Source organism: Plantactinospora soyae, from assembly GCF_014874095.1.
Lineage (GTDB): Bacteria > Actinomycetota > Actinomycetes > Mycobacteriales > Micromonosporaceae > Plantactinospora > Plantactinospora soyae.
On the sequence record NZ_JADBEB010000001.1, the window covers coordinates 1,781,352 to 1,839,022 of the forward strand.

A 57,671-nucleotide genomic window follows, 5' to 3' on the forward strand; every position below is an offset into this window, starting at 1 on the left:
GTTGATGTTGAGGAAGCGCATCTCGCCGCAGGGCGCGTAGCTCACCGAGGTCAACTCGGAGGTGTCCGTCGTCTGCCAACTGTCGTCCAGTGGGCCGCTGAACGAGTGGTTCTTGTACGTCGTCGGCGAGGAACCCTGGAAGTAGTAGTTTGCCCGCGAAACGGCGGTCGCACCGGACGCCAGGTAGCCGTAGCCCCGGTAGTCGGCCTGGAGAATCGCGTAGGTGAAGCCCTCCGGAACATGTACCTGCAGAGCCAGCTGGCAGTTCTTCCGGGCGTCGATCGGCCGCGCCCCCACGCCGACCTGGGCAAGATATTCGCTGTAGGTCACCGTGAAGGCGGTGTTGTCGGGGGCGACCGCGACAGCCGCAGTCCCGGCCGGGCAACCCGAACCATTGATGGTAATGACATCAATGACAATCTGCGCATCCGGGGGCTCCACCGGGGGATCCGTCGGGATGACTATCGGGCCACCGAGCATCGAGGCAACGAGACTGCCAAGGGCCAGCACACTGATCATGGGTTCCCTCCCGATCGTGGCGATAATGTAGCGCGCGCATGTTCACTTTAGCTCTGTAAATTGATGTTCGTCAATGTCCGAAAATTGGATGCAACTAGCGCCGATTAGTGGTACGACCTGCTGCGACAAAAGCGAGGGCCCCCGGCCGATTAGATGGACAATAACCATTCCATCAAATCGGCCGGGGGCCCTATTTCGCGCTAGCCCCACAAACCGCCGTCAGAAGACGCGTGGCGGCGCTGTGATCAGCACTCTTTCCAACTGAGGTGGTACACGCTGCGCACACTGCCCCGCGTCGTGTCCATCGCCATGAAGCTGGTGCCGTTGCCGGCACCGCCGCCATCCACCCGCAGTTCGGTGTTGACGTTGAGATTCCGCTCCTCGCCACAGGGCGCGTAGACCAGGCCCGCGGCACGATCGGACGTACGCCAGTGGTCGCTGTACGGGCCCTTGAACTCGTGGCTCGTCTGCGCCGTCGGCGAGGTCCCCATGAAGTAGTAGTGCGAGTGCTGCGAGCCGCTGGCTCCCGACTGTAGGTGCGCGAAGCCCTGCAGATCCACCTGGGCCACCGCGAAGGTTAGCCCCTGGGGAATCTGCACCCGCAGGCTGAGCTGGCAGTTCTTTCGGGATTCGGTCGGCCTCGCGCCGTCGCCCGCCAGGACGTAATAGTCACTGTAGGTGACCGTGAAGGACGTATCGTCTGCTGCGGTGCTCACCCTGGCAGTCCCCGCCGAGCAGCCCGAGCCGTTGACGGTCTCCACACTGATGGTGATCCGCTCAGCGGGAGCCACCAAGGGCTCGGTAGCTACCGTCGAGGCAAACAGTGCCGCCGCGAGTACGCCGCCGACAGCCATCACGTTGGACATACTAGTTCCTTCCGGTCGTCGCGATGCGGTCGCGCCCGCCGCTCACCATAGTCACAACATTGATTGGCGTCAATTAATTAATCTTCAGGAAATCTTCCCTCGGCCACCGGGCAGTCGATTCTTGATTTGATCAATCAACCGCCATCCGGGCGGGTACGGAGCCACACCGGATCGGGCATCATGATTCAGAAGGCTCGCCGGCCAGCATGGTCGCACCGGTCGGGGGTCGGACCGGATCGACGGTGCGTCTTCTGAACGCGTCGGCATGCGGTGGAACCCGGTGGCAACGGATCAAGGGTTTGACGTCGCCATTAAGTACGATCGGCCCTCGCGGCGATTGCCGGGGTAATGAATCCTGCGCGTTCGAGGTAATCATTTCCGAGCGCTACCGGATGATGATTACCAGATAGCCGGAGGTGCCGCTTTCGAAAGGTTTCGGGTAATCGCGCCCGAATGGCTCGGTCAGGCCGAGGGGTCGGACCGGCGCGGGCGCCAGACCACCAGCGCGGTCGAGGCCCGGGTGGTGGGCACCAGGTCCCGACGGGGCAGGCCGCCGAGGGCCTCCAACTCCGCCACCCGCCGGTACGCCGCGTCCAGCTCCGCCTGCAGGTGCGCCACCCGCTCCTGGAGTTCGTCAACGAGCTGCTCCAGGACGATGATCCGCTTGATTCCGGCCAGGTTGACCCCGTCGTCCTGGCTGAGACGCTGCACCTCGCGCAGCAACGCGACGTCGCGGACGCTGTACCGGCGGCCACCCCCGGGCGCGCGGCCGGGCTGGACCAGGCCCATCCGGTCGTACTGCCGAAGGGTCTGCGGATGCATCCCGGCCATCCGGGCCGCCACCGAGATCATCAAGACCTTGGCGTCGGACGCCTGCTCGATCGAGACGACGACGTAATTCTCAGCCACCTTGATCACCTCCGCGTTGACCGGTCAGTTGAAACGACGCACCCGGGCGTCCAGATGTTCCCGTCCCGCCGGGGGCGTCTGCGCGGCGAACGCCTCCAGCGCCTCGCGGGCCTCGGCGGAAAGCTGCTCCGGCACCACGATCTCCACGGTCACCAGCAGGTCACCGGCCTGCCCGTCGCGCCGGGCCACGCCCCGCCCCCGGGCCCGCAGGGTACGACCACTCGGCGTACCGGGCGGCACCCGCAGGGTCACCGGAGCGTCCAGGGTGGGCACCCGCAGATCGGTGCCGAGCACCGCCTCGGCGATGGTGATCGGCACGGTCAGCGTCAGGTCGTCGCCACTGCGCCCGAACAGCTCGTCGTTGCGCACCTTCACCAGCACGAACAGGTCGCCGGCCGGACCGCCCCGGTCACCCGGTTCCCCGCGCCCGGCGAGCCGGATCCGCTGGCCGTCGGCGACCCCGGCCGGGAACCGCACGTTGAGGGTGCGCGACTTGGTCACCCCGCCGGTGCCCCGGCACTCCGGGCACTTCTCGTCCACGATCGTGCCGACGCCCTGGCACTCCCGGCACGGCTCGGAGAAACTGAACGACCCCTGGTTCCGGGTCACCACACCGGCCCCGTGACACTGCGGGCAGGTCCGGGGCAACGTACCCGGCTTGGCCCCGTCGCCGTGGCAGGTGTCGCAGACGCCGGGGGCCCGCAGCGTCAACGGCACCGTCACGCCGCGTACCGCGTCGTCGAAGTCCAGCACCACCTCGGCCTCGACGTCCCGCCCCCGGGCCGGACCACGGCCCCGGGCCGGACCACCACCGGAGAAGATCGAGCTGAACAGGTCGGAGAAGCCGGCACCGCCGAACCGGCGGTCACCAGCGGCGCCGCCCGGCTGACCGGCCCCGCCGAACAGGTCGGAGACGTCGAACGGGTACCCGCCGGGCTGCCCACCGGCCCTGGCGTTCCGCCGGAACGCGCCCGAGCCGAAGAGCGAGCGCATCTCGTCGTACTCCTTGCGCTTGCGCGCGTCGGCGAGTACGTCGTACGCCTCCGAGGCGGTCTTGAACCGCTCCTCGGCCTGCGCGTCACCCGGGTTGTGGTCGGGGTGCGACTCTCTGGCCAGCTTGCGGTATGCCTTCTTGATTTCGTCTGCGGAGGCGGACTTGTCCACCCCCAGTACGGCGTAGAAGTCCTTCTCCAGCCAGTCTTTGGAACTCATCGATCGTCCACCCCCTTCCCCTGTGACGTGATCGAGGCCCCGTCCGTACCCGGTCCGACGGACCCGACACGGACGGCACCTCGACCACGCACCACCGGATCACCCTCGCTCGCGGCCATTCACTCCGACTCTGGATCGGCCACCGCGACCAGCGCGGCCCGCAACACCCGGTCGCCGAGTTGGTAGCCCCGGCGCATCACCTCGACGCAGGTCGACTCGGTGACCTCGGCCGAGGTCCGGTGCGCGACCGCCTCGTGCCGGTTCGGGTCGAAGGGGTCGCCCTTCTCGCCGAACGGGGTCAGCCCGAACTTGCCCAGCGTGGCGTTCAACTGCTCGGCCACCGTGCCGAACGGCCCGACCAGGTCGCCGTGTTCCCGGGCCCGGTCAAGGTCGTCGAGTACGGGCAGCAGGGCGACGAGTACCGCCCCGGTGGCCTGCTCCGCGACGAGACCCCGGTCCCGGTCCACCCGCTTGCGGTAGTTGGAGTACTCCGCCGTCACCCGCTGGAGGTCCCTGGTCCGCTCGTCCAGTTCGGCGCGCAGGACCGCCAACTCGGCACCGAGCGGGCCAGGGCCGTCGACCTCCGGGGTACCGCCGCCGACCGGGGTGGCCGGCGCGTCCACCACCGGACCGTCGGCGCCGGACGGCTTCTCCGCCTCCAGCACCTCGGCGAGTTCGGCGTCGTCCACCACCGGGGTGGCCGGGGCCGACTCGTCCGTCGCGGCATCGGGTACGGCCGTCGTGTCACCCGGGTCGCTCGGCGCCGCCGAGTCCGGTACGTCCGGCGTACCGTCGGTCGACTTCGCGTCGTCGACCGTGCCGGCGGCGCCGCTCGACTCGGTGTCGTCGACCTCGCCGGCCGCTACGGTCGGCGCGTCGGCGCCCGCCGGCGGCTCGGGATCCGGGTTCGGATCCTTCACCGCCGTCGGGGCGGCGTCGACCGCGTCCGCGTCGTCAGCGCCGTCGGGCTGGGCGTGCCGGCCCGGGTTGACCTTGTCCCCGGTCATATTGATCTTCCGTTTGTCCCGGATGACGATGCCCTCGGCGGCCGCGCCCTCGGCCCGGCCGGGTGCGGAGCCACCCGGCGCCGATCCGGCGGTGTCCGGATCGGCGGCTCGTGGCTTGTCCGTCATGCGACTACCTCGATCCGTCTTGCTCAGGGCCAACGTGACTGCGGAGGTGACGGGTCACTTCTTGTCGTCCTCGTCGACGATCTCCGCATCCACCACGTCGTCGTCGCCACCGGCCTTGGCACCGGTCGGCCCGCCGTCCGTGGCGCCGGTGCCGGCTCCGGCACCCGGCTGAGCCTGCTCGCCCTGGGCCGCGTAGAGCAGCGTGCCGGCCTCCTGGGAGACCTTGGCCAGCTGCTCGTGCGCCGACTTGACGTTCTCCAGGTCGGTCCCGCCGAGCGCCGAACGCAGGTCGCCCAGCGCCTCGTTGATCTTGTCCCGGGACTCGGCCGGCAGCTTGTCGCCGCTCTCGGCCAGGAACTTCTCGGTCTGCCACTGGAGCTGCTCGGCCTGGTTGCGGGTCTCGGCCTCGTCGCGCCGCCGCTTGTCCTCGTCGGCGTGGTCCTGGGCGTCCCGCATCATCCGCTCGATGTCGTCCTTGGGCAGCGCCGAGCCGCCGGTGATCGTCATCGACTGCTCCTTGCCGGTGCCCAGGTCCTTCGCCCCGACGTGCACGATGCCGTTGGCGTCGATGTCGAAGGTGACCTCGATCTGCGGTACGCCGCGCGGGGCCGGCGCGATGCCGGTCAGCTCGAACGTGCCGAGCTTCTTGTTGTACGCGGCCATGTCGCGCTCGCCCTGGAAGACCTGGATCAGCACCGACGGCTGGTTGTCGTCGGCGGTCGTGTAGACCTCGGACCGCTTGGTCGGGATGGTGGTGTTCCGCTCGACCAGCTTGTGGAAGATGCCGCCCTTGGTCTCGATGCCCAGGCTGAGCGGCGTCACGTCGAGCAGCAGGACGTCCTTGACCTCGCCCTTGAGCACACCGGCCTGCAACGCGGCGCCGACCGCGACGACCTCGTCGGGGTTCACGCCCTTGTTCGGCTCCCGGCCGGTGAGCTGCTTGACCAGTTCGGAGACGGCCGGCATCCGGGTCGAGCCGCCGACCAGGATCACGTGGTCGACTTCGCTGATCTTGATGTTGGCGTCCTTGATTGCCTGCTCGAACGGGCCCTTGCAGCGGTCCAGGAGATCCTGCGTCATCCGCTGGAACTCGGCCCGGCTGAGCGTCACGTCGAGGTGCAGCGGAGCCGAGGGAGCGCCGTCGGAACCGCTCGGACCGGCGGTGATGTACGGCAGGTTGATGCTGGTGGTGGTGGCGGCGGAGAGCTCGATCTTGGCCTTCTCGGCCGCCTCGCGGAGCCGCTGCATCGCCATCTTGTCCTGGGACAGGTCGACACCGTGCTGGCCACGGAAGGTCTTCACCAGGTGCTCGATGACCCGCTCGTCCCAGTCGTCGCCGCCCAGGTGGTTGTCACCGCTGGTCGACTTGACCTCGATGACGCCCTCGGCCAGCTCCAGCAGCGACACGTCGAAGGTGCCGCCACCGAGGTCGAAGACCAGGACGGTCTGCTCCTTGGAGCCCTTGTCCAGGCCGTAGGCGAGCGCCGCCCCGGTCGGCTCGTTCACGATCCGCAGCACGTTGAAGCCGGCGATCTCCCCGGCCTCCTTGGTGGCGGTCCGCTGGGCGTCGCTGAAGTACGCGGGCACCGTGATCACCGCGTCGGTGATCCGCTCGCCCAGGTACGCCTCGGCGTCCCGCTTGAGCTTCATCAGCGTCCGCGCGGAGATCTCCTGCGAGGTGTACTTCTTTCCGTCGATGTCAACGGACCAGTTGGTGCCCATTTCCCGCTTGACCGACCGGATGGTCCGGTCCGGGTTGGTCACCGCCTGACGCTTGGCGACCTCGCCGACGAGCACCTCGCCGTTACGGGCGAACGCGACGATCGAAGGAGTCGTCCGCGAGCCCTCGGCGTTCGCGATGACGGTGGGCTCACCGCCTTCGAGAACGCTCACGCAGGAGTTCGTCGTGCCGAGGTCGATCCCGACCGCACGTGCCATCTTCGCTTCCTCGCTTCGTTACAAGGCAGGTGACGGGCGCCGCCCGCTGCGCACCCACCGCAAGTTGAGTGGACCGGGCTCAATAGTGCCACGATCTCCGGCAACGTCAAAGTCGGACTTGAGTCACTTGGACGCAACCCCCCGATCCGCCGCCTCACCGCCCCCGGCCAGCCAGCGGAGCGGCATCGAAGAAGGTCACAGCGGTACGGATCGCCCGTTCTCCGCTCCGCGGCCGGCAACGCGCTGATCCGTAAGCAACCGTGCCTGTTGTCTGTGTTGCAGGGATCGGGCAGTCTTTACCCGTGACGACCCACGGCGATCCGGCCACCGGCCTCGGCACGCCCATGGTCGGCCCGAAAACCCCCATCACCGACATTCGTTTCGACACGGTCGATTCTCACCCACCGCCGAGGACCGGCGCTCCCGACACCGGGCGGCGCGTAGAACCGGACCTGCGTACGGCGCTGGGCGAGTTGCGTACCGTGATCGACGGCACGGCGTACCCGCTGACGCTGCCCGGGGCGGACGAGGCCCGACAGGGCGGCGCCGCGCTGGTCGCACAGCTCGACGACTACCTGCTGCCGCGCCTGTCCCGGCTCGACGCACCGCTGCTGGTGGTGGTCGGCGGATCGACCGGTGCCGGCAAGTCGACCCTGGTCAACAGCCTGGTCCAGGCCCGGGTCAGTGCGGTCGGCGTGCTCCGGCCGACGACCCGCTCGCCGGTGCTGGTCTGCGGTCCGGCGGATTCGGCCTGGTTCCGGCAGGGTGACCTGCTGCCCGGCCTGACCCGGACCACCCAGCCCGGCGACCGCCCGGACACGCTGCAACTGGTCGCCGCGCCGGCCCTGCCCGCCGGGCTGGCCTTCCTGGACGCGCCCGACATCGACTCGGTGGTCGACGCCAACCGGGCGCTCGCCACGCAGCTGCTCGCCGCCGCCGACCTCTGGCTCTTCGTCACGACGGCGGCCCGGTACGCCGACGCGGTGCCCTGGGAACTGCTCCGCACCGCGAAACTGCGCGGCACGGTGGTGGCGTTGGTCCTCGACCGGGTGCCACCGGCGGCGACCGACGAGGTGACCGCCCACCTCTCGGAGATGCTGACCGCGTACGGGCTGGCCGCCGCGCCGCTGTTCGTGCTCCCCGAAACGGTGGTCGACGGGCAGGGACTGCTGCCGGGCCGGCTCACCGAACCGCTGCGGACCTGGTTCGCCCGGCTCGCCGCCGACTCGGACGCCCGCGCGGCCGTGATCCGGCAGACCCTGGACGGTGCCGTCAGCGCGCTCGTGCCGACGGTCGAGAGCCTGGCCAAAGCCGCCGACCAGCAGGCCGCGGCCGCGCAGGCCCTGGACCTCCGGGTCCACGCCGCCTACCGGGCCGCCCGACACTCGGTGGAGCAGAGCCTGCGGGACGGCCGGCTGCTCCGGGGCGAGGTACTGGCACGCTGGCAGGAATTCGTCGGCACCGGAGAGCTGTTCCGGACCCTCGAGGCCCGGGTCGGCCGGCTCCGCGACCGGCTCGTCGCGGCGATGACCGGTCGCCCCGCCCCGAACGCCCAGCTCCGGACCGCGATCGAGTCCCAACTGGTCACCCTGCTGCGGGAGACCTCCGCGGTCGCCGCCGAGCAGAGTTACGCCGCCTGGCAGGCGCATCCGGCCGGAGCCGCACTGCTCACCCCCGAACTGGCCCGACCCGACGACGACCTGCCGGAACGCGCCGAGCGACTGGTCCGCGACTGGCAGCGTGGCGTCCTGGAACTGGTCCGCAACCAGGGCGGCGACAAGCGCTTCGTGGCACGCAGCGCGGCGTACGCGGTCAACGCCACCGGCCTGGCCGTCATGATCGCGGTCTTCGCCTCGACCGCCTTCATCCCCACCGGCCTGGAGGTCGCGGCGGCCGGCGGCACCACCGTGGCCGCGCAGAAGGTCCTCGAAGCGATCTTCGGTGACCAGGCGATCCGCACCCTGGCCGGCCGGGCCAGGTCCGAACTGCTGCTCCTGGTCGACCAGTTGCTCGACCAGGAGGCCGCGCGCTACCTCAGCCGGACCGCCGCGGCCGGAGTCGACGCCGGGCCCGGCGACCGGCTGCGCGAGGCGGGCCGAACCCTCGACGCCGCCCGGAGCCGTACCGCGTCCGTCGAAGATCCCGGAGCCGCCGGAGCAACCGGACCGGAGGCGACCCGATGACCGACATCCTGGGCCGGGTACGGAACGCGGTCCGCGGCGACCAGCGGATCGACCCCGACCGGCTGGTCGAACGGCTGACCGCGATCGACCGGTTCATCACCGTCGTCGACGGCCAACTCCCCGACGAACGGCTGGTGCCCGCACACACGCTGGTCGAACGCGCCGGCACCCGACTCTCGCTCTCCGGGGCCCACACCGTGGTGGCGCTGGCCGGCGCCACCGGCAGCGGAAAGTCCAGCCTGTTCAACTCGCTGGCCCGGTTCGAGATGTCCCCGGTCGGCGTGCGGCGGCCCACGACCGGAGTCACCCATGCCTGCGTGTGGGGGCCGCTGGACGGCGCGACCAGGCTGCTCGACTGGGTCGGGGTGCTACCCCGGCACCGGTTCGTCCGGGAGAGCGCCCTGGACGGAACGGACGAGGCGGCCCTGCACGGCCTGGTCCTGCTCGACCTGCCCGACTTCGACTCGGTGGAACGGTCGCACCGCTCCGAGGTCGACCGGCTGCTCGGCCTGGTCGACCTGGTGGTCTGGGTCGTCGACCCGCAGAAGTACGCCGACCGGGTGCTGCACCGCAGCTACCTGCGCGAGTTCCGCCGGCACCAGGACGTCACCGTCGTGGTGCTCAACCAGGCGGACCGGCTGCCGGGCGCCGAACTGCCCCGGGTACTGGCCGACCTGCGCCGGCTGCTCGACGCCGACCAGCTCAGCAAGATCCCGGTGCTCGCCACCTCGGCCCTGCGCGACGCCGGAACGGCCCCGCTGCGGTCGGCCCTGGAACAGACCGTCGCCGAGCGGCAGGCGGCGCTGCGCCGGCTCTCCGCGGACGTGGACGAGGTGGTCGACGGGCTTTCGGACCTGATCGGATCCGCTCGGGCCGACGTCGACGTCGACCGGCCGACGATGCGCCGGCTCATCGACGCGCTCGCCGGCGCTGCCGGCGTACCGGCGGTGGCCGAGGCGACCGAACACGCCTACCGGCACCGGGCGGTCGCGGCCACCGGTTGGCCGCTGGCCCGGGGCTGGCGGCGGTTGCGCCCCGACCCGTTGCGCCGGCTGCACCTGGCCGGCGCGACCGGACACGGCCCGGCCGGCACCCCCGCTCTGGAGGACGGCCTCGGCGGCGACCGGCCGGCGCCGGCGGCGACCTCGGTGCCCGAGCCGACCGCGGCGCAGCTCGCCGCCGTCGGGCTGGCGGTACGCGCGGTCGCCGACCGGGCCGGTACGGGCCTGCCGGCCGCCTGGTCGACGGCGGTGACCGCGGCCGCCCGGTCCCGGATGACCGACCTCCCCGACGCGCTGGACCGGGCCGTGGCCACCACCGACCTCGGAGTGGACCGCCGGCCGGTCTGGTGGCGGTTCGTCAACGCGGTGCAGTGGTTGGTGACCGTCGCCGCCGGGTTCGGGCTGGCCTGGCTGCTCCTCGGGTACGCGGTCCGGGCGCTCGGTCTTCCCCGGCTGGAGTACCCGATGGTCGGGCTGACCCCGCTGCCCACGGTGCTGCTGCTCGGCGGCCTGCTGCTCGGGGTGCTGATGGCGGTGCTGGTCCGGCCGGTCATCCGGTGGGCGGCCCGACGGGCCCGGTGGCGGGCCGAGGGCCGGATGCACGACGCGGTGGCCGAGGCCGCCCAGGGGTACGTCATCGTGCCGGTCCGCGAGGTGCTGCGGTCGTACGCCGACGCACGATCCGCACTGGCCGCTGCCGACTCCCCACACTGAGTCGCGGCGAACTGCGGTGAAGGCGGGCACGGGACGCGCTCGGCACCGGTCGGTCCTGATCCGGGCCGGGCTGATCCTGCTCGGCCTCCTGCACGTCTCGTGGGGCGTACCCGCCGTGCTGGTACCCCGGTGGTTCTTCGACAACTTCCCCGGCTTCGGGCTCGGCTGGACGGCCGGCTATCCGCCGTACAATTCGCACCTGATGACCGATGTCGGGGCGGCGTTCCTCACCCTGGGCGCCATGCTGCTGGCCGCCGCCTGGCTCGATGATCGACGGGTGACCGCCGTCGTACTGAGCGGTCTGCTGCTCTTCTCGGCCGTACACCTCGGCTTCCACCTGACGCACGGCGGCACTCTGACCAGTGCCGATCTGCTTGCCAGCCGTACCGCCCTGCTGTCCGGGGTGATCGGTCCCGGCGCGCTGCTGGTACTCGACCACCGCTGGCGGGCGTAGTGTCGAGCCATGGCCTCGCCTCGGACCCCCTTTGAAGCCGTGCTGCACGCCGCTCGCGACGTGACCAAGCTCGACTGCGCGCTCGACGCCGAGATGCTCGGAACGGCACTTCTGGGCAGTGTCTATGCCATCGCGGAGGAAGACCGCAGCAGCGCCGTCCGGGAATTCGTCAGCGACTTTCTCTCCGCGACGGCGCGCCGCCGGACCGCCGCCGCGACCACCATCCGGACCGTCTTCGCCGCGCTGGTGCCGGACGCCGTCGGCGCCGCCTCGGTCAAGCCCGGCACCCAGGCGCCGTCGTGGTCCGGCCAACTCGGCAAGGTACGCCTGACCGGCAGCTACGCCTACGGCGACGTGTACGGCGACCAGACCTCGTACCTCGCCACCTTCGCGTACGACGACAGTGAGGCGGGCGGCCCCGAGCACGCCGTGGTGGCCCTCGTCGACCACAACATCGGGATCACGAAGGATGTCTTCGTCGGCGGCCCCGCCGAGCGGATCCTCGGACAGGTCCGGGAGATGTGCGCCGACGACGAGTTGACCTGGTTCCGGGAGGAGGATCCGGCGCGGCTGCGCGGCGAGGTCGCCCGGCACCTGGACATCACCGACGAGTTGGGGGACCTGCCCGACGAGGGTTCGCTGGCCACCGACCGCGCCCTGGTGGGCCACCGGCTGGCGCTGCTGCCGGCACCGGCGCCCCCGGTGCTCGGTGACGACGTCGAGCCACTCTCCACGGCCGAGCGCGACCGGCTGGTACGCGCCTTCCTGGCCTCGCCCGAGGCCGCCCGGTTCGGGTTGCACCAGGTGGCCGAGGCGGATCTCGCCTCCCTGCACTTCTGTCTGAGCCTGGTGCTGGACCATTCGGCGTCGTTCCCGGACGCGGACCCGATGCGCTGGAGTCCGGCGGTCGCCGGGCTCTTCCTCCTCGACTGGGTGCACCGGCGGGCGGTGCTGGACATGGACGACGCGGCGATGCTGCCCCGGGTGGTCCGGAGCTGGGCCGCGTACGCCGCCCGGCAGCGGGCCCTGCCGGGTGAGGCGGCCTCTCAGACCGACACTTCGGTCGAGGAGATGGTGCCGGAGTTCGTCCGGCTCTACACCACCGGCGAGCGGCGCAGTCCGGCCACGGCGGCGGTGGCACAGCTGATGGCCGAGGGTGTCGACCCGAACGATCCGGAGGCGCTGGACGCCTGGATCGAGGCGAACCGGCAACGGCTGGGCGACGACCCGGTGCAGTGATGCGGGGCGGGGCGCCCCGACCCGGGAACTCCGACTACTGACGCTCGTCGGCGGTCCGGCTCAGCAGCCGGCCCCGGCGGGCGGTCAGGCCGGGCAGGTCGACCCGGACCGGCCACGGCTGGTCGGTCGCGAACGGCTCGGTGGTGTAGTGGGTGACGTACCGGTACTGCCGGGCGCCCGGGTCGAGCACCAGCTCGGCGAGGGCGATGGTCGGCTTCTCCTCCTCCGGCACGACGATCCAGTACGCCGGTACGCCCGCCCGGGCGTACAGCGCCCGCTTGGTCTCGGTGTCCCGGAGCGCGGAGGTCGGTGACACGACCTCGACGACCAGCAGCGCGTCGGTGATCGGGAACGGGGTACGCCGCAGGTGCTGCGCCCGGGTCACCACCCCGTCCGGCCGGGGCTCGTTGTGGTCGTCGACCGTGGTCGACTGGTCGGTACCGACCGCGTACTCGTCAGAAGGGCTGGAGTCTTCCAGCAGGTTGGCGATCCAGCGGGCGATGGTGTTGTGGTCGATCGTGGCCGAGGGGGACACGATGATGCTCCCGTCAATCAGCTCGTAGCGCCGGCCGTCATCGGGCAGGGCGTGCAGGTCTGCCGTGCTGTAGCCGTGCGGGCCGGGCCGGTCGAGGGCGATCGGGACGGCGGTCATCGGAGGACCTCCGGGATCGGTCGGGGGCGCCACGAGGTCAAGGCTACGGGTGGGACGTTCACGGGCGCCACGATAACGGTGAGCACCGACAGGTTCACGCAAACGGCGGCGGGGCGGCGCTTTCGCACCGCCCCGCCGTACCCGGGAACTTCTCAGATCGCGACCTCGTGGTCGTCGTGCAGTCCGCCGCCGCCCCCGGCCGGCGCGGTGGTACCACTCGCCGGGCCGCTGGTCGGCGCGGTCAGGCTGCGGGTGTCGTAGGCGTAGGTGATGACCGCGTGCGCGACGGCGTCGGACATCTCGTCGATGGCCTTCAGGCTGATGTTGTCGATGTCGTCGCAGGCCTGGTGGTAGCAGGGGTCGTAGGCGACACCGGCGGTGCCTCCGTAGACCCTGGCCTCCTCGGCCGTCTTGACCAGCTCGGCTCCGGTGAACAGGCCACCGGACGGAATGTCCACACCGGCCGCGATGAACGGGCCGTAGTCACTGCGTCCGGAGAACGGCGTCTCCGCCGAGGCCAGCCGCTGGGACCGGAAGTAGTCGTGGAACAGCTTCTCGATCGCACCCGAGCCGGGCGGGCCGACCGCCGATCCGGTGCCGGGCGGGAACGCCGAGTTGTCGCCGTCGTAGACGAACCGGACGTAGTTCGGCGAGCCGACCATGTCGAAGTTGAGGTACAGGGCGATCCTGTCCCGCTCGGCCGCCGGCAGGTTCGCCACGTAGTGCGTCGAGCCGACCAGGTTGGCCTCCTCGGCGCCCCAGAGCGCGAACCTGACCTTGTTCCGGGTCGGGAAGATGCTCATCTTCTCGGCGATCTCCAACAGGGCGGCGCTGCCGCTGCCGTTGTCGTTGATCCCCGGGCCCTCCGGTACGGAGTCGAGGTGCGCTCCGGCCATCACCACGTTGCCGGGGTTGCCCCAGCGCGACTCGGCGAGGAGGTTCTCGGTGCTGGCCATGCCCCGGAAGGTGTCGGTGAAGACCCGCAGGGTGAGGCCACCGGCGACCTGGCCGACCAGTTCCTGGCCGAGTGCCTGGGAGACGCCGAGCGCGGCGAAGTCCAGGGTGTACGTGTTGCCCAGGGTTCCGGAGAGGTCGCCGCTGATGTTGTTGTAGATGACGGTGGCCGCCGCACCGGCCGCCGCCGCGTTGCTGGCCTTCTGCCCGAACGGGCAGGTACCCCGGCTGATCAGGACAATGGTGCCGACGTTCGCCGGGCCGAAGTCGCTGGCCGCGCAGCCCTGGGAGTCGCCGGTCGGCACGCTGGCCGGCGCGGTGACGTCGGCGCTGCCGGAGTAGCTCATGATCCGATGTGGCAGGTCGCCGGCCGGCGCCGAGGTCCGCTGCAGTTCGGACGGAGTGTTGATCAGGAACGTCTGGAAGTCGAACTGCTGCCGCGTCACCCGGTATCCGGCACGCCGGAGCACCTTCTCGGCGTAGTCGACCGACCTGTCGTAGCCGGACGCGCCCGAGGCCCGGTTGCCTCCGTTGCGGTCCGCGATCTTCTGTAGCTCCTTGAGATGCTTCTGCACCCCCTTGGCGGTCACCGCCTTACGCAACGCCCAGGAGCCGAGGCTTCCCAGGTCTGCCTGGGCGGGCGCCGGTGCGGCCACCACCGCGAGCGCTGTCACGAGCGTGGTGGCCAGCAGGCCACGGCTCCACCTACTGCTGGTGCGACCCACGCTGCCTCCTGTCACAGGTCACCGGGGTGTTCCGGTGTTATCGAGAGACGTCAGCATAGCCAGGGGTGGATGGCCGGTGAATAGTCCACACGAGTGTGCTTACTGGCCGGTAGGAGGTGGACGGTGACGACGCGGATGGGGCCGGCGAGCCTCGACGCGGGAGAGCACGTCGGGCCCGCCGGCCCCATCCGAAGACCGGTCCGCCCCCCGCCGGCCGGTCAGCACGGCGGCGCTGACCGTGGCCAGCGCCGCCCAAGGCCACCGTTGCCGGGCGGCGACCTCGTCTGAGGGATTGTGCTGCACCGGTACCTCGCGGACCGGGCTTTTTCGTCTTCCTGACGATAACGCCTGTGATAGCTTCTCGTCAAGGTGGTGATAATTCAGTGGCCGAGTACCCGCCGTTCGCCGTGACCGTCGATCTGGTGGTCCTCACCGTTCGCCAGGACGCGCTCTGCATCCTGCTCATCCGCCGGGGCATACCGCCGTACCACGGTCGCTGGGCGCTGCCCGGTGGATTCGTCGGGTTCGACGAGGACCTGGCGGACGCCGCCGCTCGGGAGCTCACCGAGGAGACCGGGGTACCCGAGGCAGTGGGCCACCTGGAGCAGTTGGGCACGTACGGCACGCCGGGGCGCGACCCGCGCGGTCGGGTGGTGACGGTGGCGTACCTGGCGCTGCTTCCGGACCTACCGCCGCCGGTGGCCGGTACCGACGCGGCCGCGGCCGACTGGCTGCCGGTATCCCGGATCGCCGAGGCCCAGCTCGCCTTCGATCATGACGTCATCCTGGCCGCCGGGCTGGAGCGGGCCCGGGCCAAGCTCGAGTACACCCCGCTGGCCACCGCCTTCTGCCCACCGGAGTTCACCATCGCCCGGCTGCGGACGGTCTACGAGACCGTCTGGAGCAGCCAACTTGACCCGCGCAACTTCCACCGGAAGGTGACCGGCACCCCCGGCTTCGTGGAGCCCGCCGGACGGGTCACCGAGGGGGATCGAGGGCGACCGGCGCAGCTCTACCGACGCGGGTCGGCCGATCTGCTGCATCCGCCGATGCTCCGCCCGTCCCTCACCCGGAGCTGACCCGACGCCCCTCGGCCGGTGCCGGGACGGGACTCGGCGCGGGCACGATTCCCGGGCCGGGGGAAGGGTCTGCCCCCGGGGTGGCACTGGGTGCCGGAACAGGGCTCGGCGCCGGGGTCGGCGCGGGAGCGGTGGGCTCGGGGACGGCGGTCGGCCCCGTGGACGGGGTCGACTCCGCCGAGGGAGTGGTCTCCGGCGAACCCGACGCACCGGTCGGTGCCGGAGATGGTCCCGGCGGCGTCGGCGACGGTCGGGCGGTACCGGTCGGCCCGGCCGACGGGGACGGCTCCGGGGACGGCGGGGACGGGGATGGCGACGGCTCCGGGGACGGCGACGGAGCGGGCGACGGCGGCAGGGTCTGCCCCGGCGTCGGCGCCGGTCCCGGAGGCGTCGGTACGGTGCCCGACTCGTTCGGGCCCGGTCCGACGTCCGGCGGCCCGCCGGGCTCCGGGCCCGACGTTCCGGCGCCGTCGGTCCAGCCGCCGGAGAAGGCGGGGAGCGGCGGCGATCCGATCCGCAGGGACCGGTCGCCCGTACCGGCCGGGCCCGGTGCCACCACCGGCGGCGTCGTCGGGAGCAGCGGTACGACCGCCAGCGGCCCGCCGGACGGCGGTGCGATGAACGGAGTGACCCCGGCCGGTGGCATCCCGTCGGCCACGGTCGCCGAACCGCTGCCGATCGCCGCCAGGATCGGCAAAGACGAGGTACCAGCCAGCAACGCGACCGTGAACAGATAGCGTCGGGTGGGTCCCGCCAGCCCTTCGGCCCGGTGGACTCCGGTCACCCGGCGGTACCCGACGTGGGCGCCGCCGGACCGCCGGTGCCGGGCCAGCAGCTTGGGAGCCGGCTCGTCGTTCCCGTGGTTGGGCACGGAAAACTCCTCGTCATCGGGCGGACAGATCGGTACCGGCGCGCCGGGTGGGGCGGCATCGGCCGAATGGGACCGGGCGGAGACTTGTCTCGACCAGGCGACATTTCCGCTACCTACAGTGATGTAGTGACGGTGAGTTTGCCAGCCTTAGACAGCGTGTCAGCGACGGAGTTTGAGATGTTCGGGTCGCCGTACCCGATCAAATCGGTTTATCTGGTGCGAACCTGGCGGCCAGCCGAATCTGGCGGAGGCCGAACTACAGGTGTGCTGAGCTGCTCTGCGAATATGGAGCCGACGGCAACGCGGCCAGACCCTTCCGCGCACCCCCCTGCGGCAGGCGGGACGCGGTGCCGGCGCTCGGTGGACCAGGATCGGCCAGAATCTGGTCCACGCCGCGTGGCTGCCCCTACCGGGGTCAGGCGCGGCAGCCACCCCCGGTCCGGCACCAGCCGGGCGGGCGCACCAGCTGCGCGGTCGGGACACCCCCGGTGCCGACGCACGAACGACAGGGAGATAGGGATGGCGAAGAGCGATCCTGCGGGTACGACCCGCGGCAGGCGGGCCGGCACCCGGTCCGCACGACCGGGCGGGAAAACCCCGGTAACCGGTGATCTCGTGCAGCTGCTCACTCCGGACGGCGACCGGATCGACCAGGTCACCTGGCACGACGGTACGGAGTACCGGGTCGACTTCACCGACGAGGAGTACCGGAGCCTCTACCGGGACCTCGTCCTGGTCCGCAAGCTGGACGCCGAGGCGACCGCGTTGCAGCGCCAGGGTGAGCTGGGCATCTGGGCCAGCCTGCTCGGCCAGGAGGCCGCCCAGGTCGGTTCGGGGCGGGCCCTGCGCACCCAGGACATGGCCTTCCCGACCTACCGGGAGCACGGCGTGCTCTACTGCCGGGGGATCGACCCGATCATGCCGCTGGGCCTGTTCCGGGGTGTCGACCTCGGTGGTTGGGACCCGAACGAGTTCAAGTTCAACATGTACACGATCGTGATCGGGGCGCAGACCCTGCACGCCACCGGCTACGCCATGGGCGTGAACATGGACGGCAAGACCGGCACCGACGACGGCGAGGCGGTGATCGCCTACTTCGGCGACGGCGCCTCCGCCCAGGGTGACGTGAACGAGGCTTTCATCTGGGCCAGCGTCTTCAACGCCCCGATGGTGTTCTTCTGCCAGAACAACCAGTACGCCATCTCCGAGCCGCTGGAGCGGCAGACCCGGATCCCGCTCTACCAGCGGGCCGCCGGCTTCGGCTTCCCCGGCGTACGGGTGGACGGCAACGACGTGCTGGCGACGTACGCGGTCACCCGGGCGGCACTGGACAACGCGCGTCACGGTCAGGGCCCCACCCTGATCGAGGCGTACACCTACCGGATGGGCGCGCACACCACCACGGACGACCCGACCCGGTACCGGATCGCCAGCGAGGTCGAGGCGTGGCAGGCCAAGGACCCGATCGCGCGGGTACGGACCTTCCTCACCAAGCAGGGCATCGCGGACGACGCGTTCCTCGCCGAGGTGGACGAGCAGGCCAAGCAGGAGGCGCTGCGACTGCGCGAACGGGTGCTGGAGATGCCCGATCCCGAGCCGTTGACGCTGTTCGACAACGTGTTCCCGAACGGCTCGCCGGAGATCGACGCGCAGCGCGAGCTGACCGCCCGGTACATGGACTCGTTCGAGGGGAGCGCGCTCTGATGGCCACCGAAACCCTCACCCTGGGCAAGGCGCTCAACCGTGGCCTCCGCCGCGCGCTGGAGCAGGACCCCAAGGTCATCATCATGGGCGAGGACGTCGGCAAGCTCGGCGGCGTCTTCCGGATCACCGACAGCCTGCAGAAGGACTTCGGCGAGAACCGGGTGATCGACACCCCGCTCGCCGAATCCGGCATCATCGGCACCGCGGTCGGCCTCTCCATCCGGGGCTACCGGCCGATCTGCGAGATCCAGTTCGACGGCTTCGTCTACCCGGCGTACGACCAGATCGTGTCGCAGGTGGCGAAGATGCACTACCGCTCGCAGGGCAAGGTCAAGGTGCCGATCGTCATCCGGATCCCGTTCGGTGGCGGCATCGGCGCGGTGGAGCACCACTCGGAGTCCCCGGAGGCGTACTTCGCGCACACCGCCGGGCTGAAGGTGGTCGCCTGCGCGACGCCGCAGGACGCGTACACGATGATCCAGCAGGCCGTCGCCTCGGACGATCCGATCGTCTTCTTCGAGCCGAAGCGGCGGTACCACGAGAAGGGTCTGGTGGACCTCGACGCGCCGCTCGACGACGCGTACCCGCTGCACGCCGCCCGGGTGGTCCGGCCCGGCCGCGACGCCACACTGCTGGCGTACGGCCCGATGGTGCGGACCGCGCTGGAGGCGGCCGCCGCGGCGGAGGAGGACGGTCGCGACCTGGAGGTCATCGACCTGCGTACCCTCTCCCCGCTCGACCTCGGCGCGGTGTACGAGTCGGTCAAGCGGACCGGCCGGTGCGTGGTGGTGCACGAGGCGCCCGGCAACCTCGGTCTCGGCTCCGAGATCGCGGCCCGGATCACCGAGGAGTGCTTCTACTCGCTGGAGGCACCGGTCCTGCGGGTCACCGGCTTCGACACGCCCTATCCGGCCGCCCGGCTGGAAGAGGACTACCTGCCCAATCTCGACCGGGTGCTCGACGGCGTCGACCGCACCTTCGGTTGGTGAGCGCGATGTCGCGAGTCAGGGAGTTTCCGCTGCCCGACCTCGGGGAGGGGCTGACCGAGGGCGAGATCCTCAAGTGGCTGGTGTCGGTCGGTGACACGGTCGAGCTGAACCAGCCGATCGTCGAGGTGGAGACCGCCAAGGCGGCGGTCGAGATCCCGTCGAAGTGGGGCGGCAAGGTCACCGCGATCTTCCACGAGGAAGGCACGGTGGTCGACGTCGGTATGCCGATCTTCGCCATCGACACCGACCCGGGCGCCGGCGACCTGCCGGTGCCGTCCGCCGCCTCGCTGGCGGCGGTCGAGGTGGCTCCGGCGGAGGGCGCCATCGAACCGGGCCTGATCGGCGGGCCCGCACCGGGCGGCCGGACGGCGGTGCTGGTCGGCTACGGCCCGAAGACCGCTGCCGCGAAGCGCCGCCCCCGCAAGGGCGCCGGGCCGAACGGCACTCCGATGCCCCGGTCCGCACCCACCTCGGTACCGGCGCCCGCGCCGGCTCCGACCCCGGTGCCGGCCGCTCCTCCGGTACCCCGTACGGCCACCGTGCCGTCTCCGGCGCCCGCCGCCGGGTCCGGTACCGGACCCGAGGCGCTGGTACTGGCGAAGCCGCCGGTACGCAAGCTCGCCAAGGATCTCGGGGTGGACCTGCGTACCCTGATCGGGTCCGGCCCGCTGGGCTCGATCACCCGGGACGACGTACACCTGGCTCTGGCCGGGGGCGGGACGGAGGCCGAACCGGCGTCCGCGACCCGGACCACGGCGGGCCCGGTCTTCGGGCCGGACCGGGAGCAGCGGATTCCGGTCAAGGGCGTCCGGAAGCTCACCGCGCAGAACATGGTCGCGTCGGCGTTCAGCGCCCCGCACGTCACCGAGTTCCTGACGGTCGACGTGACGCGGTCGATGAAGGCGCTCGACCGGCTGCGGAAGCGTCGGGAGTGGCAGGACGTCCGGGTCTCCCCGCTGCTGCTGGTCGCCAAGGCGGTGCTGCTCGCGGTCGGCCGGCATCCGATGGTCAACTCGACCTGGGCCGGCGACGAGATCGTGGTCAAGGAGTACGTCAACCTCGGCATCGCGGCGGCGACCGAGCGCGGTCTGATCGTGCCGAACATCAAGGACGCCGGGCGGCTGTCGCTGCGGGAGCTGGCCGACGCGATGACGGCGCTGGTGCAGACCGCGAAGACCGGCCGGACGGCGCCGGCGGACATGTCCGGTGGCACCCTGACCATCACCAACGTCGGCGTCTTCGGCGTCGACACGGGTACCCCGATCCTGCCGCCGGGCGAGTCGGCGATCCTGGCCTTCGGGGCGATCCGGGAGATGCCCTGGGTCCACAAGGGCAAGATCAAGGTTCGTCAGGTGACCACGCTGGGGCTCTCCTTCGACCACCGGATCATCGACGGCGAGCTGGGTTCGAAGTTCCTGCGTGACGTGGGCGACTTCCTGGCCGATCCGGAGGCGGCCCTGCTCGGCTGGACCTGACGTTCGCAACGCTCCACCCGCACTGGCAAAAGGACGCGGCCGGTGTGCTCCGGGTTACTCCCGAGCACACCGGCCGTATCCATCAGGTTACGAAGAACCATCGCCCCGACGACCTCTGGACCTTTGATTCGTAGGCTGGTGTCTCAGCTCACCTAATAATCGGTGGCAGACGATGGCCCGATGCGGTTGAATGGACACATCAGACGGGAAGACAACCGAATAGCCAGGGGGCGTACACCATGAGCATGATCAACCGACTTCGCAACCGACGGGCCAGCGTTCGACGCGCGCGGGCGATCGAGCGGGCACTGCAGGCGACCAGTTCGCCGGCGGTCCGCGACGAGATCCTGATCGCCGCGCAGCGCTACTACGGCTGACCCCCAGCGGAGCCTCCTCACCTCCGCACCAGATCGACGGCCCGCCCGGTCCTCCGGGCGGGCCGTCGGCGTTTCACAGCGCAGGCCACCGGGATTCCGCCCCTGCCACGCCGCCCGGTACGGTGGGGCTCGGTCGTCGCCCGACCAACCGCCCGAGGCGTACCGAGCAGACCCCGTCAGCTCTTACGGTTCCGGACGGCGTCCCCGGCGACCGGCGCTGCCCCCGGGCGGCACCGGCCTGGACCGGTTACCGTGCGGGGAGCTTGCTGAGCCGGTTTCGCGCCGGTACCGCCGACCCTGGCCGGAGGACCGACGCGCGATCGGCGCGGCCGACATGTGATGGAGGAGGCGCGCGCATGACGTCCGAGGATCCGCAGCACCCCGGCCGGTGGCCGGACGAGGCTGCGCCGGGCGCCACAGGCCCAGCCCCGTACGGCAGTCCCACACCGCAGGGCGACGACCGGTTCCCGCCCCAGGGTGCCGGAGCGCCGCCGGCCAACTTCGGATGGGCACCGCCACCATCCGGGCCGGCGGGTGCACCCACCGGCTGGGACGAGCAGCCGGGCGGCCCGGGTGGCGGCCAGGCCGGCGCGCCCGGTTGGGACGAGTCCGGCAACGGGTCGGGCGCACCCCGCCCCCGCCCGGAGACGACGCAGTGGGGCGCACCGCCGGAGGCGCCCACCCAGACCAGGCCGACGCCCCCCGAGGGTGCCGGCTACCCGCCGGAGTGGGGCACCCCTGCGCCGCAGGGCGCCCCGGTCGGCCCTCCGCGCTGGACCGGAGCCGGCCAGTCCACGGACCCGCCCGGCAGCCCGCCCTCGTACCCGGCCCAGTCCGGCACGCCCGGCGGCCAGGAGAACTATCCCGACCAGCACGCCGGGGGTCAGCAGGGCGGCTACCCCGCCCAGCCCGTCGGCGGCCCGCAGGGCGGCTACCCGGCCCAGTCCTCCGGCGGCCCGGCGTACCCCGGTCAGTCCTCCGGCGGCCCGGCGTACCCGTCGGCGGCTCCGGACGGCTCGGCGTACCCCGACCAGGGCGGCGACAATTCCGGCTACCCCCAGGGCAACCGGGGCGGCGGCTTCGCCGACCCCGCACCATGGGGACCGGGCGAGGCGTGGGGCTCCCAGCGACCAGGTCCGGAGTCCGGCCCGCCAGCGGGCGACTATCCGCAGCGGCCGGCCGACTACCCCCCGCAGGCCGAAGCGGGACAGCCGCACGGCGGGGCGCCGCAGGCCGCAGCCTGGGCACCGCAGCCGTCGACCTGGTCCTCGGCCCCGGGATCGAACGCCAGGCCCGGCGCCTTCGAGCCGTCCCGTCCCGAGTTCGACCGGCGGGAGCCCGGCAACCCGACCGACGGTCCGGCCTACCAGCCGCGCCCGGCGCCCGGGTTCTCGCCCGAGAACGCCGTACCGCTGCCGCCGCAGGAGGCCCGGGTACCCGGCGCCAGTCTGGCCGCCGCACCGCCGGCCGACTATCCGCCGCAGTCCCCGCCCGACTACCCGCCGCAGTCCGGGCGCCCGGCACCGGCCGGTTCGCCGGCTCCGGGTGACTATCCGGCCCGGCCCGGCTTCCCGCAGCGGTCCGACTTCCCGGCCGAGGGACGGGACTACGGCTCGCCGTCGGAGGGCCGGGACTACGGCCAACCGTCGGACGGCCGGGACTACGGCTCGCCGTCGGAGGGGCGGGACTACGGCCAACCGTCGGACGGCCGGGACTACGGCTCGCCATCGGACGGCCGCGAGTACGGCCAACCGTCGGACGGGCGGGACTACGGCTCGCCGTCGGAGGGGCGGGACTACGGCCAACCGTCGGACGGCCGGGACTACGGCTCGCCATCGGACGGCCGCGAGTACGGCCAACCGTCGGACGGGCGGGACTACGGCCAACCGTCGGACTACGGCCAGTCGCCCCGGGAGGCGGACGGCTGGACGCCGGGCGGCTTCCCGTCGGGCGCACCCGAGGCGGCACCAGAGTCTCCCGCTCCCGCGCCCGGCGCCATGCCGGTCGTACCGCAGCCACGGGTGCCGACGGACTCCTCCGTGGGCGGCCGGGTGGCCGTACCCGGGGTGGGACGACCGGAGCCGGCTGCCGAGTCGGATCGACCCGTGGGCCGGGCCAGTGCCGCCGTACCGGCCGCCAGTCGGGTCCTGCCGCCGGCCGATCACGTCGGCGCGGCCCCGATTCCGGCACCGCAGCCACGGGTGTACGGCCGGGCCACCCCGGCGGACGAGCCCGAGCAGCCCCGCGCCGCCGAGCCCGGAGCCTGGGAGCCCGATCGACCCGGTGGCGAGAGCGCGCGACAGGCCGGACCGACGGTCTACGGCGCGCCGCCCGCACAGCCGGGACCGGAGAACCACGACGACCGTTTCCCGGATGATCCGCCAGCGACCCGGGTGGCCGTTCCGGGCGCCAGGACGCCCCAGGCAGACGCCCCGAACCGCCCCCAGGCTGCCGGCGGCTCACCCTTCGCCGACCTGATCGATCCCCCGGGGGCCGCACCCGGCTTCGGTCCACCCGACGCCGACCGGTTCGGCGGACCGGCCCCCGGCAACGCCGACCGGTTCGGCGGACCCGCTCCAGCCGAGACCGACCGCTTCGGCGGACCGGCTCCCGGCAACGCCGACCGCTTCGGCGGACCCGGTTCGCCGGACGGCGACCGGTTCGGCGGACCCGCTCCAGCCGACACCGACCGCTTCGGCGGACCGGCTCCCGGCAACGCCGACCGCTTCGGCGGACCCGGTTCGCCGGACGGCGACCGGTTCGGCGGACCGGGCGGGGCCGATCGCGACCGCTTCGGCGGGCCCGGTTCAGCCGACGCGGACCGGTTCGGCGGTAACGGGCCCGGTCAGCCGGACTTCGGCCCGCCGATGCCTGGAGGTGCCGGCGGACCGGGCGGCTTCGGCGCGTCCAACGCTGCGGCACCGGTACCGGCGGCGTACGGGTCGCCGGGAGCAGCTGCGACCTACGGATCGCCCGGAGCCGGCGCGACCTACGGATCGCCCCCCGGAGCGGCCCCGACGACGTTCGGCGCGCCCGGGGGTGCGCCGCCGTACGGATCGCCGTCCCCGTCGGGCCCGAACTGGGGTGGTGGACCGGACGGAGCCGATCAGGGCCGGTTCGACTCGTTCAAGCCGGAGCCGGAGCCGGAGGTCAAGCCCGAGCCCCCGACGCCGCAGGTACGCAACGGCAAGGTGCTGTTCCTGGTGCTGGTCGCCGCGGTCCTGCTGCTGGCGATCCCGCTGGGCACCCTCTGGCTGCTCGGCAAGATCGGGGAAGAGGACGCGGCTCCCCCGTTCAATCCGGCGGTGGGCGCCTGCGTCAAGGACTCCGGCGGGACTCCCGTGATCGCGGACTGCGCGGAGCAGGGCGTGTTCAAGGTGGTCTCCAAGGTGACCGACAAGGCGGAGTGCGCGCCGAACACCCCGCAGACCATCGTCATCCCGGGCCGCAAGGAAGTGCTCTGCCTGGAACCGGCGACCGCCGGTAGCTGAGTCCGGCCGATCCTCGACCAGCGCCCCGTCTCCCGTCCGGGAGGCGGGGCGCTGGTCGTCGCGCGGCGGATCAGACGAAGAGGGCGAAGTAGATCGCCACGTGATGGCAGATTGCCGCGACGAGGGTGCAGGCATGGAACAGTTCGTGGTGGCCGAACACCGTGGGCCACGGGTTGGGCCGACGTAGCGCGTAGCAGACGGCGCCGATGCTGTAGGCCGCTCCTCCGGCGACCAGCAGCGCCAGCACGGGCGCCCCGCCCCGGTCCTGGATGTCCGGCAGCACCGCGACCGCGACCCAGCCCAGCGCGAGGTAGAGGGGCGCGGAGACCCACCGGGGAGCGTGTGGCCAGACCAGCTTCAGCGCCACCCCGGCGACCGCGCCGGACCACACGATCGCCAGGAGTACGGCCGCGCTCCGCGCCGAGAGCAGCAGCAGGCAGAACGGGGTGTACGTACCGGCGATGAACACGAAGATCATCGAGTGGTCGAGCCGGCGCATGGTGCGGTAGCCGCGCTCCGACCAGACCCGGCGGTGGTAGAGGGCACTGGTGCCGAAGAGGCCGCAGACGGTGACGCTGTAGACGATGCAACTGATCAGCGGTGTCCAGCCCGGCCGGGTCGCCGCGATCGAGCAGAGTACGACGCCGGCCGCCACGGCCACGAAGAAGGCGTACGTGTGCAGCCAGCCTCGCATCCGTGGTTTGCCCAGGTCGACGGGGCGGAGCCGGATCGGCGCAGGGGTACTCACCTGGACAGGTTACGACACCGTAGGTTACTCACGGGTAGTGCACTGCGTCACGTCACACCGGTTCAGCCCTCCGCCGACAGCCCCTCGCCGCGTCGGCGCAGCATCGCCAGCCCGGGGATGCCGGCGATGGCGAGCTTCAGGTCCCGGGTCACGTTGAGCAGATCGTGGATGTCCGGCCCGACCCGGTCCAGGGTGGCCAGGATCGGCAGTACGTCCGCGGTGAGGTGCCCGGTCAGCCGGGGCAGTTCGTCGATCAGCCGGATCGCCGCGTCGACCTCCTCCGGGGTGAGCTGCTCGACGAACCGGTTCACCATCGGCGCGCCCTTGCGCAGGGTGCCGGCGTACGCGGCGAGCAGCTCGTCGACGGTGGCCATGGTCCCCTCGGCCCGGGCCATGGTGGCAGCCGCCCGGTCAGCGACCAGTTTCGCGTCGGCGACCACCAGGCCGGCCGACGCCGTGATCCGGGCCGCCTCGTCGATCGGGGCGACCGCTTGGGCGGTGACCGACCGCACCTGCTCGATCGTCTTCTCCGCCGCGTCGACGAGCTGACCGGTTCGGTCCATAGTGGACTCGACTCGTTCGAGGACCGATTCCACCCGGTCCAGCACGGCGCCGATCCGGCGTACCAACGCCTCGGTGCCGTCCAGCACCTCGAAGGCGCGGGCCGGCAGGCCGGCAAGTGTGGTCGCGGCGCCGGAGGCCTGGTCGACGGCGTTCCTGGTGAGGTGGAGCAGGGCCGAGGGGTGCGGGAGGGGGAGTGGCATGCCCGCAATTGTGCGTCGCGCGGCCCAGGACTGCCGGCGAGCCGACCTGGCGGCCCCTAGCTGTCCAGCCCCCGCAGGATGAGCGGCAGCCGATGCACCCCGTCGGACGTGATCCGTACCGGCACTCCCCAGTCCTGCCGGCTGAGGTGGCAGGCGGCGTGCTCGGCCTCGGCATCACAGGTCGCGGCCTGGGCGACCACCTGCAACACCCCGCCGGACACCTGGTCGTTGAGGACCAGGCGGCGGGACAGTTCCGTACCGACGCCGGCGCCGTCGAGCAGCAACTCGGGTGGGGACGCGGAGATCTCCAACCGGGTGGAGGGGCCGAACGACTCGTCCAACTTCTGCCCCGGCGGCGGCTCGAAGATCACGTCCAGGGTCAGCTCGCCGGCGGCGAGATCCGTCGGTGGCCGCTCCGTACGGTGCCGGGTGCCGTCGATCGTGCTGGCCCCGGCCGCCGAGAGGGCACCCGGTGCCAGCCGGGAGAGCCGGTGTGCGGCGGACTCGACCACCAGCACCTCGCCCTCGGCGGTGACCACCACGTCGCTCGGCTCGGCCAGTCCGCCGGCGACCGTCGAGACGGTCCCCGATGCCGGGTCGAACCGCCGCACCGCCCCGTTGTACGTGTCGGCGATCAGCACCGACCCGTCCGGCAGCGCGCCGACGCCCAGCGGGTGCTGCAACAGCGCCTGGTCGGCCGGGCCGTCCACGTGGCCGAAGTCGAACAGCCCCTGCCCGACGGCGGTGTGCAGCGCCCCGTCCTCGACGTACCGCAGCGCGCTGGTCTCGCTGTCGGCGACCCAGAGCCGGCGACCGTCGCCGGAGACCGAGAGCCCGGACGGCTGGGCCATCCAGACGTCCGGCAGCGGACCGTCCCGCAGCGCCTCGACGGTGGTGCCGGCGTAGATTCCGGCGGTCCGCTTGATCGGGTCGAACCACCACAACTGGTGGATCCCGGCCATCGCGATGACGATCCTGTCCTCGTACCAGGCCAGGTCCCATGGCGAGGAGAGGTCGATGGAGCGGGCGTCGTGGGCGTGGTCGTCCACCGTCGAGCGCCACTGCCGACCCGTACCCGCGACGGTGGTCACCTCACCGGTCTCCAGCCGTACGCCCCGGAGCAGGTGGTTGACGGTGTCCGCCACGACGATGTCGTACCCGGCGACCTCGGCCGCGTGCCGGGGCAGCCGGCACACGCCCTGCGGCTCGGCGAACCGGGCGCTGTCGGCGGGGCCGTCGGCCCGGCCCCGGATCCCGGCGCCGATCCGCCGCAGCACCGTCTCGCCGTCCGAGTCGAGTTCGACCAGGGAGTGTCGGGCCGAGTCCGACACCAGCAGGCGACCGTCGTCCAGCGCGATCGCCTTGCCGGGGAAGCGCAGCGGGGTCTCCGGCTCGGCCGGCGGGACGTACGGGCCGTCGCCCCGGTGCAGGGTGCCCTTGGCCTCGTGGCTGGCGATCAGCTCGTCGAGCAGCCGGGACAGCCCTTCGGCGTGCCCCTCGCCCGCCATCGACGCGACGACGTAGCCCTCCGGGTCGATCACGTTCAGCGTCGGCCACGCCTTGGCCGCGTACTGCTGCCAGGTGGCCATCTCCACGTCGTCCAGCACCGGGTGGGTGACCCCGTACCGCTCGACGGCGGCGGCGAGCGCGTCCGGGTCCCGCTCGTGCTCGAACTTCGGTGAGTGGACCCCGATCACGACCAGCGCGTCGCCGTACTTCTCCTCCAGCGGGCGCAGTTCGTCCAGCACGTGCAGGCAGTTGATACAGCAAAAAGTCCAAAAGTCCAGCAAAATGACTTTTCCGCGCAAATCAGCGAGGCTGAGGTCCCGCCCGCCGGTGTTGAGCCAGCCCCGGCCCCGGAACTCTGGTGCGCGTACCCGTGCGGTCATGGGCCCATATTGCAGGACCCGGAGGCGGTCCGCCCCGCGACCCCGGCCAGAGGTCGCCCCGGACACCCCGGCGCCGTTCCGACGCCTCGGCCTCGCCCGGGACGCTGCGGTCGACCCGGGCGGACCTGCCGCGCCGGGCCGCCTCTGGCCGGATGACTCCCGCTCAGAGCGGACGGCCGGGGCGACGTACCTCGCGGTACTCCTCGACGACCTGCTCCTCCCGACTCGGCACGACCCTCGGGTCGGCCACCGGGGTGACAACCGTACGGCGACGGCCACGCCAGAGGTAGGCGGTCATGATCAGGCCGACCACGCCGGCGAGCATCAGCACCCAGCCAACGACGCTGAGGTTGAGCCAGCCCATCTCGACGTCCACCGCGAACGCGAGGATCGCGCCCAGTGCAATGAGGAAGATGCTTCCACCGATGCCCACTTTGTCGTCCTCCTAGGCTCTCGACCCGGCTTGCGCCAGTGCCGCCCACCAGTGAGGTCGCGGCACACATCGACATACCCAGGCGTTTCAAATCCGAATCAGGCAAGCTGGTTGGCGACGTCGCGATCGGCCGGGTCCGGGGGTCGGCGGTCAGCGGCAACACCGGCGCCCAGCACGGAAGACGCCCCGAGCGACGCGGAGGAGTGGGATCGACGTGACGGATACCAGTGGGACCGGCCCGATCGGGGCCGGTGGACGGCCGATGGCACCGAGGCGGGTACTCGTGCTGCTCCGGCACGCCAAGGCCGAGCGACCGACCGGCGGACCGGACGCCGAGCGACCGTTGACCGCCCGGGGGCACGCGGACGCCGCCGCCGCCGGCGCCTGGCTGGATCACGGCGGCTACCTGCCGACCGTCGTCTTCTGCTCCCCGGCCAAACGCACCCGACAGACCTGGCACGACGCCGCCCTCGGGATGGCCGCGCCGCCGACCCGGCCGGCCCGCGCCGCCAGTCCGGCGTCGGATGGACCCACCGGCACGGTACGCAGCTCCGTGGCGACGCCGCCGGCCGCCACGGGTACCCGGGCCGGCGTACCGGCCGTCCGCTACGACCAGCGGATCTACCACGGGTACGCGACGGACCTGCTCGACCTCGTCCGCTCCACCGATCCGGACGCCACGACGCTGCTGCTGATCGGGCACAACCCGACCATCTCGGAGCTGTCCACTCTGCTCGATCCGGTGCACGCCGACCCGGACGGGCTGCGTACCAGCGGAATCGTCGTACACGGGATCGACGGCGAGTGGGCGGGCGTACGCGAGCAGGCCGGCCCGATCGTGAAGTGGCACACCGCCCGCGGCTGACCGCCCCGTCACCGCGGTCAGCCCGGCCTGATCCGGTCGGGCCGGATCAGGCCGGGAAGTCCCTGGATCAGCTCGGTGGGGCGCTCGGTGGCGGTGGATCCGGTGGCGGCGGCATCATCGCCGTCGGATGCGACAGTCGGTTCTCCTCGACGATCAGCGTCCGGGCGCGCTTCTTGCGGTCCTGCCAGTACCAGAGGGTGGTTGCCACCACTCCGAGCCCGGCCAGGATGAAGACCCAGCCGACCGCGCGCAGGTCGAGCCACCAGATGTTCGCTCTGATCGCGAACGTCAGGATGGCTCCCAACGTAATGAGGAAAATTCCCGTACCAAGGCCCATGTCCGCTGCACTCCCCCGTGCGATGGGTCGTGGGCTTTCATGACAAATCAGGTCAAACTGCTCCTAGCACCGCCTCAACAATAACGCGGCGGCCGGCGAGCAACAGCTTCGCCGGCCGCCTGTCGAGCGGGGATCGCCGCCAGTGGCGCGCGGGATCGCCGAAAGGTCAGAAGACGTCCTCGGCCAGCTCCATCAACTCGAGGTCGGCGTTCTCGACGATCCTGCGGTCGGCGCCGATCCGGGGCAGAACCTCGCGGGCGAAGAACCGGGCGGCGGCCAGTTTTCCGGTGTAGAACGCCTTGTCCGCGTCGGACACCTCGGCACTCAACGCCCGCAGCGCCACCTCGGCCTGCCGCTGCAACAGCCAGCCGACGACCAGGTCGCCGACCGCCAACAGGAAGCGGCGACTGGTCAGCCCGATCTTGTACATCACGCGCGGATCGTCACCCTGGGCCTCCATGAGCCACCCGGTCATGGTGCCGAGCATGCTCTGCACCTCGCCGAGCGCCCGGCCCAGGGCCAGCCGCTCCTCCTTGAGCTGGCCGTCGACCGGCTCGGCGGACACCGTGGGCACCGGGTGGGAACCGCCCCCGGACTCGACGAACCCCTGGATCTCGGCGGCCACGGCCATCAGGCTCGTACCCCGGTCCCGGACGATCTTCCGGAAGAACAGGTCGAGGCTCTGGATCGCCGTCGTTCCCTCGTACAGGGTGTCGATCTTCGCGTCCCGGACGTACTGCTCCAACGGGTAGTCCTGGAGGAAACCGGAGCCGCCGAACGTCTGCAACGACTCGTGCCCGAGCAGCTCGTACGCCCGCTCCGAGCCGACTCCCTTGACCAGGGGCAGCAACAGGTCGTTCACACCCTTGGCGAGCCTGACGGTCGACTCGTCACCGGCCGCCTCGGCCAGGTTGATCCGGTCCTGCCAGGTCGCGGTGTAGCAGACCAGCGCGCGCAGGCCCTCGGCGTACGCCTTCTGCAGCATCAGCGATCGGCGTACGTCCGGATGGTGGGTGATGGGCACCCGGGGGGCGTTCTTGTCGGTGGACCGGAGCAGGTCTGCACCCTGCACCCGGTTCTTCGCGTACTCCAGTGCGTTCAGGTAGCCGGTGGAGAGCGTCGCGATGGCCTTCGTGCCGACCATCATCCGGGCGTACTCGATGATCAGGAACATCTGCCGGATGCCGTCGTGTACGTCGCCCAGCAGCCAGCCCTTGGCCGGAACGCCGTGCTCGCCGAAGGTCATCTCGCAGGTGTTCGAGACCTTGAGGCCCATCTTGTGTTCGAGGTTCGTCGCGTAGGCGCCGTTGCGCTCGCCCAGCTCGCCGGTCTCGGAGTCGAAGTGGAACTTGGGGACCACGAACAGCGACAGACCCTTGGTACCCGGGCCGCCGGCACCCTCCACCCCGACCGGTCGGGCCAGGACATAGTGGATGATGTTCTCGGTCAGGTCGTGCTCACCGCTGGTGATGAACCGCTTGACGCCCTCGATGTGCCAGGAGCCGTCCGGCTGGGGAATCGCCCGGGTCCGCCCCGCGCCCACGTCCGAGCCGGCATCGGGTTCGGTGAGCACCATCGTGGAGGCCCACTGCTTCTCGACGAAGAGTTCGGCCCACTTCTTCTGCTGTTCCGTTCCCTCGCGGTAGAGGGTGTGCGCGAACGACGGGCCGCCGGCGTACATCCACAGCGGCGCGTTGGCGCCGAGGATCAGCTCGGCGGCCGACCACCACAGGGCGCGCGGGGCGAAGGTCCCGTCCAGCTCGGCCGGCAGGTCCATCCGCCAGAATTCCGAGGCCATCAGGGTCCGGTAGGACTTCTTGAACGCCTCCGGCAGCGCTGCGGTGTGGGCGGCCGGGTCGAACACCGGTGGATTGCGGTCGCTCTCGGCGTAGCTGGCCGCGAGGTCCTCGCGGGCCAGTCGGTCGACCTCGGCCAGGACGCTCCGAGCGGTGCCGGCGTCCAGTTCGGAGTACGGACCGATGCCGAACGTCTGGTCCGCGCCGAAGACCTCGAAGAGGTTGAACTCGAGGTCGCGCCGATTGCTCCTGTAGTGGGTCATTTGCCCCCCGCTCCCGAGTACAGGTTACCCAGCAGTAACACGGGCTATATTACTCGCGGGTAGTACCTCCGGAGTCGGCCGACCCGGTGACGAACGCCACAGTGCCGGGAACCCGATCCCCCGTAGCGCCCCGGTTCACCCGGTTCGCTGGCCCTCGGTGACGGCGCCCGGATCCCCCGGCCGCTGACGGGTACGGCTCAGCCGTCGGCCGCGCCGACCTCCCAGCTCGGTACGGCGGTGGTGGTTGCCGAGCGCGGTCCCGGGTACTCCATCAGCACCAGGGCGATGTCGTCGTCGAGCCGGCCCCGTACCCACTCGACCAACGCCGACTCCAGCGAAGCCAGCCCGTCGGCGACGGTGCCGTGCCCCAGCAGTCGCCAGGCCCGATCCGCGGTGGGGAAGAACTCGCCGTCCCGACGCGCCTCGCCGAGACCGTCGGTGAACAGCAGCAGCCGGTCACCGGGCTCGAGTCGCTCGACCCGGGGCCGGACCACCGGCATGAAGCCCAGCGGCGGCGCGGGGGCCGGCGGCTCCATCGGAATCACCTGCCCGCCCCGGAGCAGCAACGGCGCCGGATGACCGCAGTTCACGATCGTCAGCGTGCCGCCCCGCTCCTCGACCAGGGCCGCGGTCACGAAGTCCTCGTCGCCGACGTTGCGCGCCACCGCCCGGTCCAGATCGGCCACGATGGCCCGCAGGTCGGCCCGCTCGTAGGCGACGTGCCGGTACGAGCCGAGCACGATGCTGGCCAGCCGGACCGCGTCCAGCCCCTTGCCCCGGACGTCGCCGATGATGATCCGCACCCCGTACGGCGTGTCGATCGCCTCGTAGAGGTCGCCGCCAATGTCCGCCGCCGCAGTGGACGAAATGTAGTGGCCCGCCACCGCCAGGCTGCCGACCTGTGGACCGACCGGACGCAGTACGGCTTGTTGGGCCACTGATGCGAGTTTGGACAATTCGGCGATCCGCTCGGCCTGCCGTTGCCGGATCACCGCGAACAGCGCGGCGATCGCCGTCGCCAGAACGACGCCGACGACGTTGACCGAGGCGGCCAGCGGAACCACCTGCCCGCCCCAGGCCAGGGACACCGCCAGCACGGTGGCGATCGCCCCGACGGCGAGCACCACCCGCCAGGACGCGAACGCCGCGGCCAGGAACGGAGCCGCCGCGACCAGGCCGACATAGTTGACCTTCGAGTCGTCCGCGAACTCCACCACGGAGACGAGCGCGAGCAGCACAATGGCCGCGCCGAGACCGGCGCGGGAGCCAGGGCTCATCGGGCGATCGCCCGACGGCATCAATCGCATGGGTACGCCGAACAGCATGCCTGATCGACGAGCGCGATTGAACGAAGTTGACTCCTCGTCCGATCGGGTTCTGGCCACCTGGCGCATCCAACCGCCCCGGTTCCACCGGGGGCAATCGCCGAGTCAGCCAACCGTTGCAAGTCGAATGAACATTCCCTGATCATTTCGTCGGCCCGTCGAACACGAACCGGCGTCGCTCCGGCACGCCACAGCCGGCCCGCCCACAGCCGCTGCGGCGGGGTCGCCGCGACCGGGTCGCCACAGCCGGATCGCCACAGCCGGATCGCCCCGGCACGCCACGCGGCCCCGATCAGCCGAGGACCTCGTACCTCACGTCGAGCGCGCCCTGGTCCAACGAGGCGATCGCCTCGAACGCCCCACGGGACAGGTCGATGCAGCGGCCGTCGATGTACGGTCCCCGATCGTTGATCCGGACCACCACCGACTTCCCGTTGCCCGGGTTGGTCACCCGGACCCGGGTGTTGAAGGGCAGCGTCTTGTGCGCGGCGGTCAACCCGTCGGGATCGAACGCCTCCCCGTTCGCCGTGACCTGTCCCTGGTCGTAGTACGACGCTCCGCAGGAGCCGGTGTCGACCACCCGGACCGTCGGCGTCGTGGCCGCCCGCTTCTTCGCGGCGGGTGGCTTGCTGGTCGTGGACCGGGTCGGGCTCGGTGTCGACCGGGTACTGGACCGCGACGAGTGCTCGGCCGAACGGCTCGGATCGGGGCTGGTCGGGGCCGGGCTGACCGTGCTCGTCGGCAGCCCGCTCGGGATGCCGGGGGCGACCGGGGCGGTCACCAGCGGCGTCGACGACGAGTTGGCGGCGGGTTCGGTGCCGAGCCGTACCGCACCGGCCGCACCCGCGCCGACGAGTGCGACGGCGACCGCACCGGCGGCCACCAGGCCGGTCGGCGATCTGAAGATCCGAGCGCGGGCATGTTTCCCCACCACCGGCACGTCCTCTCGTACGACGACATAGATCGGGTCGGACCGTAACGAGACAGGTACTTCGGAAGTCAATGTGATCATGCGCTTTCGCCCGATTATGTGGCGAAACGTGTAGCCGATCATCCGATCCCGGCTGGGTCGGACGTGCCCGTACCGCGTACCGGTCCGGGCCGGTGCCGCAAGATGGTCTGCGTGCGGCGGGCCGAGCTGAGAAAACGACTGATCGACGGGTTCCGGTGGACCGACCCGGGACCGGAGAGCACCCACCTGGTCAGCGACTCGTCCGGCTGGTGGCGGGACCCGGCGATCCTCGCCGGCCTCGGTCCGGCGCTCTCCGAGCCGTTCCGGGCCGAGCGCCCCACCGTCGTGATCGCCCCGGAGGTGACCGGCCTGCTACTCGGCCCGCTCGTGGCGAACGCGCTCGGTGTCGGGTTCGTCCCGGCGTACAAGAACACCGGTGAGCGGCGGATCGCCGAGGCCACCACCTGGGCCTGGACCGAATCCGACTACCGGGGGCGGCGACTGGCCCTCGGCGTACGGGACCGGCACCTGGGGCCGGACGACCGGGTGCTGGTGGTGGACGACTGGGTGGCCAGTGGCGCCCAGATCCGGGCCCTCTACGAGCTGATCGCCACCCGGGGCGGTACGGCGCTCGGAGCCACCGCCCTGGTCGCCGAGTGTCCGCCGGAGGTGGCCCGGCAGCTCCGCCTGGACAGCGTGCTGACCACCGCCGACCTGCACGCCTGATCCGGCGGGTACGTCGCCGGGCTCCGCCGGTGCTGCTCCGCGTCCTCCCGGCCCCCGACAGTTATCCACAGGACGACGCGGTTCTCCACAGGTTGTTCACAACGTGACCCACCATCACCCACGGGCGGTCCCTACAGTCGGGGCCATGACGGAACGCCGAGTCCTGGTCGTCGAGGACGAGCACACCATCGCCGAGTCGGTCGCGGCCCGGCTGCGCGCCGAGGGCTTCCTGGTGGAGATCGCCCGGACCGGGCCGGATGCCGTCGAGGCGTTCCGAAGGGGCCGGCCGGATCTGGTCGTGCTGGACGTGATGCTGCCCGGTTTCGACGGGCTGGAGGTCTGCCGGCGGATCCAGGCCGACCGACCGGTCCCGGTGCTGATGCTGACCGCCCGGGACGACGAGACGGACCTGCTGGTCGGGCTCGCCGTCGGGGCCGACGACTACCTGACCAAACCGTTCTCGCTGCGCGAACTGGCCGCCCGGGTGCACGCCCTGTTGCGCCGGGTCGACCGGGCCAGCAGCGCGGCGCGTACCGGTGCCGAGGTCCTCCGGCTCGGCGACCTGGAGATCAACCAGGCGGAACGCCGGGTCCGGCGCCAGGGGGTCGAGGCGCATCTGACCCCGACCGAGTTCGACCTGCTGACGCACTTCGCCAACCGCCCCCGGACGGTGCTGCCCCGGGAACGGCTGCTCGCCGACGTCTGGGGCTGGATGGACGGCTCCGGCACCCGGACCGTCGACAGCCATGTCAAGGCCCTGCGCCGCAAGCTCGGCGCCGACCTGATCCGCACCGTGCACGGAGTCGGGTACGCGTTGGAGGTACGGCCGTGACCAGGTTCTGGAGCGGATTCAACTCCGCCCTCGACGCCCTGCCCCGCCCGCTCGACCCGATCTGGTCGATCAAGCTGAAGCTGGGCATCCTGATGCTCGGCTCGGGTGCGGCCGGGCTGGCCGTGTTCATCCTCGGCATCGGCTGGATCCCCTGGTGGACCTCTGGCACCGCCTGCGCGGTGGCGCTGCTGACCTCACAGTTCCTCGCCCACGGCATGACCTCGCCGCTGCGCGAGATGACGGCGGCGGCCCGGGCGATGGCCCGGGGCGACTACACCCGCCGGGTCCGGGCGACCTCCCGGGACGAGGTCGGCGAGCTCGCTGCCGCGTTCAACCAGATGGCGGGGGACCTGGCCGAGGCCGACCGGCGACGCCGGGAGCTGATCGCGAACGTCTCGCACGAACTGCGTACCCCGATCACCGCGTTGCAGGGCGTCCTGGAGAACATCGTCGACGGCGTGGCCGAACCGGACCTGCCCACCCTGCGGGTCGCGCTGACCCAGACCGAACGGCTCGGTCACCTGGTCGCCGACCTGCTCGACCTGTCCCGGCTCGACGCCGGGGTGCTGCCGCTGCGCCGGGAGAAAATCGACGTCGCGGAGTTCCTGGACGAGGTCGTCCAGCAGGCCACGGTCAACGCGGCCGGAGCCGGGCGCGACGTCCGGTTCGAGGTACGCCAGCAGCCGGCGCCGTTGCACGTCGAGGCCGACCCCCGGCGGCTGCACCAGGTCTTCGCCAACCTGCTCGACAACGCCGCCCGGCACAGCCCGGCGGGCGGCAGGGTGCTCGTCGCCGCGAAGCGGGTGGCGGACGAGCTCCGGTTCGAGGTGACCGACGAGGGTGAGGGCATCCCCGCACGACTTCGGCCGGAGGTGTTCGAACGCTTCACCCGGGGCGAGCGCACCGGCGACGGCGGCACCGGCCTGGGCCTGGCGATCGCGCACTGGGTGGTGGAGCTGCACGGCGGCACGATCGCGGTCGCCGACCCACCCCTGGCCGGGACCGAGCCGCCGGACGGAACGCGCCGATCGGTCGGCTGTCAGATCCGGGTGACCCTTCCGATCGCCGCCGCCGGTATGTCCGCCGACTCCACCATCCTGGTGGCGGCGCCCTGACCGGTCCGGCCCCGACGAAGCCGCGGCGCACCGGACGGCGATCCGGGCAGGTCCGACGACTTGACATTCGTGGCCAGGCGATGAGACTGCCGAGGTGGCCATCCCCATCGATCCGCAGCCGGACCCGGGGCCGCCGGAGACGTCCAGCCGGATCCGGGTGGTGCTGGCCGAGGTCGTCCGCAGCGGCACCCGCGCCGAACGGACCCGGGCCGAGCTGACCCAGCAGACCCAGGTCGGCGACGCCCTGGTCCGAGGGCTGGTCCGGGCCCAACTCGCGCTCGCCCTGCGGCTGTCGCTCGTGGTCGGGATCGGCCTGGGAGGCCTGCCCCTGCTGTTCGCGATCGCCCCGGAGGTCGGTACGGCGAAACTGTTCGGGGTCAACCTGCCCTGGCTGCTGCTCGGGGTCGGCGCGTTCCCGTTCCTGGTCGGCGTCGGCTGGGCGTACGTGCAACTGGCCGAACGCAACGAGCAGGACTTCACCGATGTGATCCAGCGGCCGGAGCGCTGAGTGAACAACCCGTACACCGTGCCGGCGATCATCGCGGTCACCCTGGTCACGGTCGCGATCGGCTTCTACGGATTGACCCTGGCCCGGACCACGTCGGACTTCCTGGTCGCGTCCCGGATGGTCAGCCCGACCTGGAACGCGGCGGCGATCGGCGGCGAGTACCTTTCCGCCGCGTCCTTCCTCGGCATCGCCGGACTGATCCTCAAGTACGGCGTGGACGTGCTCTGGTACCCGGTCGGGTTCGCCGCCGGCTATCTCGCCCTGCTGCTCTTCGTCGCCGCGCCGCTGCGCCGGTCGGGGGCGTTCACCCTGCCCGACTTCTGCGAGCTGCGGCTCGGCTCCCGGCGGCTGCGCAAACTCGCCACCGCCTTCGTGATCTTCATCGGCTGGCTGTACCTCGTACCGCAGTTGCAGGGGGCCGGGCTGACCCTGACCACGGTCACCGGCGCGCCGTACCAGCTCGGTGCGCTGCTGGTGGGTGCGGTGGTCACCGCGAACGTCGCGCTCGGCGGGATGCGGGCGGTCACCTTCGTGCAGGCGTTCCAGTACTGGCTGAAGCTCACCGCGCTGGCCGTACCCGCGATCTTCCTGGCCCTGCAGTGGCAGGCGGACGCCCGGCCGCCGGTGACCCCGGTCGGCGGCCCGGTCTTCTCCACCACGACCACCGTCGTGGTCGAGGAGCCGGCGACCCTCACCCTGCCGGACGGCACGTCCCGGGAGGTACGCCCCGGCGACGAGCTGTCGTTCGCGGCCGGTGAACCGGTACCGGAGATCTCCAGCGTGGCCGCCGACTACGGACCCGACTGGCTGCTGCCGAGTATGGCGGGCACTGACGACCGGGGACTCTTCGCCACCTACTCGCTGATCCTGGCGACCTTCCTCGGCACGATGGGGCTGCCGCACGTACTCGTGCGGTTCTATACGAATCCGGACGGCGCCGCCGCGCGCCGTACCACCCTGGTGGTGCTCGCCCTGGTCGGCGCCTTCTACCTGCTGCCCACCCTGTACGGGGTGCTCGGCCGGATCTACACCCCGCAACTGCTGCTGACCGGGCAGACCGACGCGGTGGTGGTACTGCTGCCCGGGGCGGCCCTGGGCAACGGCCTGACCGGGCAGCTACTGGCCGCGCTGGTCTCCGCCGGGGCGTTCGCCGCCTTCCTCTCCACCTCGTCCGGGCTGCTCACCAGCGTGGCCGGGGTGGTCTCCACCGACCTGCTGGGCCGGGGCTCGGTCCGCGACTTCCGGCTGGCCACCGTGCTCGCCGGGTTGATCCCGATGGTGCTCGCCCTCAACGTGTCCGGGCTGGACGTCTCGCAGGTCGTCGGGCTGGCCTTCGCGGTCGCCGCGTCCAGCTTCTGTCCGCTGCTGGTGCTCGGGATCTGGTGGCGCGGCCTGACCGACGCCGGAGCGGCCGCCGGGATCCTGGCCGGTGGCGGCGCCGCGGTCGGCGCCGTCCTGTTCACCGTCCTCGGGCCGGAGCTGACCGGCTGGCCGGCGGTACTGATCGCCCAGCCGGCGGCCTGGACCGTCCCACTGGCCTTCACCGTCATGGTCACCACGTCCTGGGCCACCCGGCGCCGGGCCCCGGCCGACGTCGGCGCCATCATGCTGCGCCTGCACGCCCCGGAGAGCCTCCGCCTCTGAGGTGCAAGGAAGGGCCCCTTCCTATCGTTTTCTGTAGAAGAAGGGCCCCTTCCTAACACCCCTGTCAGGTTGCGCGCAGTTCCTCCATGGTGGTGCTGTTGCGGAGGAAGAGCAGGCTGGCCAGGAGGAGGACCAGCACCGCCGCCACGGCACCGCCGGTGAATCCGACGAGGTCGGCGAGCGGCACCGGTACGGCCTGCGTGACCAGCGGCAGCGGTACGCAATCGGAGGGCGCCGGTGGACAGGTCACGACCACGCCGCTCTGCGCCTCGCCGCCGTAGATGGCGCGGTGCAGGGCGGTGCCGGTGGCGGCGGCCAGCACGATGCCGAGGATCGCCGGAGTGAGGGTCTGCCAGGCGACCGCCCGAGCCAGGGTGGACCGGGGCACCCCGGTCGCCACCAGCGCGGCCAGCGCCCGGCGTCGGCTCACGATCGACTCGGCCAGGGCGATCAGCAGACCGGCGGCGGCGATCACCAGGGCGACGGTGAGGGCGAGGTGGAGCAGGTCGTACGCCCGGAAGTAGAACCCCTGGTCAGCCGGGACGTACGGCTCGCCGGCCGCCTCGGCCATCCGCCGCGCGCTCTCTTCCCGCAGGGTGAACTCCGTGGTCTTGGCGGCCCGGATGTTGGCGGCGAAGGCCTCGTCAAGTGCGACAACCCGCCGAAACGACGCCGGGACCGGACCCCGGCAGGATCCGGTCCCAGTTGGTTCTCGCCAGGGCGGAGGAAACGTCAGCAGCGGTCCGTGCCGTTGCAGAGCCGGTCGACCGCCGCGTCGGCGAGCCGCCGCACCTCGGCGGGCTTGGACACGTCGCGGACGCCGATCTCGGCCACCAGGTCCCCCTTGCGGACGATGATCCAGCCGCTGTTGTCGGGCCTGATCACCACCATCGACTCGTCGCCGGCGAACCCCTGGTCGCCGATGGCGACCTCGAAATCCCGGCAACCCTCCAGGTCGGTGCGCAGCCTCGGGATGTACCGCGTGGAGGACGTCTGGGGGTACCGGCTCACCTGCTGCTGGATGCCCTCATTGCCAGCGTTCCTGAAGTGGCGCTCCCGATCTCCGACTCTTTCGACGCCGCCGCCGGACTTCCACTTGTTGCCGCAGATCATCGAGAGGAACTGCACGTGCCAGTGACCGTTACCGCCCTCGTCGGACTCGTAGGGGTAGGGGCGGTATCCGGACGGCAGGTCGGACACCTGGAGCATCGCGGCGAGCGGAATGGCATCGCCGGTGGGCTCCTCGCCCTCGGTGGACCGGCCGTTCCCGTCCGGTGAGGCATTGGTGGGCGGCGTCGACGGGGTGCCGACCGAGGGAGGCGTCGTCGTCGCCCTCGTCGGGGACGGCGTCGGGGTGACCGGGTTGGTCGCCACGACGTCCGGCAGTTTCGGCGGACCGGAGTTGGCCAGCGCGTTCAACGCACCGACGCCACCGCCCACCAGCAGAACGAGCGCGGCCGCCAGCACCGTCAGCATCCGCTGCCGGGTCAACTGCCGGCCACGGTGCTGCACCTCGCTGGTCGGGGCCCAGCGAACCTGCTCGGTGTCCCGGTAGAGGTACTCGAAGACCGGATCAGGCATGGACGCTCTCCTCCTTCAGGTGCACTCCGACCAGTTCGGCCAGCGCCTTGCGGCCTCTGACCAGTCGGCTTTTGATCGTGCCGACCGGTGCGCCGAGGTGTGTCGCGACTTCCGCGACCGACATGTCGACCATGTGGTGCAGGACGATCGCCTCGCGCTGGTCGGCCGGGATCTGGCGCAGCGCTGCCACCAGGGCCGTCGCGTTCTCCGATGGTGGGGGAACCGCCGGATCCACCCCGTGCCGGCGGTAGGCCCTCAGGCCGTTGCGCAGCTTGCGCCAACGGTTGAGCTGGATCCGACGGGCCACCGTACGCACCCAGGCCTCCGGGTCCGCGTAACCGCCCACCTTCGACCACCGTTGCCAGGCCCGCGCGTACGCCTCCTGGGCCGCGTCCTGGGCGTCCGCCATGTTGCCGCCGAGGGCGTAGAGCACGGTCACCACCCGATGCCGGGTGGACTGGTAGAAGTCATCGAAATCGTGTTCCCGGGCCATCGCCCCTCCCGTCGAGATCCGTACCGCTAACACCCCCCGGCGGCGCTGGCGGTTTCCCGCTCGGGTACTAATTTTCTGTCGATCGAGGACAGAACGGACCGGACCCGCGTCACCCGACATTCCGGCCTGGCGTCCGGGGCGGCACAGATAAGTCCGGGGCAGTACGGACAGGATCGTGGCGATCAACCCGGCCCGCCGGCCCGCCCGGCACAATGGTGCGGTGAGCCGAGCCGAGCCGCCGGGCGGGCAGATCCACCACACCGACCCGTTCGCCACCCCGGAGCCGCACCGCTCTCCGGTACGCCGGCTCCGGGGCCGGCTGCCGGCGGCGGTGACGTTGTGGACCGCGTACGGTCCGACGACAGTCGGCGAGACCACCGGTCCCGCCGGGCTGACCGTCTCGTCGACGCTGGTCGCCGACGGTGAGCCGGGACGCCTGCTCGGCCTGCTCGACGAGGAGTCGGAACTGTGGACGGCGGCCTCCGCCAGCGGACGGTTCGCGGTCACGGTGCTGGGCAGCGGACACCGGCAACTCGCCGACCGGTTCGCCGGGCTGTTCCCGGCCCCCGGTGGGCTGTTCGCCCAGGGGGAGTGGAGCCGCACCCCGTACGGCCCGGTGCCGGCCGGGGCCGGTGGCTGGGCGGGTTGCCGGCTGGACGGCGCCCGGGAGTACGGCTGGGCGCTGCTGGTCGAGGCGACCATCGAGACGGTGGACCTCTCGGACGACGCGACGCCGCTGGTGCACCATCGTGGGCGCTACCGGAAACTCGCCGACTGAGCCGGCCGAACCGGCTCCGATCGGGCACCGTGGCGTAGCCGGCCGTCGCCAGCGGCCCTCCCGTCGGGCCGGACGGCTCCATCCGGCGCGTCGCCGAGCGGCGTGACCGGGGTCACTGGGCGCAGCCACCGGCCCGTTCGGCGCAGCCGCTGACCAGCAAACGGATCACCGCTATCCGAGTGTCCTGGCGGCTCCATACCGTGCGCGAAACTCCCCTGCCCCCTTTTAAGGTGGTGAGACCAGCATGTCTACGGACACTCCCGCACCGGCCAGCGCGCCACCGGACCGGTACGTCGCCGTACAACAATCGGACGAGTTCGCCGGGTTGCGTAAGGCCCTGCGTGGCTTCGTCTTCCCGATGACCGCGGCGTTCTTCCTCTGGTACGCGCTGTACGTGATCCTCTCCGCGTACGCACGCGATTTCATGGGCACCAAGCTCGTCGGCAACATCAACGTTGCCCTCGTCTTCGGCCTGTTGCAGTTCGTCTCCACGTTCCTGATCGCGTGGCTCTACTCCCGGTTCGCCGCCAGCAAGCTGGACCCGACCGCCGACCGGATCCGCGAGGAACTGGTGGGGACGACGGGGTCGCACGACCCGGCGGGCACCGTGACGCCGGACGACGAGACGCAGCCGAAGGACAAGGAGGTGGCGTCATGAGCGAGCGGAGCGAGCGAATCAGCCAGCTCAGTAGTCAGGGTCATGACGCCGACGAGCGCAGCGAGGAGGCGTCATGAGCAGCGCGATGACCGTGCTGGCCGCGGAGGCCGGCAGCAGCACCGCCCGTACCCTGACGATCACGCTCTTCCTGGTCTTCGTCGCGGTGACCCTGGGCATCACCGTCTGGGCCAGCCGGCAGACCAAGACGGCGACCGACTTCTACGCCGGCGGCCGGTCGTTCACCGGCTTCCAGAACGGCATGGCGATCGGCGGCGACTACATGTCGGCCGCGTCGTTCCTCGGCATCGCCGGCATCATCGCGCTGTACGGGTACGACGGCTTCCTCTACTCGATCGGCTTCCTGGTCGCCTGGCTGGTGGCCCTGCTGCTGGTCGCCGAGCTGCTGCGGAACTCGGGCCGGTACACGATGGCCGACGTGCTGGCGTTCCGGATGCGGCAGAAGCCGGTCCGGACGGCGGCGGCGGTCTCCACCATCACGGTCTCGATCTTCTACCTGCTGGCCCAGATGGTCGGCGCGGGCGCGCTGGTCGCGCTGCTGCTGGGGATCCGGCCGGGCACCACGTTCCTCGGCATGGACGCGGACGCGGCGAAGATCGCCACCATCATCCTGGTCGGCGCCCTCATGATCATCTACGTCACCGTGGGCGGCATGAAGGGCACCACGTACGTCCAGATCGTCAAGGCGTTCCTGCTGATGACCGGCGCCCTGGTGATGACCATCCTGGTGTTGGCGCACTACAAGTTCAACCTGTCCGAACTGCTCGGTGACGCGGCGAACGCCTCGGGCAAGGGTTCGGCGTTCCTCGAACCCGGACTGCGGTACGGCGTCGAGGTGGCCGGCGACGCGACGAAGACCTTCTACAACAAGGTCGACCTGCTCTCCCTCGGCATCGCCCTGGTGCTCGGCACCGCCGGACTGCCGCACATCCTGATCCGCTTCTACACCGTGCCGACCGCCAGGGCGGCCCGGAAGAGCGTGCTCTGGGCGATCGGCATCATCGGCACGTTCTACCTGTTCACCCTTGCCCTCGGCTTCGGCGCGGCGGCTCTGGTGGGCCGGGAGGCGATCGTCGCGCAGGACGCGGCCGGCAACACCGCGGCACCGCAGCTCGCCGAGGCGCTCGGGATCGACTTCCTCGGTGGCGAGGTCGGTGGGGCCGCGATGCTCGCGATCATCGCGGCGGTGGCGTTCGCCACCATCCTCGCCGTGGTCGCCGGGCTGACCCTGGCCTCCTCGTCCAGCCTGGCCCACGACTTCTACGCGAACGTGGTCAAGGGCGGGCAGGCGTCGGAGCGCCAGGAGGTCAACGTCGCCCGGATCTCGGCGCTGGTGATCGGCGCGATCTCGATCGTGCTGTCGATCTTCGCCCAGAACCTGAACGTGGCGTTCCTGGTGGCACTGGCCTTCGCGGTCGCGGCCTCCGGCAACCTGCCGGCGATCCTCTACAGCCTGTTCTGGAAGAGGTTCAACACCTCGGGCGCGGTCTGGGCCATCTACGGCGGTCTGATCAGCGCCGTCGGGCTGGTGTTCTTCTCCCCGGTGGTCTCCGGGGCGCCCACCGCGATGTTCCCGGACCACGACTGGCAGTGGTTCCCGCTGTCCAACCCGGGCATCATCTCCATCCCGGTCGGCTTCCTCTGCGGCTGGATCGGCACCCTGATCTCGAAGGAGACGGACGCGGACAAGTACGCCGAACTCGAGGTCCGCGCCCTGACTGGTGCGGGAGCGCACTGACCGGACCACGGGCACTTACCGTGATGAATAGGTAACGGGTGGTGTCGGGGGACGAAAGTTCCCTCGGCGCCACCCGTCGCCCGTACGAATCCGGGACGGCCGACGGCTCCCCTCGGCCGTCCGGAGATCAGCATCGTGGGTAGGCTGACAGCATGGTGGTAGCCCAGCGTTTCGGAGCGGAACACCGGATCCTCGTCACCGGCGGTGCCGGATTCGTCCCGTCCCATCTGGTCGACGCGCTCATCGCGCGGGGCTGCACGGTGGTCGCGGTGGACAACTTCGTCACCGGCTCGAAGGAGAACGTGGCCCACCTGGCGGACCATCCCCGGTTCACCCTGGTCGAGGCCGACGTCTCGGAAGGGCTGCCCGGCCACCACCCGGCGATGACCGAGCGGTTCGACGCCGTCCTGCACCTGGCCTCCCCGGCCAGCCCCACGGACTTCGCCACGCTGCCGATCGAGATCCTTCGGGTCGGCTCGCTGGCCACCCTGCACCTGCTGGACCGGGCCGTGGCCGACCGGGCCAGGTTCGTACTGGCCTCCACCTCCGAGGCGTACGGCGACCCGCAGGTGCACCCGCAGGTCGAGACGTACTGGGGCAACGTCAACCCGATCGGCGTACGCAGCGTGTACGACGAGGCCAAGCGGTTCGCCGAGGCCAGCACGATGGCCTACCACCGCTACCACGGGCTCGACGTGGGCATCGTCCGGATCTTCAACACCTACGGGCCACGGATGCGTCCGGACGACGGGCGGGCCATCCCCACCTTCATCACCCAGGCGCTGCGTGGTGAGCCGCTGACCGTGCACGGCACCGGATCCCAGACCCGGTCCATCTGCTACGTCAGCGACCTGGTGCGCGGCATCCTGCTGCTGCTCGACTCGACCGAGACCGGCCCGATCAACTGCGGCACCGAGCACGAGGTGTCGATGCGGGAACTCGCCGAGACGATCGCCGCACTGGCGGGCAGCGGGTCGCAGGTGAGTTACATCACCCGGACCGCCGACGACCCGGAGAAGCGGCGCCCGGACCTCACCCTCGCCCGGGAGCGGCTCGGCTACGAGCCCGAGGTGACCCCGTCCGAGGGGCTCCGTCGCACGATCGAGCACTTCAGCCAGCGGTTGGCCGAGTAGCGGAGGATACCGGCTCTGTGCCAACCCGGCCGTGGCACACAGCGGTTCCTTGGCTTCGCTACGTACCCTGAGGGCATGTTCGAGAGCCCTCCCCCGAACGCATCCTCCGCCGCCCAGCGAATGACGGCCGGTGGATCCGCCGGCCGTGCCTCGGTGCCCGGCCCGGCCTCAGCCGGTCCGAACCGGATCTCCGGTCGGGCCCAGGTCTCGGGCGTACCAGGTCAGGGCCGCCCGGCCTACGACGGCCCCGGCGGCCCCGGCGGAGGTGGTCCCGGCGGCCCGGGTCTGCCCGGTGGTCCGGCCGGGCGCGGCCCCAAACCGAACTGGCGGCGGATCGCCCTGGTGTCGGGCATCGCGGTACTCGTGCTGGCCCTGCTCACCAGCGGCGGCCTCTGGCTGTACGTCAGGGGGCTCGACAAGGACCTGGCCCGCACCGACCCGTTCTCGGCGCTGACCGGGGACCGCCCCAAGTCGGTCAGCGGCGCGTTGAACATCCTGCTGGTCGGCAGCGACTCCCGGGATCCGGACGCCCCGGTCAACGAGGCCAGCAAGTGGCGGGCCGACACCATCATCGTGATGCACATCCCGGCCAGCCACGACAAGGCGTACCTCGTCTCGGTGCCCCGGGACCTCTACGTGCCCATTCCGGACAGTGCCGGCGCGGACTGCGGAAGCGGCGAACGCGGCAAGATCAACGCGGCGTTCGCCTTCGGCGGCCTGCCCCTGGCGGTACGCACCGTGGAGTGCTTCACCGACGTCCGGATCGACCGCGTCATGGCGATCGACTTCGCCGGGTTCAAGGAGGTCACCGACGCGCTCGGCGGGGTGGATCTGAAGGTCGAACGCGACATCACCTCCATCCACAAGCCGTTCCGGAAGTTCAAGAAGGGCACCAACCACATGGACGGGGCCGAGGCCCTGGACTGGATCCGGCAGCGGAAGCAGTTCCCGGACGGGGACTTCGCCCGGATGCGCCACCAGCAGGAGTTCCTGCGGGCCCTGATGGACAAGGCGGCCAGTTCCGGCACGCTGACCAACCCGGCGAAGCTGAACGCCTTCCTCAAGTCGGTGACCAGCGCGGTCACCGTGGACGAGGGCTTCTCCCTGGTCGACATGGCGGTCCAGTTCCGCAACCTGCGCGGCGAGAATCTGCAGTTCATCACCAGCCCGCACAACGGCAGCGAGACCATCGACGGCGAGTCCGTGGTGGTGTCCAACCGGGAGAAGGCGCTGGCGATGTACCGCGCGATGTCCGCCGACACGATGGATGCCTGGGTACAGGCGAACGTCTCCCCGACGCCGACTCCGGCCAACGGCGGCTGACCGCCGGAAACACCGCCTTTCCGTCACCGCTCCGTCACACACGCGAGCCGTCCGCGCTCCCGCTTCCGGGCAGCGCGGACGGCCGGTGTCGGATGCCGGAAAGCGCCCTCCCGTGAATCGACAAGAACATGTAGCGTAAGTAAATTCGGGGAGGCTTTGCGGTGTCCGTGCCGCGCTGCGGCCCCGGCCCCCTCACCCCTGACCCTGGAGCAGGCATGCCGGTGCAATCCCGCCGACGTCCCCCACGGGCCGCCTCGGCGGTTCCATCCGCCCGTGTGGCGGCTGCCGCCTCGTCCGGCACGGTTCTGGACGATCGCGGCCCGAACGGGCGGGCCACCAAGAGCAAGGGTGGCAAGGGCGGGAAGGGCGGCAAGGGCAAGAACGGCGCGGCGGCCCGACGGCGCAAGGCTCCACTCTGGGCCCGCCTCACGCTGATCTTCGGCGCGGTGCTGCTGGTGGCCAGCGGGGTCAGCATCACCGGCATGAAGGTCGCGATCGGCAAGGCCACCAGCACCATCCAGCAGGAGAACCTGCTCGGCACGGCCGGCAAGACCGAGGCCGAGGGCGGCGAGGACCTGGAAGGTCCGATCGACCTGCTGCTGCTCGGCATCGACGCCCGGGAACGGTTGGACGACGACAACGTCCGGGCCGACACCATCATCGTGCTGCACATCCCGGCCACCCATGACCAGGCGTACCTGCTCTCCATTCCCCGAGACACCGAGGTGCAGGTGCCGGCCTTCAAGGCCAGCCGGTACAACGGCGGTACGGCGAAGGCCACCGAGGCGTTCTTCCACGGTGCCCAGAACGGTGCCGGTCTCAAGGGTGGCGCGCAGTTGATGGCGCAGACCGTCAACAAGCTCACCGGAATCAGCTTCGACGGCGCGGCGATCATCAACTTCAGCGGGTTCAAGAAGGTCATCGACGCGCTCGGCAGCATTCCGATGTGCGTACGCCAGCAGGTCGAGTCCAAGCACATGACCCTGGTCAACGGTGAGCCGATGTGGAACCACGAGGCCAAGAAGGTCGGTGGCTCGAAGAAGCCGGTGGTGCACAAGAAGGGCTGTCGCCAGATGAAGGGGTGGGAGGCGCTCGACTTCTCCCGTCAGCGCTACGGCCTCGACCACGGTGACTACGACCGCCAGCAGAACCAGCAGCAGCTGATCAAGGGGATGGCCAAGAAGGCCATGAGCGACGGGGTGATGACCGACCTCGGCAAGCTCAACCGGCTGATGAAGGCCGCCGGCGAGGCGCTGATCCTGGACACCGGCGGCGTACCGACCGCGAACTTCATCTTCACCATGCGCGGGGTGGCCGCCAACGACCTCGTCCTGCTCCGGACCAACAACGGCAACTTCAGCGGGAACGGAAGCGGCCGGGAGATCTTCAACGACACCAGCCGGCAGATGTTCGCCGCGGTCAAGGGCGACCGGCTGGACGATTTCATCATCAACAACCCGAGCGTGCTCGCACCCACCACCAGCAAGTAGTCGGCCGGGCGATCAAGTCCAGCAGAAATCGCAAAAGCCGCTGAACGCGCAAACCGGGCGCCTAGCCTGAGATGAGAAAGCTTCACTCAGTCGGGCCCGGGGAGGGATCACGTTCACACCCAAGCGGGCGGCTCCGGATGGACCCGAGCGGCCAGGACGCGTTCCATCCGCCGGCCGTACCCTCGGCCCGGGAGGCCGCGCCGACCGGGGTCGGCACCGACGCAAGGCCCCGACCTGGGCGAAGGTCGCACTCGGATTCGGGCTGGCCCTGGTCCTGATCTCCGGGATCGGCGGAGCCGGCCTGCACATGCTGACCGGCCGCTACGACAACAGTGTGGTCAAGGAGACGCTTCTCGACCCGGCCGCGCGGCAGGAGCGGGGTGACGTCACCGGGCCGCTCAACTACCTGCTGGTCGGCTCCGACCAGCGCGCCGCCGCCGGTCCGGAGGCGGACCAGCGGTCCGACACGATCATGATCGCCCATCTGCCCGCCGGGCTGGACCGGGCCTACCTGATCTCCGTACCCCGGGATCTCCTGGTCGAGATCCCACCGGCCCCGGCCAGCGGTTATCCCGGCGGGCCGGACAAAATCAACTCCGCCTTCCAGTACGGCGGCGGAGGCCAGGGCGGCACCCGGTTACTCTCCGCCACCCTGACCCGGCTCACCGGAATCCGCTTCGACGGCGCGGCGCTGGTCAACTTCGCCGGCTTCCAACGCGCGATCGACCTGCTCGGCGGCGTCCGGATGTGCGTCGACACCCCGGTCCGGTCGATCCACACCAAGACCGTCTTCAACCCCGGCTGCCACCAGATGGACGGCGCGCAGGCGCTCGACTACGCCCGCCAGCGCTACGACCTGCCGAACGGCGACTTCGACCGGCAGCGGCACCAGCAGCAGCTGCTACGGGCGATGATGGACAAGGTCACCACCACGGACATGCTCCGGAATCCGCTCCGGTTGGACCAGGTGATCCGGGCCGTCGGCTCCTCGTTCACCGTCGACACCAACGGGGTACCGCTGGAGGAAATGATCTTCGCGATGCGCCGGATCCGCTCCGACGCCGTGCGCGGAATCCAACTTCCGTCCCGCTCCGAGATGATCGACGAGGTCTCGTACGTGCTGCTGGAGGAGCCGGCGAACACGCTGTTCGACTCGATGCGGAACACCGACCTGGACAGCTGGGCCCGGGACAACCCCAAATGGGTCAATCGCCTCTGAACCGGCTGATCGTTCCCGCCCGTCGGACTCCGACGTCCCGCCCCGAACGCGTGGCGACCACGCGCCGGTACGTGGAGTCGACCGGAACAGGCTCTACGCTTGGTAACCGTGTTCGCATCCAACCTTCCCACCGTGACCGCGGCTGACGTACCCGCCGACGCCTACCTGCTCGACGTACGGGAGGCGGACGAGTGGGCCGCCGGGCATGCCCCGGACGCCCACCACCTGCCGATGATGGAGGTGCCCGCCCGGCTGGCCGAGATACCCGCCGACGCCGACGTCGTGGTGGTCTGCCGCTCCGGCGGTCGCTCCGGACAGGTCGTGGGGTATCTGATGAACAACGGCTGGGACAACGTCCGGAACCTCGACGGCGGAATGCGGCAGTGGGCCGCCGCCGGCCGGCCGCTGGCCAGCGAAAACGGACACCCGGCCCGGGTCATCTAAACGCCGCATATATCCATGAGCGCGAGGAGCGAGCCGGGGTCGCGGGCCCCGCAGTGGCGGTCGGCGAGTCGGCTCGGGAGCGCCCGGAGCGAGCCGGGGCTGCGGGCGCCGGTGCCGCGCCTTCCCGGCGGGACGGCGCGGCTTCCCGGCGAGGCATCCGGGCTCCGGACCGGACCGCTGGTCTTCGCGCACCGGGGCTCCTCGGTGACGATGCCGGAGCACACCCTGGCCGCGTACCTGCAGGCCCTCGATGAGGGCGCGGACGGTCTGGAGTGCGACGTCCGGCTGACCCGGGACGGTCACCTGGTCTGCGTACACGACCGTCGGCTGGATCGGACCAGCAACGGCCGGGGACGGGTCGGGGCACACACGCTCGCCGAACTGGAACAGCTCGACTACGGGTCGTGGCACACCGGCGGGGCGGTCGACGGCGACGTTCCGGCGGATCCGGACCGTACCCGCCTGCTCACCCTGGACACCCTGCTCCGGGCCGTCCGGGCGGCGGGGCGCGAGGTCGAGCTGCTGATCGAGACGAAACATCCGACCCGGTACGGCTCCGAGGTCGAGCGGCGGCTGGTCGCCATGCTGCACCGGCACGGCCTGGCGGACCCCCGGCCGGGCGATCCGGTACGGGTGACCGTGATGTCGTTCTCGCCGCTGGCCGTACGACAGGTCCGGCGGCTGGCGCCACGGCTGTCGACCGTGCTGTTGCTGGACGTCCTACCGCCCGGGTTGCGGCGGGGGCGGCTGCCGTTCGGCGCCCAGATCGCCGGCCCGAGCCTCAAGCTGCTCCGTACCCGTCCGCGTCTCGTCCCGGCGCTGCACGCCGCCGGGAACCGCGTCTACGTCTGGACCGTCAACGAGGTCCCCGAACTCGATCTGGCGCTGGCCCGTGGCGTGGACGGGATCATCACCGACCGCCCGGCGCTGATCCTCGACCGGTTGGGCCGCTGACCCGCCCGGGCGATACCCGGACACCGACGACACCGGGGCCGCTCACGGGCGCCGGAAGTCACACGGCGGAATGGCGCTACTGCCCAAAGCCAGGCCGAAGAGGCAGACTCGGGGCATGCCGGAACACCCCGACTATCCCTGCCTGATCGCCGGGCACGCCGACGTCATCGAGATGCTCAACGCCGGTGAGGTCGGCCTTCCGGTGCTCAACCGTCTGCTCCAGGTCGCCGGGCAGGCCCTCGGCGCGGCCGGCATGGCCTTCGTGGAGTACGGCCCCAGCGGCGGCCGGGTCGTCTCCGCCAACGGCGCGGCCGACTGGGCGGTCGGCCGCCCGATAGCGGCGCTCGACGAGACGGCCACCGAGTTGCTGTGCGGTCCCCGGGTGCAGGCGTTGAGCGTCGACGTCCTGCCGGAGGAACTGGCCGAACAACTGGACGGACGCGGCCTGCGGCACATGATCTCGGCTCGGGCGGAGGTCGGTGGGCTGACCATCGGCACCCTCTACGCGCTGTACCAGGACGCCACCCGCTCCGACGATGTCGAGTACCAGACCGCGCTCGGGTACCTGGCCGCCTCCGCCGCACACATGTACGGCGACCAGGCGGGCCTGCCGGTGCACGGTGACGGGACGGTGGTCGCGGCGCTCGCCGACGGCCTGGCGATCGTCACCCGGGACGGTACGGTCCAGCTCTGGAATCCGGCGGCCGAGAAGGTGACCGGGCTGCGGGCGGCGGAACTGCTCGACCGCCCCCTGCCGTTCCCGGTGCCGCCGCCCGGCCAGGTGCTCGACCACCGGCTGCCCGACGGGCGATGGTTGAAGATCACCTCGGGGGAGCTGCCCGGTGCCGGCGCGGCCCGGGTGGTCACCTTCCGGGACAGCAGCGACCAGCACATCCGGGATCACGACCGGGACCTCTTCGTGGCCGTCACCAGCCACGAACTCCGTACCCCGGTCACGGTGATCAAGGGGTACGCAGACACCCTCGACACGCACTGGGAGTCGCTCACCGAGTCGGACCGGCGCCAGGCGGCGGGGCTGATCGGCCAGCGGGCCGGTGAGCTGGCCCGGCTGGTGGACCGACTGCTCTCCACCACCAACGACGTCGGGCCGGTCGGCGGCTCGCCACCCGTACCCTTCGATCTGGTCGAGACCCTGCGCGCGGCGGCGACCGACCTTCCCGCCGACCTGCGCCACCGGCTCGTCCTCCGGCTTCCGGACAACCTGCCGAAGGCGCTCGGCGACCGCGCCAGTCTGGCCACCGTGCTGACCGAGCTGACCACGAACGCCGGAAAATACTCCCCGGACGGCTCGCCGGTGCAGTTGACCGCGGAGGCGGACAAACGCACCGTGGCATTCCGGGTGAGCGACCGGGGAATCGGGGTACGTCCCGAGCATGTGGAGCGCGCGTTCGAACGGTTCTGGCAGGGCGAGTCGGGTGACCGGCGCCGCTACCCGGGTGCCGGCCTGGGTCTCTATCTCGTCCGCCGGATCGTCGAGCGACAGAACGGTTGGGTTTCGCTCCGCCCTCGCGACGGCGGCGGTACGGTCGCAGAGGTGCGACTGCCCCGAGGCTGAACCGGGGCGCCACGTGACCCGGCGGGCCGCTGAGGAGGCGCCAGGAGTGTCTACCGTCCTTACCGAGCGCTCGTGGTGCGTGATGGTGCCGCACGACGCCCAGGGCGCCCGTAGCGCCCGGCACCGCCTCGCCACCGAGCTGACCGGGGTCGTTCCGGCGGCGCTGCTCGCCGACGTGGAGATGGTGGCCGCCGAACTCCTCGGCAACGCCGTACGGCACGCCGAGCCGCTGCCCGGTGGGCTGATCCGGCTGGCCTGGTCGCTGCGCCCCGGCCCGCCGGCCGACGTGGTGGAGATCCGGGTCACCGACGGTGGCGCGACGGCTCCGCCACAACTGCGCCGGGTGGGCCCGGAGGCGATCGACGGCCGGGGGCTGTTCCTGGTGGCCGCGCTGACCGCCCGCTGGGGAGTCGAACGGGACGGGCTGGGACAGAGCGTCTGGGCCCGGCTGGCCCACCCCGCCGGCCGGGAACTCGCTCCGGTCGGCTGACCCGTCAACGCCCGAAACCGCTGACGAGTTGGCTGGCCCGCCGACACCGGATCCGCCGCCGGGCGCGCGGCCCGGACCGGATGCGCATAGGCTGTCTCGCCGTGAGCAAGCGTCGAAAGAGTTCCCGGTCCGCCTCGGCGGACGCGACCAGCTTCGCGATCGGGGGAAGCACGATCGGGGGAGACCGGGCCGCCAGGGCCGGGAAGCGGCAGAAGGTACGTGACATCTTCGTACCCCGGCCCTTCGAGGGGCTCACCGACGAGGCGGAATGGATCGCGCTCCGCGAGCTGGTGCCGGCGGCCACCGCCCCGCTGAGGCTCACCGCCGACCTGGTCGAGCAGTTCGGGGACCGGCCGGTCAGCCTGGCCACCGTGCTGCCGATGGCCACGCCGGCGGTCAGCAGGCCGGACGGGCAGGTCTTCATCGGCCTGCAACGGCACGTGCAGTCCGGCGACGCGTCCCGGGACCTCGCCGAGGCGCTGCTCTGCGCGCTGCGGACCGAGCCCGGCGCGACGGTCTCCGTGCCGGCGCTGCCCGGCGAGGGCCCGAGGTTGCAGGACGTCCTGGTCGACGGGCCGCTCGACATCACGATGCACGACGGCTTCGAGTTCTGGGTCGACCCGGGGGCCGGCGACGACCCCAACGTCAAGGCGTCACTCGAACGCGCGAACGCCTCGATCTATCCGACGTCCCGGCTGGAGGCCGCGCCGGCCGCCTACTGGTGCCGGGTCAGCGACAAGAGCCACGTCCGCTGGGTGCTGCCCGACGACGAGGACGCCGCGCTCGACGCACTGTCCCGGCTGGGTGCCGCGGGCGAGCTGCCGCTGGGCGAACAGACCCGGTTCGCCGGAATGTTCCGGGCGCACGGTCGACTCGTACCGGTGTGGGACCTTCCCCGGGACGCCGCGCCGGAGTCCTGGGAGGCCCCGCTGGCGGACGTCGCGAAGCGGTACGCCGCCGCGCTCGCCGACCCGGCCCCGCTGGACGCCGCCGCCCGTCGGGCGAAGCAGGGCCTGGTCGGCCGTCAGCTCACGCTCCGCTAGCCGGGTGCCGCTCAGACCTTGACGACTTGTCGCGCCTGGAACGGCAGGAGATCGTCAAGATCTGGCCAGGCTCGGCACACTTCTGCGACCAGAACGAAAAGACGGCCCCCGGCGTTTCCGCCGGGGGCCTCGTCTGTCGTCGTGGACGGTCAGCCGATCCGCTTCGCCAGGTCAACGAACGCCTGCCAGCCCGCCGGTCCGAAAGCCAGCGTGCCCCCGTCGCGGTCCTTGGTGTCCCGAACGAGGACCCGGCCGGGCAGATTGTCGGCCACCTCGACGCACGCACCCTGGTTGGTCCCACTGCGGGTGCTCTTGCGCCAGCGTGGCGCCAGGTCAGTCATGGTCGTTGATCGCTCTCTGGAGGAGGTCTCGTGACGGCTGCACCGGTAGGGCCAGCCCGCTGACAATCTCCCACGATACTTCCAACTGGTCCAGGTCTCCGCCGTCCGTCACCACCCGGCCTCGAAGCTGATCGTCGACGTAGCCGGCGCGGCGGCTCGCGGGGAGCGTCGCCAGCACGAACGCGCCCTGAAGGCCGGAATGGAGACCGGCGGACCGGGGCACCACGAGCACTTGCACCGTCGATCGCTGGCTCATGTCCAGCAGCTGCTTGAGCTGTTCACGGCGCACCTCAACCGGCCCGCAGGTCAGCGCAAACTCGCCGATGATGGCGGACAGCGTCGGCGGCGTGGGTCTATTGACGGTGGCGGTCTGCCGCTCTCGCCGGACCTGGATGGTTCGATCAATCACGTCTTCCGACAACCAGCCGCCATGCAACAGGACGCGTGCGTACTCCTCGGTCTGGAGCAGGCCCGGCAGGAGCAGGGGCTCCCACCAGCGGAGCAGGGTTGCGCGTTCCTCGTGCTCCGTCCACGGGCGTAGCCAAGGTGGTCGGGAATCCTGCCGGGCCACGGCCGCGGCCCGCTGGATCTCGTCGTCGGTGCCGAAGAACTGGTCCAACTGGGCAGCCGTCTCGGGTTGGGGAATCAGCCGGCCCTGCTCGATCGCGGCGATCAGCGAGGCACTTACCTTGATCTTCCTGCCGAGCTGCGCCTGTGTCATGCGGCGCCCGATCCGCTGCTTTCTAAGGATCTCCCGGAGTTCGTTCACGTACTGCTCCCATGTACAGAGGGGAATGCTATAGACATCTATATTGCTGTGCGCACATCTTTCACTACAACCCGTCATGGACTCAAGGTGGATGTCAAGCGCTCCGCTCGGGTCCCGTGACCTTCCACGCCGGACGGAGCGCCCACGGGGGCGGTGCCAGTGCCAGGGACTGGCGCCGCCCCCGGCACCCACGTCGCCGACGGGAGGCAGCCAGATGAGACACGCTCGCAAGGTCAAGCCCCGACACCGCCGGGCATGGTGGCGCCTCTGGCGGTACTGCCGATGCCTGACGCCGTACGCCCCGCCGGAACCGTCCCGGACCCGGGCGACCAACCAGCGGCCCATCTGGAACGCCCCCGCCCACCCGCACCTGGCCAACAGCCGCGCGGGAGCCCACACCCCGGCGCAGGAACATCGTGTCCGGCACGGTTCACGGGTGTGACCGATGATCGGGCCCCGGGTGCGTTGGGAGCGGTTCGCCGCCCGACGGCGGATCCGCGAACGCCGAGCGGGCGGACACCTCCCGGCCGAGACCTACGACTGCCGCGAGTGTGAGCATCCCTGGCCGTGCCCGCCGGCACGCCTGTCCCTGCTCATCGGCTTCGAGGGCGACCGGGTCGGGCTGATGATGTACCTCGGTGCCCACCTCGCCCGTGCACTGCAAGAACTGCCCGACACCCACCCCGCGCTGATCGTCGGCCAGCTCCTCTACTGGGTACCGCGTCGTCGCTGACCTGTCTCGTCACCCGAGTGACCCGCTCCGGTTCGCCGCCTTCCCCCCGGCGACCGGAGCGGGTCCGCGCGGTCAGGCAGGCAGCGGGCCATCGGCCGCCCGGTGCAGTGGTTCCCGGACCAGTGGGCAGGACATGCAGCGTGGTCCGCCCCGACCCGAGCCGAGTTCGGATCCGGCGATCCTGATCACCTCGATGCCGGCCCGTTCCAACTGCGCGTTCGTCTCGACGTTGCGCTCGTACGCGACGCAGAGCCGGGGGGCGATGGCGAGGGTGTTGTTGCCGTCGTCCCACTGCTCGCGTTCCGCCGTCACCGGATCCAGGCCGGTGTCGATCACCCGTAGCGTCGCCAGGTCCATCGCGTCCGCCGCCGCGCGCAGGAACGGCGCCGGCCCGTCGATCTGTAGTTCGCCCTCGGCATCGGCGACCACGGTGTACGCGGAGAGCGTGTCCGCCACGTTGGGGTACATCAGCACCGCGTCGACGTCGACCATCGTGCACACCGTGTCCAGGTGCATCGTGGCGCGCTCCTGTGCGATCGGCACGACCAGGATGGTGTGGGCCAGGCCGGCGTCGAAGACCCGGCGGGCCAGCCGCTCCGCCCCGGCCGGCGTGGTGCGTTCCCCGACCCCCACGGCCAGCACCCCGGGCGCGAGCAGCAGTACGTCGCCGCCCTCCAGGTGTTCCAGGCCGGGTCCGTAGACGAAGGCGGTGCCGCCGAACCGTGGGTGGTGCCGGTAGATCGCGTCGGTCAGGCTGGTCTCCCGACGGCGGGCCGGCATGGCCAGGCTGGTCACCGCCGCGTGGTCGCCGATCCAGGTCGACGAGTCCCGGGCGAAGAGCAGGTTCGGCAGCGGGTCGATCACGAAGTCGAGCCGGTCCATCAGGCGGTAGACCAGACCGCCGCCCCGGTCCCAGCCGAGCCGCAGTTCCTCGTGGGCCAGACCGGCGATGAGCACTCCGGCCAGCGCGGCCGGATCCAGGTACGACAGATGCTCGCCGACCCGGCGGCGCAGGGTGTCGCCCAGCCGGGGCGTCCGGAGCACCCGCTCGGTCAGCTCGGCCCGCGCGTCGGCCACCGCCAGCGTCTCGGCGAGCAGCGTTCCGATGTAGAGCACCTCGACCCCGCGCTCCCGTAGCGCGGCGGCGAAGGCGTCGTGCTCCTCCTGGGCCCGCCCGACCCACGGGATGGCGTCGAAGAGCAACGAGTCGTTGTTCCGAGGCGTGAGTCGGGCGAGTTCAGGTCCGGGACGATGCAGAAGTACGGTGCCCAGTCGCCCGACCTCGCTGTCCACGAAATGGGTCATCTTCGCAGCGTAGGGCAGCAGTTGGCACCATCCGGGAAAAAGGGCTTCGGATGAATGGGGCATTCATCCACACTCACTCCGGCGCTTCGACTTGCCGCTCCCTAGGTGTGGCCACGTACCGTAGTGAGGAGATAACTTCGAGGGACCTTTTGCCGGAGGTCACGATGACTGTCTTTTCTACACGCTCGGCGGTACCCGCCGCCCGGGCCCTACCATCCGCACCGGTTCAACCACTTCCACCGCTGGAGGCCGCACGGCCGACACCGATGGACTGGGCCCGTCGACGTCGCGCCGAACGGGACGCCCGTCGGATCGAGGCGGCCGGAGCCAGGGCACTGAGTCGACTCGACCACCTCGGTCCATCGTGGCACGTGGTCGACTGGCCGCGTACCGAGCTGACCGAGACCAGCATGCTCGACCTGGACTACCGGTCCCGGGACGATCGTGCCGGGTTCCTCGCGATCGGCCCCAGCGGCCTCTTCGCGGTCACCGTGGCCGACCACGGGCGGGCCCGGGTTCTGATCGCGGGCGACGTCGTGCAGATCAACGGCAAGCGCCCGTCGTACATCGCCGAGGCGCGCCGGGACGCGAAGCGGGCCGCGAAGGCGCTCTCCAACGCCGTCGGCCTGACCATTCCGGTCACCCCGGTGCTGACCTTCGTCGGCTCCGGAGTCATCAGCGTGTACGGGCTGCCGAAGGAGTGCCTGGTGGCCACCCACCGGGAACTCGACCGACTGCTCGTTGCGGGCGGTAACCGGATCAGCGCCGCCACGGCGGAAAAGCTGTCCCGGGTCGCCCAGACCCCCTCTACCTGGCTGAACGCCCCGTACCGGTCGGCGGCGGACTACCGGTGGTACGAGGAGGGCCGAACGGCGGCTGACAAGCGGGCCAGTCGCCGGTAGC

General features: G+C 71.1%; 52 protein-coding genes and 1 pseudogene (1 of these 53 only partly in view). 31 read left to right on the plus strand and 22 right to left on the minus strand.

Annotation, left to right across the window (positions count from 1 at the left end):
* The 6 genes from H4W31_RS07915 to dnaK all read right to left on the minus strand — a co-directional run.
* Positions 1-519: the 5' portion of a DUF4360 domain-containing protein gene (locus H4W31_RS07915; RefSeq protein ID WP_192766063.1), read on the minus strand. 129 nt of this gene lie to the left of the window's left edge; 519 of the gene's 648 nt are visible here — the first part of the coding sequence; its start codon is at positions 517-519; the stop codon falls past the left edge of the window.
* A gap of 245 nt (positions 520-764) precedes the next feature.
* Entirely contained in the window at positions 765-1,385 is a 621-nt protein-coding gene (locus H4W31_RS07920) for a DUF4360 domain-containing protein (protein ID WP_192766064.1), read from the minus strand.
* 462 nt (positions 1,386-1,847) lie between these two features.
* The gene (locus H4W31_RS07925) at positions 1,848-2,294 is read right to left on the minus strand and encodes a heat shock protein transcriptional repressor HspR (RefSeq protein WP_318783080.1); all 447 of its coding nucleotides are present in this window, start codon (positions 2,292-2,294) and stop codon (positions 1,848-1,850) included.
* Positions 2,295-2,318: 24 nt separating this feature from the next.
* Complete coding sequence (gene dnaJ, locus H4W31_RS07930; RefSeq protein WP_192766065.1) at positions 2,319-3,506, minus strand: molecular chaperone DnaJ; 1,188 nt, start codon at positions 3,504-3,506, stop codon at positions 2,319-2,321.
* A gap of 119 nt (positions 3,507-3,625) precedes the next feature.
* Positions 3,626-4,639, minus strand: coding sequence for a nucleotide exchange factor GrpE (grpE, locus tag H4W31_RS07935; protein WP_192766066.1), 1,014 nt, complete (start codon positions 4,637-4,639; stop codon positions 3,626-3,628).
* 54 nt (positions 4,640-4,693) lie between these two features.
* A complete protein-coding gene (gene dnaK, locus H4W31_RS07940) occupies positions 4,694-6,577 on the minus strand; it encodes a molecular chaperone DnaK (RefSeq protein ID WP_192766067.1) in 1,884 nt (627 codons plus the stop codon).
* 302 nt (positions 6,578-6,879) lie between these two features.
* On the opposite strand from dnaK, the gene H4W31_RS07945 reads away from it, so the two are divergent.
* The 4 genes from H4W31_RS07945 to H4W31_RS07960 are packed head-to-tail and all read left to right on the plus strand — an operon-like array spanning position 6,880 to position 12,168.
* Positions 6,880-8,760 (plus strand): ABC transporter, encoded by a 1,881-nt coding sequence (locus H4W31_RS07945; protein ID WP_192766068.1) that lies wholly within the window; start codon positions 6,880-6,882, stop codon positions 8,758-8,760.
* Positions 8,757-10,475, plus strand: a complete 1,719-nt coding sequence (locus H4W31_RS07950) for a GTPase (RefSeq protein ID WP_192766069.1) — start codon at positions 8,757-8,759, stop codon at positions 10,473-10,475. Before H4W31_RS07945 ends, H4W31_RS07950 begins: the two co-directional genes overlap by 4 nt.
* A 16-nt stretch (positions 10,476-10,491) precedes the next feature.
* Positions 10,492-10,929 (plus strand): hypothetical protein, encoded by a 438-nt coding sequence (locus tag H4W31_RS07955; protein ID WP_192766070.1) that lies wholly within the window; start codon positions 10,492-10,494, stop codon positions 10,927-10,929.
* A 9-nt stretch (positions 10,930-10,938) separates the two neighbouring features.
* Positions 10,939-12,168: a hypothetical protein gene (locus H4W31_RS07960; protein WP_192766071.1), complete on the plus strand. Its 1,230-nt coding sequence runs from the start codon at positions 10,939-10,941 to the stop codon at positions 12,166-12,168.
* A gap of 34 nt (positions 12,169-12,202) precedes the next feature.
* On the opposite strand, the gene H4W31_RS07965 is transcribed toward H4W31_RS07960, so the two are convergent.
* Positions 12,203-12,820: a Uma2 family endonuclease gene (locus H4W31_RS07965; protein WP_192766072.1), complete on the minus strand. Its 618-nt coding sequence runs from the start codon at positions 12,818-12,820 to the stop codon at positions 12,203-12,205.
* 152 nt (positions 12,821-12,972) lie between these two features.
* Positions 12,973-14,499, minus strand: coding sequence for a M28 family metallopeptidase (locus tag H4W31_RS07970; RefSeq protein ID WP_192766073.1), 1,527 nt, complete (start codon positions 14,497-14,499; stop codon positions 12,973-12,975).
* Positions 14,500-14,882: 383 nt separating this feature from the next.
* Between H4W31_RS07970 and H4W31_RS07975 the strand changes: the two genes are divergently transcribed.
* The 7 genes from H4W31_RS07975 to H4W31_RS08000 all read left to right on the plus strand — a co-directional run bounded on the left by H4W31_RS07975 (position 14,883) and on the right by H4W31_RS08000 (position 24,485).
* A complete protein-coding gene (locus H4W31_RS07975; protein WP_192766074.1) occupies positions 14,883-15,578 on the plus strand; it encodes an NUDIX hydrolase in 696 nt (231 codons plus the stop codon).
* Positions 15,579-15,658: 80 nt separating this feature from the next.
* Positions 15,659-16,315 carry a hypothetical protein gene (locus tag H4W31_RS07980; RefSeq protein WP_192766075.1) on the plus strand — a complete coding sequence of 219 codons (657 nt, stop codon included), beginning with the start codon at positions 15,659-15,661 and terminating at the stop codon, positions 16,313-16,315.
* A gap of 653 nt (positions 16,316-16,968) precedes the next feature.
* Positions 16,969-18,153: a pyruvate dehydrogenase (acetyl-transferring) E1 component subunit alpha gene (pdhA, locus tag H4W31_RS07985; protein WP_192766076.1), complete on the plus strand. Its 1,185-nt coding sequence runs from the start codon at positions 16,969-16,971 to the stop codon at positions 18,151-18,153.
* Positions 18,153-19,142: an alpha-ketoacid dehydrogenase subunit beta gene (locus H4W31_RS07990; protein WP_192766077.1), complete on the plus strand. Its 990-nt coding sequence runs from the start codon at positions 18,153-18,155 to the stop codon at positions 19,140-19,142. Before pdhA ends, H4W31_RS07990 begins: the two co-directional genes overlap by 1 nt.
* Before the next feature lie 5 nt (positions 19,143-19,147).
* Positions 19,148-20,617, plus strand: a complete 1,470-nt coding sequence (locus tag H4W31_RS07995) for a dihydrolipoamide acetyltransferase family protein (RefSeq protein ID WP_192766078.1) — start codon at positions 19,148-19,150, stop codon at positions 20,615-20,617.
* Between the two features lie 245 nt (positions 20,618-20,862).
* Positions 20,863-20,994 (plus strand): hypothetical protein, encoded by a 132-nt coding sequence (locus H4W31_RS43675; RefSeq protein WP_264084277.1) that lies wholly within the window; start codon positions 20,863-20,865, stop codon positions 20,992-20,994.
* Between the two features lie 356 nt (positions 20,995-21,350).
* Complete coding sequence (locus H4W31_RS08000) at positions 21,351-24,485, plus strand: hypothetical protein (protein ID WP_192766079.1); 3,135 nt, start codon at positions 21,351-21,353, stop codon at positions 24,483-24,485.
* 70 nt (positions 24,486-24,555) lie between these two features.
* Here the strand turns inward: H4W31_RS08000 and trhA are convergent, their stop codons facing one another.
* From trhA to H4W31_RS08020, 4 genes are all read right to left on the minus strand, one after another.
* Positions 24,556-25,233, minus strand: a complete 678-nt coding sequence (trhA, locus tag H4W31_RS08005; protein WP_192766080.1) for a PAQR family membrane homeostasis protein TrhA — start codon at positions 25,231-25,233, stop codon at positions 24,556-24,558.
* Positions 25,234-25,295: 62 nt separating this feature from the next.
* Positions 25,296-25,997, minus strand: a complete 702-nt coding sequence (locus tag H4W31_RS08010) for a hypothetical protein (protein WP_192766081.1) — start codon at positions 25,995-25,997, stop codon at positions 25,296-25,298.
* Positions 25,998-26,053: 56 nt separating this feature from the next.
* Positions 26,054-27,886, minus strand: a complete 1,833-nt coding sequence (locus H4W31_RS08015; RefSeq protein ID WP_192766082.1) for an NHL domain-containing thioredoxin family protein — start codon at positions 27,884-27,886, stop codon at positions 26,054-26,056.
* A 163-nt stretch (positions 27,887-28,049) separates the two neighbouring features.
* On the minus strand, positions 28,050-28,319 hold the full coding sequence (locus tag H4W31_RS08020; RefSeq protein WP_192766083.1) for a DUF6458 family protein: 270 nt from the start codon (positions 28,317-28,319) through the stop codon (positions 28,050-28,052).
* A gap of 262 nt (positions 28,320-28,581) precedes the next feature.
* Between H4W31_RS08020 and H4W31_RS08025 the strand changes: the two genes are divergently transcribed.
* Positions 28,582-29,184 carry a SixA phosphatase family protein gene (locus H4W31_RS08025; RefSeq protein WP_192771923.1) on the plus strand — a complete coding sequence of 201 codons (603 nt, stop codon included), beginning with the start codon at positions 28,582-28,584 and terminating at the stop codon, positions 29,182-29,184.
* Positions 29,185-29,251: 67 nt separating this feature from the next.
* Here H4W31_RS08025 and H4W31_RS08030 read toward each other — a convergent pair whose 3' ends face one another.
* The 4 genes from H4W31_RS08030 to H4W31_RS08045 all read right to left on the minus strand — a co-directional run bounded on the left by H4W31_RS08030 (position 29,252) and on the right by H4W31_RS08045 (position 33,839).
* Complete coding sequence (locus H4W31_RS08030; protein ID WP_192766084.1) at positions 29,252-29,521, minus strand: DUF6458 family protein; 270 nt, start codon at positions 29,519-29,521, stop codon at positions 29,252-29,254.
* A gap of 166 nt (positions 29,522-29,687) precedes the next feature.
* Entirely contained in the window at positions 29,688-31,580 is a 1,893-nt protein-coding gene (locus tag H4W31_RS08035) for an acyl-CoA dehydrogenase (protein WP_192766085.1), read from the minus strand.
* Between the two features lie 197 nt (positions 31,581-31,777).
* Positions 31,778-32,905, minus strand: coding sequence for a PP2C family protein-serine/threonine phosphatase (locus tag H4W31_RS08040; protein ID WP_192766086.1), 1,128 nt, complete (start codon positions 32,903-32,905; stop codon positions 31,778-31,780).
* Positions 32,906-33,197: 292 nt separating this feature from the next.
* Positions 33,198-33,839, minus strand: a complete 642-nt coding sequence (locus tag H4W31_RS08045) for a septal ring lytic transglycosylase RlpA family protein (protein WP_318783081.1) — start codon at positions 33,837-33,839, stop codon at positions 33,198-33,200.
* Between the two features lie 180 nt (positions 33,840-34,019).
* On the opposite strand from H4W31_RS08045, the gene H4W31_RS08050 reads away from it, so the two are divergent.
* The 5 genes from H4W31_RS08050 to H4W31_RS08070 all read left to right on the plus strand — a co-directional run bounded on the left by H4W31_RS08050 (position 34,020) and on the right by H4W31_RS08070 (position 38,682).
* Positions 34,020-34,583, plus strand: coding sequence for a phosphoribosyltransferase family protein (locus tag H4W31_RS08050; protein WP_192771924.1), 564 nt, complete (start codon positions 34,020-34,022; stop codon positions 34,581-34,583).
* Positions 34,584-34,728: 145 nt separating this feature from the next.
* Entirely contained in the window at positions 34,729-35,415 is a 687-nt protein-coding gene (locus tag H4W31_RS08055; RefSeq protein ID WP_192766088.1) for a response regulator transcription factor, read from the plus strand.
* Positions 35,412-36,530: a sensor histidine kinase gene (locus H4W31_RS08060; protein WP_318783082.1), complete on the plus strand. Its 1,119-nt coding sequence runs from the start codon at positions 35,412-35,414 to the stop codon at positions 36,528-36,530. The genes H4W31_RS08055 and H4W31_RS08060 overlap by 4 nt, the downstream gene beginning before the upstream one ends.
* 100 nt (positions 36,531-36,630) lie before the next feature.
* Positions 36,631-37,038: a hypothetical protein gene (locus H4W31_RS08065; protein WP_404825698.1), complete on the plus strand. Its 408-nt coding sequence runs from the start codon at positions 36,631-36,633 to the stop codon at positions 37,036-37,038.
* Entirely contained in the window at positions 37,039-38,682 is a 1,644-nt protein-coding gene (locus H4W31_RS08070) for a sodium/solute symporter (RefSeq protein ID WP_192766089.1), read from the plus strand.
* Between the two features lie 64 nt (positions 38,683-38,746).
* On the opposite strand, the gene H4W31_RS08075 is transcribed toward H4W31_RS08070, so the two are convergent.
* The 3 genes from H4W31_RS08075 to H4W31_RS08085 all read right to left on the minus strand — a co-directional run bounded on the left by H4W31_RS08075 (position 38,747) and on the right by H4W31_RS08085 (position 40,756).
* Positions 38,747-39,253, minus strand: coding sequence for an FtsX-like permease family protein (locus tag H4W31_RS08075; RefSeq protein ID WP_192766090.1), 507 nt, complete (start codon positions 39,251-39,253; stop codon positions 38,747-38,749).
* Positions 39,254-39,414: 161 nt separating this feature from the next.
* Positions 39,415-40,263, minus strand: a complete 849-nt coding sequence (locus H4W31_RS08080) for a hypothetical protein (RefSeq protein ID WP_192766091.1) — start codon at positions 40,261-40,263, stop codon at positions 39,415-39,417.
* Positions 40,256-40,756, minus strand: a complete 501-nt coding sequence (locus tag H4W31_RS08085; RefSeq protein WP_192766092.1) for a sigma-70 family RNA polymerase sigma factor — start codon at positions 40,754-40,756, stop codon at positions 40,256-40,258. The genes H4W31_RS08080 and H4W31_RS08085 overlap by 8 nt, the downstream gene beginning before the upstream one ends.
* Positions 40,757-40,994: 238 nt before the next feature.
* On the opposite strand from H4W31_RS08085, the pseudogene H4W31_RS08090 reads away from it, so the two are divergent.
* The 12 genes and pseudogenes from H4W31_RS08090 to H4W31_RS08145 form a co-directional block, all read left to right on the plus strand.
* Positions 40,995-41,534 (plus strand): annotated as a pseudogene (locus tag H4W31_RS08090) (flavin reductase family protein); the annotation flags it as partial.
* Between the two features lie 244 nt (positions 41,535-41,778).
* The gene (locus H4W31_RS08095; protein WP_192766093.1) at positions 41,779-42,192 is read left to right on the plus strand and encodes a DUF485 domain-containing protein; all 414 of its coding nucleotides are present in this window, start codon (positions 41,779-41,781) and stop codon (positions 42,190-42,192) included.
* 73 nt (positions 42,193-42,265) lie between these two features.
* Positions 42,266-43,948, plus strand: a complete 1,683-nt coding sequence (locus tag H4W31_RS08100) for a solute symporter family protein (RefSeq protein WP_225945434.1) — start codon at positions 42,266-42,268, stop codon at positions 43,946-43,948.
* A gap of 152 nt (positions 43,949-44,100) precedes the next feature.
* Positions 44,101-45,081 (plus strand): UDP-glucuronic acid decarboxylase family protein, encoded by a 981-nt coding sequence (locus H4W31_RS08105; protein ID WP_192766094.1) that lies wholly within the window; start codon positions 44,101-44,103, stop codon positions 45,079-45,081.
* A gap of 75 nt (positions 45,082-45,156) precedes the next feature.
* Positions 45,157-46,404, plus strand: a complete 1,248-nt coding sequence (locus H4W31_RS08110) for an LCP family protein (RefSeq protein WP_192766095.1) — start codon at positions 45,157-45,159, stop codon at positions 46,402-46,404.
* A 275-nt stretch (positions 46,405-46,679) separates the two neighbouring features.
* Complete coding sequence (locus H4W31_RS08115) at positions 46,680-47,894, plus strand: LCP family protein (RefSeq protein ID WP_318783084.1); 1,215 nt, start codon at positions 46,680-46,682, stop codon at positions 47,892-47,894.
* Positions 47,895-48,201: 307 nt separating this feature from the next.
* Positions 48,202-49,113 carry an LCP family protein gene (locus H4W31_RS08120; RefSeq protein ID WP_192766097.1) on the plus strand — a complete coding sequence of 304 codons (912 nt, stop codon included), beginning with the start codon at positions 48,202-48,204 and terminating at the stop codon, positions 49,111-49,113.
* A 108-nt stretch (positions 49,114-49,221) separates the two neighbouring features.
* Positions 49,222-49,557, plus strand: a complete 336-nt coding sequence (locus H4W31_RS08125; protein ID WP_192766098.1) for a rhodanese-like domain-containing protein — start codon at positions 49,222-49,224, stop codon at positions 49,555-49,557.
* Between the two features lie 15 nt (positions 49,558-49,572).
* Positions 49,573-50,511, plus strand: coding sequence for a glycerophosphodiester phosphodiesterase (locus H4W31_RS08130; RefSeq protein WP_192766099.1), 939 nt, complete (start codon positions 49,573-49,575; stop codon positions 50,509-50,511).
* 115 nt (positions 50,512-50,626) lie between these two features.
* Complete coding sequence (locus H4W31_RS08135; RefSeq protein WP_192766100.1) at positions 50,627-52,087, plus strand: sensor histidine kinase; 1,461 nt, start codon at positions 50,627-50,629, stop codon at positions 52,085-52,087.
* A gap of 13 nt (positions 52,088-52,100) precedes the next feature.
* Positions 52,101-52,577 carry an ATP-binding protein gene (locus tag H4W31_RS08140; RefSeq protein ID WP_404825566.1) on the plus strand — a complete coding sequence of 159 codons (477 nt, stop codon included), beginning with the start codon at positions 52,101-52,103 and terminating at the stop codon, positions 52,575-52,577.
* Between the two features lie 101 nt (positions 52,578-52,678).
* Positions 52,679-53,620 carry a DUF5926 family protein gene (locus H4W31_RS08145; RefSeq protein WP_318783086.1) on the plus strand — a complete coding sequence of 314 codons (942 nt, stop codon included), beginning with the start codon at positions 52,679-52,681 and terminating at the stop codon, positions 53,618-53,620.
* 149 nt (positions 53,621-53,769) lie between these two features.
* Here the strand turns inward: H4W31_RS08145 and H4W31_RS08150 are convergent, their stop codons facing one another.
* On the minus strand, positions 53,770-53,961 hold the full coding sequence (locus H4W31_RS08150; RefSeq protein WP_192766101.1) for a DUF397 domain-containing protein: 192 nt from the start codon (positions 53,959-53,961) through the stop codon (positions 53,770-53,772).
* Entirely contained in the window at positions 53,954-54,730 is a 777-nt protein-coding gene (locus H4W31_RS08155; protein WP_192766102.1) for a helix-turn-helix domain-containing protein, read from the minus strand. The genes H4W31_RS08150 and H4W31_RS08155 overlap by 8 nt, the downstream gene beginning before the upstream one ends.
* A gap of 445 nt (positions 54,731-55,175) precedes the next feature.
* Between H4W31_RS08155 and H4W31_RS08160 the strand changes: the two genes are divergently transcribed.
* Entirely contained in the window at positions 55,176-55,463 is a 288-nt protein-coding gene (locus H4W31_RS08160) for a flavin reductase (RefSeq protein WP_192766103.1), read from the plus strand.
* A 72-nt stretch (positions 55,464-55,535) separates the two neighbouring features.
* On the opposite strand, the gene H4W31_RS08165 is transcribed toward H4W31_RS08160, so the two are convergent.
* The gene (locus H4W31_RS08165; RefSeq protein ID WP_192766104.1) at positions 55,536-56,768 is read right to left on the minus strand and encodes an arginine deiminase; all 1,233 of its coding nucleotides are present in this window, start codon (positions 56,766-56,768) and stop codon (positions 55,536-55,538) included.
* Positions 56,769-56,932: 164 nt separating this feature from the next.
* Here H4W31_RS08165 and H4W31_RS08170 point away from each other — a divergent pair, with 164 nt between their 5' ends.
* On the plus strand, positions 56,933-57,670 hold the full coding sequence (locus H4W31_RS08170; RefSeq protein ID WP_192766105.1) for a hypothetical protein: 738 nt from the start codon (positions 56,933-56,935) through the stop codon (positions 57,668-57,670).
* Position 57,671: the final 1 nt, after the last annotated feature.

Coding starts and splice junctions, on each gene's coding strand:
- H4W31_RS07920 (WP_192766064.1), bottom strand. CDS start 1,385: ATGTCCAACGTGATGGCTGTCGGCGGCGTACTCGCGGCGGCACTGTTT.
- dnaJ (WP_192766065.1), bottom strand. CDS start 3,506: ATGAGTTCCAAAGACTGGCTGGAGAAGGACTTCTACGCCGTACTGGGG.
- grpE (WP_192766066.1), bottom strand. CDS start 4,639: ATGACGGACAAGCCACGAGCCGCCGATCCGGACACCGCCGGATCGGCG.
- dnaK (WP_192766067.1), bottom strand. CDS start 6,577: ATGGCACGTGCGGTCGGGATCGACCTCGGCACGACGAACTCCTGCGTG.
- H4W31_RS07950 (WP_192766069.1), top strand. CDS start 8,757: ATGACCGACATCCTGGGCCGGGTACGGAACGCGGTCCGCGGCGACCAG.
- H4W31_RS07960 (WP_192766071.1), top strand. CDS start 10,939: ATGGCCTCGCCTCGGACCCCCTTTGAAGCCGTGCTGCACGCCGCTCGC.
- H4W31_RS07965 (WP_192766072.1), bottom strand. CDS start 12,820: ATGACCGCCGTCCCGATCGCCCTCGACCGGCCCGGCCCGCACGGCTAC.
- pdhA (WP_192766076.1), top strand. CDS start 16,969: ATGGCGAAGAGCGATCCTGCGGGTACGACCCGCGGCAGGCGGGCCGGC.
- H4W31_RS07990 (WP_192766077.1), top strand. CDS start 18,153: ATGGCCACCGAAACCCTCACCCTGGGCAAGGCGCTCAACCGTGGCCTC.
- H4W31_RS07995 (WP_192766078.1), top strand. CDS start 19,148: ATGTCGCGAGTCAGGGAGTTTCCGCTGCCCGACCTCGGGGAGGGGCTG.
- H4W31_RS43675 (WP_264084277.1), top strand. CDS start 20,863: ATGATCAACCGACTTCGCAACCGACGGGCCAGCGTTCGACGCGCGCGG.
- H4W31_RS08000 (WP_192766079.1), top strand. CDS start 21,351: ATGACGTCCGAGGATCCGCAGCACCCCGGCCGGTGGCCGGACGAGGCT.
- H4W31_RS08010 (WP_192766081.1), bottom strand. CDS start 25,997: ATGCCACTCCCCCTCCCGCACCCCTCGGCCCTGCTCCACCTCACCAGG.
- H4W31_RS08015 (WP_192766082.1), bottom strand. CDS start 27,886: ATGACCGCACGGGTACGCGCACCAGAGTTCCGGGGCCGGGGCTGGCTC.
- H4W31_RS08025 (WP_192771923.1), top strand. CDS start 28,582: ATGGCACCGAGGCGGGTACTCGTGCTGCTCCGGCACGCCAAGGCCGAG.
- H4W31_RS08030 (WP_192766084.1), bottom strand. CDS start 29,521: ATGGGCCTTGGTACGGGAATTTTCCTCATTACGTTGGGAGCCATCCTG.
- H4W31_RS08035 (WP_192766085.1), bottom strand. CDS start 31,580: ATGACCCACTACAGGAGCAATCGGCGCGACCTCGAGTTCAACCTCTTC.
- H4W31_RS08040 (WP_192766086.1), bottom strand. CDS start 32,905: ATGCTGTTCGGCGTACCCATGCGATTGATGCCGTCGGGCGATCGCCCG.
- H4W31_RS08050 (WP_192771924.1), top strand. CDS start 34,020: ATGGTCTGCGTGCGGCGGGCCGAGCTGAGAAAACGACTGATCGACGGG.
- H4W31_RS08055 (WP_192766088.1), top strand. CDS start 34,729: ATGACGGAACGCCGAGTCCTGGTCGTCGAGGACGAGCACACCATCGCC.
- H4W31_RS08075 (WP_192766090.1), bottom strand. CDS start 39,253: ATGGCCGAGGCGGCCGGCGAGCCGTACGTCCCGGCTGACCAGGGGTTC.
- H4W31_RS08080 (WP_192766091.1), bottom strand. CDS start 40,263: ATGCCTGATCCGGTCTTCGAGTACCTCTACCGGGACACCGAGCAGGTT.
- H4W31_RS08085 (WP_192766092.1), bottom strand. CDS start 40,756: ATGGCCCGGGAACACGATTTCGATGACTTCTACCAGTCCACCCGGCAT.
- H4W31_RS08095 (WP_192766093.1), top strand. CDS start 41,779: ATGTCTACGGACACTCCCGCACCGGCCAGCGCGCCACCGGACCGGTAC.
- H4W31_RS08100 (WP_225945434.1), top strand. CDS start 42,266: ATGAGCAGCGCGATGACCGTGCTGGCCGCGGAGGCCGGCAGCAGCACC.
- H4W31_RS08105 (WP_192766094.1), top strand. CDS start 44,101: ATGGTGGTAGCCCAGCGTTTCGGAGCGGAACACCGGATCCTCGTCACC.
- H4W31_RS08110 (WP_192766095.1), top strand. CDS start 45,157: ATGTTCGAGAGCCCTCCCCCGAACGCATCCTCCGCCGCCCAGCGAATG.
- H4W31_RS08120 (WP_192766097.1), top strand. CDS start 48,202: ATGCTGACCGGCCGCTACGACAACAGTGTGGTCAAGGAGACGCTTCTC.
- H4W31_RS08130 (WP_192766099.1), top strand. CDS start 49,573: ATGAGCGCGAGGAGCGAGCCGGGGTCGCGGGCCCCGCAGTGGCGGTCG.
- H4W31_RS08135 (WP_192766100.1), top strand. CDS start 50,627: ATGCCGGAACACCCCGACTATCCCTGCCTGATCGCCGGGCACGCCGAC.
- H4W31_RS08150 (WP_192766101.1), bottom strand. CDS start 53,961: ATGACTGACCTGGCGCCACGCTGGCGCAAGAGCACCCGCAGTGGGACC.
- H4W31_RS08160 (WP_192766103.1), top strand. CDS start 55,176: ATGATCGGGCCCCGGGTGCGTTGGGAGCGGTTCGCCGCCCGACGGCGG.
- H4W31_RS08165 (WP_192766104.1), bottom strand. CDS start 56,768: ATGACCCATTTCGTGGACAGCGAGGTCGGGCGACTGGGCACCGTACTT.
- H4W31_RS08170 (WP_192766105.1), top strand. CDS start 56,933: ATGACTGTCTTTTCTACACGCTCGGCGGTACCCGCCGCCCGGGCCCTA.